The organism is Falsirhodobacter sp. 1013 (assembly GCF_051195255.1).
Taxonomy (GTDB): domain Bacteria; phylum Pseudomonadota; class Alphaproteobacteria; order Rhodobacterales; family Rhodobacteraceae; genus Falsirhodobacter.
In genome coordinates, this window is record NZ_JBNJLK010000004.1 from 109,002 (window position 1) to 162,035 (window position 53,034).

The following is a 53,034-nucleotide window of genomic DNA, read 5'->3' on the forward strand; positions in this document are numbered from 1 at the left end:
CAAGATCAACTACATCGGCGCCGGCACGATCGAGTTCCTGTACGAGGATGGCGAGTTCTACTTCATCGAGATGAACACCCGTCTGCAGGTGGAACATCCGGTGACGGAAGCCATCTACGGCGTCGACCTCGTGCGCGAACAGATCCGTGTTGCCTCCGGCCTGCCGCTGTCCTTCACGCAGGACGACCTGACGATCAACGGCCACGCGATCGAGGTGCGAATCAACGCCGAACGCCTGCCCAACTTCTCCCCCTGCCCGGGCCGTGTGAACGTCTATCACGCCCCCGGTGGATTGGGTGTGCGGATGGATTCGGCGCTCTACAGCGGTTATTCGATCCCGCCCTATTACGACAGCCTGATCGGCAAGCTGATCGTGCACGGCCGCGACCGGACCGAAGCGCTGGCCCGTCTGAACCGCGCCTTGGGCGAGCTGATCGTGGACGGCGTGGACACGACGGTGCCGCTGTTCCACGCGCTTCTGGAAAATCCCGACATCCAGACGGGCGACTACAACATCCACTGGCTGGAAAAATGGCTGGAGGCCACCTACGGCAAGTGACGTGCTGACGCCCGACCTGCTGCTGCGCGGCTACGCCATGGGGATCTTCCCCATGGCGGACAGCCGGGACGATCCGGATCTTCGCTGGATCGAACCGCAGCGGCGCGGGGTTCTTCCCCTCGACGGCTTCCACATCTCCAGATCCCTGCGGCGCCGTCTGCTGCGAAAGGATTACGAGGTGCATGTGGATCGAGATTTCAGGGGCGTCGTGCAGGCCTGCGCGCAGCGGGACGACACCTGGATCAGCCACCGGATCGAGGATCTGTACCAGGACCTTCACGCCGCAGGCCATGCGCATTCGTTGGAGGTGTGGAGCGACGGCACGCTGATCGGCGGCACCTATGGCGTCACCGTCGGCGCGGCGTTTTTCGGCGAAAGCATGTTCTCGCACCGCGTGGATGGATCGAAGATCGCTTTGGCGTGGCTGGTGCATCGCCTGAATGCCGGCGGCTTCCAACTGTTCGACACGCAGTTCCTGACCCCGCATCTGGCGACGCTGGGCGGACAAGAGATCAGCCGCAACCAGTATCAGAACCGGCTGAAGATGGCTCTGCGCCACAAGGCAGACTTCCTGCCACCCAGCTACGCTCCGTCAGCGGACGATGTGGTTCAGCCGTCGCAGTCGAGCACCCAGACGTCGTAACGCGGGTGGTCCAGCGCCGACAAGGCCGGGCTGGACGCGATCATCCAGCCGGAAAAGACGGGCGTCGCCACCCGCGTGTCCATGATCGTCAGATGGGCATAAGCGTCCGAGGATGGATCCGCCGCCGGAACGCGGCAATCGTCCATCTGGATGGTCAGGAAGCCCTGCGTCACCGTCTGGCCGCGGGACATCGACAGATCGGTGGTGGCGCCCGTCACCTTGTCCAGCCACCGCACGGTTCCGCCGGACTGGCTGACCGCGCGGTCCACATCCTGTGCGGCCACAGGCGTGGCCAACAACGCCAGCGCCAGACACAAGCGCTTCATGGAACAGCCGGATCCGCCGCCGGGGCGTCATCGCCGCCCTTTCCGCCCACAAACGCCATGAGAAGCGAGATCAGACTGACCGATCCCTGCGTATCCTCGATCTCACCGCCGGCTTCGACATTCTCAAGCGCGCCGCCCGGCTGTATCTCCACGAAGTTGCCACCCAGCAGACCTTCGGAGGAGATGAGGAGCGACGAATCCACCGGCACCTGAATGTCCTGCGGGACGCTGATGGTCGCATCGGCGAAGAACGTCTTGGGGTTCAGGCTGATATCCGTCACCGTGCCGACCTTCACGCCGGCCAGACGTACATCCGTGCCCACGCCGATGCCATCTGCGGTGCGGAAGCTGCCGTGCAGGGAATAGGTGCCCGACTGGCCACCCAGCCCGGCCATCTGCCCCGCATAGATCACGAACGCCGCCGCGACGGCCAAAACCGCCCCGCCTACCACTACTTCTGTTGTGTTCTGAGTCATTATTCCGGACGCCATGCCTCGTAATCCTTCCGCTGCACGGGTTCGACCCGGCGCAGCGACCCGGCGGGCGCATAGGCCGCCGGCGTTCCTGTCAGGTTTTCCTGACGCGGTTTTTCCCAGGTCTTGTGAACCAAGGGGCGCGTCGTCGGAGGCTCGTTCCACGTGTGGTGCAGCCAGCCATGCCAGTTTGTGTCGATGCGGCTGGCCTCCGCCTCACCGTTGTAGATGACCCAGCGGCGTTTGCCGTCGCGGGTCTGGTAGAACACATTGCCCTGTTCGTCCTCGCCGACCTTCTGGCCATTGCGCCACGTCCAGAATTGCGTGTTCAACGTCTGGCCGTTCCACCAGGTCAATGCCCGAACAAGTGTCTTCAACATGCCAACCTCCGCCTCCGTCGCCGCATCTATGACAAAAGGCGGGAACGGAATCCAGTCCATCCCCGCCCGCTTTGGTCAGCCCGCCGAAGCCGGCTCCTTCTTGTCGCTGTGTACGATCAGGGGCTTCGTGCCCTTGGTCACGGCATCCTCGTTCACGACAACCTCCTCCACGCCTTCCAGACCCGGAAGTTCGAACATCGTGTCCAGCAGGATGTCCTCCATAATCGAACGGAGGCCGCGAGCGCCCGTCTTGCGCTTGATCGCCCGCTTGGCGATCGCGCTCAGCGCGTCGTCGGTGAAGGTCAGGCGCGTGTCCTCGATGTCGAACAGGCGCTGGTACTGCTTGACCAAGGCGTTCTTCGGCTCGGTCAGGATGGTCACCAAGGCCGGCTCGTCCAGATCTGTCAGCGTCGCCAGAACCGGCAGACGGCCGACGAATTCCGGGATCAGGCCGAACTTCAGCAGATCTTCCGGCTCCAGCTCCGAGAACAGCTCGCCCACGCCGCGCGCGTCCGGATCCTTCACCTCGGCCCCGAAACCGATGCCCGATCCCTTGCCGCGTTGCGCGATGATCCGGTCAAGGCCCGCGAACGCACCGCCGCAGATGAACAGGATGTTCGTCGTGTCCACCTGCAGGAATTCCTGCTGCGGGTGCTTGCGACCGCCCTGCGGCGGGACGGAGGCGACGGTGCCTTCCATGATCTTCAGAAGCGCCTGCTGCACCCCTTCGCCCGATACGTCGCGGGTGATGGAGGGGTTGTCGGACTTCCGCGTGATCTTGTCGACCTCGTCGATATAAACGATGCCGCGCTGCGCGCGTTCCACGTTGTATTCCGACGCCTGCAGCAGCTTGAGGATGATGTTCTCCACATCCTCGCCGACATAGCCGGCCTCGGTCAGCGTGGTCGCGTCGGCCATCGTGAAGGGCACATCCAGAATGCGCGCCAGCGTCTGGGCCAGCAGCGTCTTGCCGCAGCCGGTCGGGCCGATCAGCAGGATGTTCGACTTCGAAAGCTCGATATCCGTTTTCGACGAATGGTTCAGCCGCTTGTAGTGGTTGTGCACCGCCACGGACAGCACGCGCTTCGCGTGCACCTGCCCGATCACATAGTCGTCCAGCACCTTGCAGATCTCCGCAGGGGCCGGAACACCCCCGGTCGTCTTCAGGCCCGAAGACTTCGTCTCCTCGCGGATGATGTCCATGCAAAGTTCCACGCATTCATCGCAGATGAATACGGTCGGCCCTGCAATAAGCTTGCGAACCTCGTGCTGGCTCTTTCCGCAGAACGAGCAGTAGAGGGTGTTCTTGCTGTCGCCGCCGGTCGTGTTCGCCATGTCGTCCTCTGGGGAAGCCCCCGGCCCCATTCGGGACCGGAACATTAAGGGTCCAATGTAGGCCAGTCACCTGGCCTCCACAATCGCAAAACGGGCGTCGTCAGGCCGCCGGTTCGGCCTTGCCGCGACTTTCGACGATCTCGTCGATCAGGCCCCAGGCCTTCGCATCCTCGGCCGACATGAAGTTGTCGCGCTCCAGCGCCGCCTCGACCGTCTCGTAGTCGTTGCCCGTGTGGCGGACATAGATCTCGTTCAGGCGGCGTTTCAGCTTTTCCGTCTCGCGCGCGTGAATCATGATGTCCGTCGCCTGACCCTGATACCCGCCGGACGGCTGGTGAACCATGACACGGCTGTTCGGCAGGCTGAACCGCATCCCCTTTTCCCCTGCGGTCAACAACAGCGACCCCATGGAGGCCGCTTGCCCGATCACCAGCGTCGACACCTTCGGCTTGATGTACTGCATCGTGTCGTAGATCGACAGGCCCGACGTCACGACGCCGCCGGGGCTGTTGATGTACATGCTGATCTCTTTCGACGGGTTTTCCGCCTCAAGGAACAGGAGCTGGGCGCAGATCAGGCTGGACATGCCGTCATGGACGGGGCCGGACAGGAAGATGATCCGCTCCTTCAGCATGCGCGAGAAGATGTCGTAGGCGCGTTCGCCGCGGCTCGTCTGTTCGACCACCATCGGGACGAGCGTGTTCATGTAAGTGTCGATCGGATCTTTCATCTGCCCTGCCCTTCGCATGCGTCGGAACCGCGGTCCCGTGATCTTCCCCCGAGTCTTAGTCATGCCGGACGGCACCTGCAAGGGCACGCGGGTTCAGCGCGCCAGCACGATCTCCGCCCGGAGCCCGCCCAGATCGGCGCTTTCCAGCAGCCGAAGCTGCCCGCCATGGCTGCGGGCGATGTCGGCGGCAATGGACAGGCCAAGGCCCACGCCGCCACCTTGATTGGGGTCCCGCTCCGCCCCCAGACGGGCAAAGGGCGTCAGCGCCTCGTCGCGCATTTCCTTCGGGATGCCGGGGCCGTCATCTTCGACCACGAGGCGGATGTTCTGCGGGCTGCCGATCAGGCTGACCCGCGCCACCGTCCCGTAGCGGACGGCGTTCCCTACCAGATTTTCCAGCGCCCGCTTCACCGCCTGCGGGCGCAGCGGCACCGTCGCGTTGTCGTCCAGCGGGCCCTGATGGACGTTCTGACCCATCCGTTCGGCGTTCGTCACGACCTGCCGCGCCAGTTCGGCGGCGTCCGCGTGCACCACCTCCTCCGTCGCGTCGCCGCGGGTGAAGGCAAGGAATTCGTCCACCAGCCGCTCCATTTCCTGCACGTCGCGGCGCAGGTCCGCCACCTCGTCTCCGTCCATCATGGCCAGTTCAAGCTTCATGCGCGTCAGCGGCGTACGCAAGTCGTGGCTGATGCCCGACAGCATGAGGGTGCGCTGCTCGATGAACCGCTCGATCCGGTTGCGCATCTCAAGAAACGCCGCGCCGGCCGCGCGCACTTCCAGCGCGCCGCGGGGGCGGTAGGGCACGGTGCGGCCCTTCCCGAACGCTTCCGCCACCTGCGCCAGCCGCGCGATGGGGCGCAGCTGGTTCGACAGGAACAGGAACGCGATCACCGTCATCAGGACCGAGGTCATGATCATCAGCACCAGCAACTGGTGCGGGTTGGAGGCCGAGATCCGGCGCCGGTCCACCTCCACGTTGACAGGGCCGCGCGGGGTGTCCAGCCGCAGCCGCACCTCGCCGTTGTCATGCTGAAGATCCACCGCCGTCAGCGGCAGCCCGTCACGGAGGGTCGTGATGAGCGCCCGCCCCGACACGTCCCAGAAATCCCTCCGATCCGCGTGGAAGTCCCACACCGCCGGCGCCAGAAGCCGGATCTGCAACGCCTTCGCCACCCGCTGCGCCTCGGTCGGGTCCGCCGCATAAACGTCCAGAAGATAGCTCAGCTCGATTTCCAGCCCCCGGGCCATCTGCTGGGTCACACCTTCGTAATGGCGCTGGATGAACTGAAGCGAGAAGACCAGCTGGATCGTCAGGATGGGAACGATCAGGATCAGGGCGGCGCGGCCGGACAGGCTTCGCGGCAAGGGGGGGCGGAACTTGGCCATGAGGCAACATTATCCGCGCCTACCGCAACAGCAAGACTTTATCCCGCGGCCCGATGCGATATGTTCCGCGCCATGATCGAACCCGGCATCCGCTGCCTTCTGGCACCCAATCCCTCGGCCATGACCTTTCGTGGCACGAACACCTACATCCTTGGTCAGGGGGAGGTGGCGGTGCTGGATCCCGGCCCCGACGATCCTGCCCACCTTCAGGCGATCCTCGACGCCACGAAGGGCGAAAAGATCACACACATCCTGATGAGCCATGATCACCGGGACCATTCCGCGCTGGTCCCGGGCCTGAAGGCCGCCACGGGCGCGCCGCTTCTGGCCTTTCACGCGTCCGCCTCGGCGCTCGTGCCGGATGTGGCGTTGCAGGACGGGGACACGGTCAAGGGCGAGACGTGGCGCGTGGAGGTGATCCACACGCCGGGCCATACCGACGACCACCTGTGCTTCGGCATCGGCGATCTGTGCCTGACGGGGGATCACGTGATGGGCTGGGCGTCGTCGGCCATCATCCCGCCGCGCGGGGATCTGAAGGCCTATATCGCCTCGCTCGACAAGCTGGCGGCGCGGCCGTGGCGGCGGTTCCTGTCGTCGCACGGCGACCCGATCGACGCCCCCGCCCAACGGCTGGAGGCGCTGAAGACCAGCCGCCTGATGCGCGAGGCGTCCATCCTTTCCCTGCTGGAACAGGGCCCTCTGACGCTGGACGATCTCGTGGCGCAGCTTTACCGCCGCCTCAGCCCCGGGCTGGCGCCGGCGGCCCGCCTGAATGTGCAGGCCCACCTCCTCGCCCTTTCCACTGACGGCAAGGTGGTGCCGCAAGGCGACCGGTTCCTTCGCGTCGGATAAGCGGGAACATTTTCGACAGGGCCTGCGTTTGCACCGGCAACATCGAAAGGGACCTCCCAATGCGTAAACTGACGCTTCTGCCGATCCTCGCTCTGGCCGCTCTGGCCGCGTGCAACACGGTCGAAGGTGCAGGCAACGATCTCGCGGTCGCTGGCAGCGCCATCAGCCAAGAGTCTCGCGAAGTGCAGGCACGCTGAGAGCAAAAAGGCCGGTCGAAAGACCGGCCTTTCTTCTGATCAGTGCGCGGCTGTCACGAACCGGGTGTCCATGTAGGCCATCACGGCCTCGGACCCGCCTTCGGTGCCATAGCCGCTGTCCTTGATCCCGCCGAAGGGCGTTTCCGGCAGCGCCAACCCGATGTGGTTGATCGAAATCATCCCCGACTCGACTTCCCGGCCGATCCGCTCCACCGCCTCGTGGCTGCGGGCATAGGCATAAGCCGCCAGACCGAATTCCAGACGGTTCGCTTCGGCGATCATGTCGTCAAGCGACGCCATGCGGTTCACGATCGCAACGGGGCCGAAGGGCTCCTCGTTCATGATGCGCGCGTTCAGCGGCACGTCGGCCAGCACCGTCGGCTCGAAGAACCAGCCCTTGTTGCCGATGCGGTGACCCCCAGTCACAAGCGTCGCGCCTTTTTCGACGGCGTCGCCGATCAACTCTTCCATCATCGGGATGCGGCGTTCGTTGGCCAGCGGGCCCATCTCCACCCCCTCGTCAAAGCCGTTGCCGACCTTGATCTTTTGCATCCCCGATGAAAACGCCTCAAGGAAGTTGTCTGAGATCTTCTGGTCCACAAGGAGACGCGTGGGGGACACGCAAACCTGACCGGCGTTGCGGGTCTTGCTGGCGGCCATCTGCGCGGCGGCCTTCTGCCAGTCGGCGTCGCCTGCCACGATGACCGGCGCATGGCCGCCCAGTTCCATCGTCGCGCGCTTCATGTGCTGGCCCGCCATGCCGGCCAGCAGCTTGCCGACAGGAGTGGAGCCGGTAAAGCTGATCTTGCGGATCACCGGATGCTTGATGAGGTATTCCGAAATCTCGGCCGGAACGCCGTAAACCAAACCGATCACCCCGTTCGGAACGCCCGCATCCGCAAAGGCACGGATCAGTTCGGCGGGCGAGGCTGGCGTTTCCTCCGGAGCCTTCACGATGATCGAACAACCGGCCGCCAGCGCCGCGCACAGCTTGCGCACGACCTGGTTGATCGGGAAGTTCCAGGGCGTGAACGCCGCCACCGGACCGACGGGATGGCGAACGGCCAGTTGCTGGACGCCCACCGTGCGGGCCGGGATGATCTGGCCATAGGTGCGGCGCGCCTCCTCGGCGAACCAGTCGATCGTGTCGGCGGCGCCCATGACTTCCATGCGCGCCTGCGCCAGCGGCTTGCCCTGTTCGCGCGTCATCATCGGCGCGATCGTGTCGGCCCGTTCACGCAGGATCTCCGCCGCGCGGCGCATCAGCTTGGACCGATCGAACGGGGAGGTCTTGCGCCAGGTGTCGAAGCCGCGAAGGGTCGCGGCCAGCGCGTCGTCCAGATCCTCGGTGCGGGCATGGGCCACCTGCCCGATCACCTCCTCGGTCGCCGGGTCGATCACGGGGATCGTGGCGCCTTGGCGTGCGGCGCGCCAGGTGCCATCGATGAACAGCTGCGTGTCAGGATAGGTCATATGTCACTCTCTCGGATCGCGGCCCGTCCGGCCGCACGTCTTCGGATGCAGGAAACGTGGTCCCTGCATCCGTCCCCGTCAACCCGCCTTGCGGCGCGGCACGATCGGCGAGGTGGCCAGAATGGCGTAACCGACCAGCCCTGACAGGATCGATCCCATGAGGATTCCGATCTTCACTTCCTCCTGAACGATCGGATCGTCGAAGGCCAGAAGGCCGATGAACAGGCTCATGGTGAAGCCGATGCCGCACAGGATGGACACGCCCAGAACCTGCCGCCACGTCGCGTCGGCCGGCAGATCGACCACGCGCGCGATCACCAGAAGCGCCACCGCCCCGAAGACACCGATCAGCTTTCCAAAGAACAACCCGAACGCCACCCCAAGCGTGGCCGGTGCCGTGAAGATCGAAGGATCCACCCCGATCAGCGACACGCCCGCATTTGCAAAGCCGAAGATCGGCACGACGATGAAGGCCACCGGTGTGTGCAGCGCCTGTTCCAGCCGGTGGAGCGGAGAGATGGCACCCTTCGCCTCGGGCGCGCCGGGTGTCCGCTGGATCGGGACGCACAGCGCCAGGATCACGCCCGCGAGCGTGGCGTGCACGCCCGACCGGAACACGAACACCCACAGGATCGCGCCCAGCAGAAGATAGGGCCAAAGGCTGCGGATGCCGCCACGGTTCATCACCAGAAGCGCCGCGATGACCAGTGCCGCCGCGATCAGGTCCGGCACCGACAGACCGGAGGTGTAGAACAACGCGATGACGACCACCGCCCCCAGATCGTCGATGATGGCCAGCGCGGCAAGGAAGATCTTCAGCGACACCGGCACCCGCGGCCCCAGAAGCGACAGCACGCCAAGCGCGAAGGCGATATCGGTGGCGGACGGGATGGCCCAGCCCCGCAGAACCTCCGGATGGTCGCGGTTGATGGTGATGTAGATCAGCGCCGGCACTGCCATTCCGAACAGCGCGGCCACCCCCGGAAGGATCCGGCGCGGCCAGGTGGACAACTGCCCGTCCGTCATCTCGCGCTTGATCTCCAGCCCGACCATCAGGAAGAACACGGCCATCAGCGCGTCGTTGATCCAGTGCTGAACGCTCAGCGGGCCAAGATAGGCGTGAAGCGCGCTGGAATAGACAAGGTGCAGCGGCGAGTTCGCGACAAGGATCGCCAGCACGGCCGTCACCATCAGGATAATGCCGCCTGCGGATTCGCTTTGCAGGAAGGTGCGGAAGCTGAGGTTGCCCTTTCCGGGCCGGGATGAGGTCATGGATCTGCGTCCCTTCGAACGAAAGTTGATATCAGTCTCCGTTCAGGGATGCCGATCCGGCGCACGCAGCACACGCCGGGACGTTTCGATCCTAGATAATTCGTGACACATTGCCAAGAATATACGGGCCGTCCGAGGGTCAGATGTCCCCCGGCTGCGGGCCGCTGCGCCGGTCCCACGGCACCGGAAGGTTGCAGTGCTGGCAGATCTGCGACAGGGCCTTGCGCAAACCCTCCTCCAGCGTCGGGTGATAGATGGGCTGATCCAGCATCTCGGCCGCTGTCATCCCCTGGCTTATGGCCAGAGCGAAGTAGTGGGCCACATGTTCCCCGTCGGGCATGCACAGGGTGGCGGACAGGATATGACCCTCCCCGTCCCCTTCCAGCCGGACGAAGCCGCGATTGTGCGCCTCGGCCCGGGCGCGGCCCTGATCGGCGTAGTCCGCACGACCGGTGACGGTCTCCACCCCCTCTGGCACATGGCCCACGGTCGCTACATTGGGATGGGTGAAAGTGATCGCCATCGGCACCTTTCGTTCGGCGGCCAGAATGTTCGACAGGTTGGCGGCGTTGCGGCCCGCGATGCTGCCCTCGGCCGTCGCCTCGTGCAACACGGGGCGGTCGTGGTTGGCATCGCCCGCGATGAAAATCGTGGAGGATCCGCAGCGCAGGGTGGCGTGGTCGAATTCAGGCGTGCCGTGGTCGTCAAGAACCAGACCCGTCGTTTCCAGTCCCAGCCCCTTCAGCGCGGGCGGACGACCCGCCGCCACGAGCACCCGGTCCACGACGACCGAACCTTGCTCCCAGTCCAGTCGGGCCCCCGCCCCATCCCGCGCGACCTTGACCTTCGCCTCCAGATGCACGGCCATGTCCTCACGCAGGAAGTCGGCCATGCGCGCCGCTTCCTCCCCCTTCAGGCCCGCAACGCCAGAGCCCGAGTCCAGAAGCGTCACCTCCACCCCCAAGCGGGCGAAGGCCTGCGCCAGCTCGGCGCCCAACGATCCCGCGCCGATCACCGCAAGCCGTTTCGGAAAATCCTCCAGCTCGAACACCGTCTCGTTCGTCAGCACCAGGTCGGAGACGACGTCGTAATCCTCGGGAACCGAAGGGGTGGCGCCGGTCGCGATGACGATGGCCTTGGCCGTCACACGCTCCCCGCCCTCCAGTTCCAGGGTGGTGGCGGAGGTGAAGCGCGCCTTGCCCTTCAGCTTTTGCGGAACCCGTTCAAAGCTGTCCTTCACCCCGGCCACGAAATGATCCCGCAAGGCACGGACGCGGGCCATGACGGCCTTGCCATCCACCTCGGCTGTCGCCATCACGCCGAATTCCGGCGCCTGCCGCACCGAATGGGCGGCCTGCGCGGCCGCGATCAGCAGCTTCGACGGCATGCACCCCACGGCCGCGCAGGTGGTGCCGCGAAAGGCCGGGTCGATCAGGACGGTGCGCGCCCCGTTCTTGCGGGCATGGCGTTCCGCCGCGAGGCCGGCGGTTCCCGCGCCGATCACGGCCACGTCGCAGTCGATGGATGTCATGGTGTTCTCCTTTGCGGGCAGGAACACGCTGGCAAAGGTCCGGGTTCCGGGAACCCCCGGCCCGACCGGAAGGTTCACCCTGCAAAAGGAGACACCGATGACCCGCGAGAACGATCCCCATAATGATGCCGAGAAGATCCGGGACGAACGCGCCCGCGCCGCCCGGTCCGAGGAGGAGCGTCGCAAGATCAAGGACAGCCCGGTGGAACCCCTGCTGAAGGAGCCGGGCCGCAACACGAAGGAATGGGACTGATTTGCTGCCCTTGCTTCTTGAATACGCACCGCTGATCTCGGCCGGGCTGACCGGCGTGACGGCGGCGATCTGGATCGTCTACCTGAACGTCTTCCTGATGAGCTATCGGCGGCAGCACTGCCCCTCGATCCTCATCACCTCGGGCGCGGGGCGGGGGCTGAATTCCCACTGCTTCGTGACCAACCTGGGGCTGGAGCCGGTGTTTCTTCTGGACATCGTGCTGGACGCCCGCACCACGGACGGGCAGCGCCTGCATGCCGTGATTCCCGAACGCAACGAACGCCACAGCGATGACGAAAGCCCCGACACCGACGCCCGTTGGGCCACGAACCTTGGTCCGCTGGCAAGCGGAGAGGAAAAGGATATCGGCCGCTTCACCACCCTGATCCAGCGTGCGCGGGCCGAGAACCCGGATTGGGCGGAGGATCTGACCTTCCGCTCCCTAAAGATCACCGTGGTGGCCGTAACTGCCAGCCGGGCCGAGTTGTATGGAGCCGAGCGGGAGTATGTTCTGGGCGAAGACCGGCACGGCCATGCCTGCCTGCGGCCCACGACCATCAAGGCGCGGCAGATTGACAGCTTCTTTGGCCGCCGGGCCTTGGGGCGCGTACTGCGCGAAGATCTGGGCCTGATGGACAACCCATAGAAAAAGGCCCGCCAGAACGGCGGGCCTTTCCAAAACTGCAAGCGGATCAGCGCTTGGAGAACTGGAAGCTGCGGCGGGCTTTGGCCTTACCGTATTTCTTCCGTTCCACGACACGGCTGTCACGCGTCAGGAAGCCGGCGGCTTTCAGCGCGGCGCGCAGCGTGGGATCGTAGAGTTGCAGGGCTTTCGACACGCCGTGCTTCACGGCACCGGCCTGACCCGAAAGACCGCCGCCGGCGACCGTGGCCACGACGTCGAACTGACCTTCGCGGTTGGCGATCGTGAACGGCTGGCGCAGGATCATCTGCAGCACGGGACGGGCGAAGTAGGTCGCCATTTCCTTGCCATTGACGGTGACCTTGCCCGAACCCGGCTTGATCCAGACACGGGCGACCGCGTCCTTGCGCTTGCCGGTGGCATAGGCGCGGCCCTGCGCGTCGCGGACGGCTTCGCGCAGCGGCGTTTCCGCCTGAACCGGAGCGGACTCCGACACGGCCGATTTCAGATCGTCGAGGGATTTGATGTCAGCCATGATCAGGCGCTCCGCGTGTTTTTCGGGTTCAGCGACGCAACGTCGAGAACGGTCGGCTGCTGAGCTTCGTGCGGATGTTCGGCGCTGGCGTAGACGCGCAGGTTCGTCATCTGCTGACGACCGAGGCTGTTGCGGGTGATCATGCGCTCGACGGCCTTGGTCACCACACGCTCGGGGTGGGCGCCGTCCAGCACTTGTGCCACGGTGCGGAACTTGATGCCGCCCGGGTGGCCGGTGTGCCAGTAGTAACGCTTGTCGGCGCGCTTGTTGCCCGTCATCTGCACCTTGTCGGCGTTGATGACGATGACGTTGTCACCCATGTCCATGTGGGGGGTGAACGTCGGCTTGTGCTTGCCGCGCAGGATGCTGGCGACGATCGTGGCGAGGCGGCCCAGAACGATGCCTTCGGCATCGATCAGGATCCACTTCTTCTCGATGTCCGCCGGGGTAGCGGTAAAGGTTTTCATCACTGAACCCTAATCGAAGTGGGGCGAGGCAGAGCCCCGCGATTGATGAGGGTGTATCCTTTATTCCCGTTCCCGCGTCAAGCGCCACAACCGTGATTTAATCACGTAAAATCAGCGTCTTGAAAGAACGGTATTTTAATACCCCATCAACGCAGGCGCGGAGGACGCTCCGGATCGGTTCCGGGGGCCCGGTTGGCGGGCCGTTCGGGCGCCTGGGGTGCGGGCATGTCCAGCCGCATCCCGATCTCGGCCATGCGGCGCGCGGCCGGGCCGTCCGGCAAGCACACCACGTCCATCTCCCCCGCATCGATCCCCGAGAAGGTGAGCGCTTCGGCTGCGGAACGGGCCAGCGCCTCCTCCGCCTCCTCGCGCGCGCCGATGAAGGCCAGAAGATGCCCGTGTCGCCCGTCCGAATAGGACACGCCCGCCAGAAGGGCGTGGCTGGCAAGGCCGCCGGCATGGGCCAGCTTCTGCCCCAACGCGTCCAGAAGGCGCTGCGGCACCTGCGGCGGCAGGAAGGCCGTGGGCACCGCCTCGGCCTGTTCGGGCGCATGGTCCAGCGTGCCGGCCAGCCAGTCCACGGCTTCGGGCGGAAGCAGCATGGCACTGTCGGCGCCAAGGTTGACGGCAAGGCCGACCCCCTGCCCCGCCAGCTGCCGCGCGATCACCCGCCCCGGAAGGGCCGCATACGTGTTGGTGATGCCGGTGAAGGCCGACAGCTTTTCATCGCTGTCGAAGGCGAGGACGTAGGGCCCGTCCTCCAGCGGAAAGAGTTTCGGCGTGACGGCGCCTTCCCGCGCTTCCCCATCGGTCAGGCAGACCAGCTCGGACTCGGCCAGACGTTCGTAATAGGTCAGACGCGCGGCGTCGTCGGCGTCATCGGCGGCCATCTGCGCATAGGCATGATCAAGGGGGGTCATCGCATTCTCCGTGGCGGCGGGGCTGGACCAGCCATCCTACGATTCCCGCCGGAACGCCAGCCCCCGGCATGGCAGGAATCTTAACGATGACCCGCCATGATTGTCATGTGGGTCAGCCTGTCGTAGAGGTTGAAGCGGGGTGCGCCCCCGATCCCGCAGGACAACGCGCAGGTCAGGATACTGGGATGATCGAATTCAACAATGTCAGCAAGTCCTTCTGGACGGGACAGCAGCGCAAGGTGATCCTCGACAACGCCTCCTTCCGGGTGGAGATCGGGAATTCGCTGGGCATCCTGGCCCCGAACGGAACCGGCAAGACGACGCTCATCAACATGATGGCCGGCCTGGAGAAACCCGATGAGGGCGAGGTCCGCCGCAGTTCCCGCGTGTCGTTCCCGCTGGGCTTCATGGGCGGCATCAACCCCAAGCATTCCGCGAACGAGAACGCCCGCTACGTCGCGCGGCTCTACGGCCTTGATCCCGACTATGTGGAAAGCTTCTGCCGCTGGCTGACCGACATCAACGAATATTTCGACCAGCCCGTTTCCACCTACTCGGCCGGGATGCGGGCGCGGTTCACCTTCTCGCTCATGCTGTCGCTGGAGTTCGACATCTACCTGATCGACGAAGGAATGCCGACCACGACGGATGTGGAATTCAACCGCAAGGCGGGTATGATCCTGCAGCAGCGGCTGGCGACCGGCACCATGGTCATCGTGTCCCACCAGCCCAAGACGCTGGAAAAATTCTGCAAGACGGCCGCCGTGCTGCGGAACGGCCAGCTTTACATGTTCGAATCTCTCGAGGAGGCGAAGCGCCTTTATGACTACCAAGCTCACAGCTAAGCGCTATCGCACCCGCCCGCCCGAACCGACGGACCCGCACCCGGCCTCGCAGCTGCGCCCCGAGGACCTGTTCATGGAGCCCGATGACGGCCTTGGACCGGGGATCAACCGCGCCACGCCCAGCCAGCCGCCTTCCGACCAACGCATCACCGCGGACGAGATCGCGGCCGTGGAGGGCGAGAACCTGACCGGGCGCCAGTTGCGGCTGGCCCGTCGCATCGCCGCCAAGCACAACATCCAGGCATCGTCCGACCACATGGCGGTCATCCTGCTGCGCCGGTCGGGGATCGACCCGTTCCAGCGCGCCTCGTTGATGGATCTGGTCGTGTCCAGCCGACAGGCGGAAACGGGAACGCCGAACCTGCCGCAGAAGATGCAGCCGATCCAGCTTCCATCGACCGAACAGCGGGCCCAGGAAAGCCACCTGCGCGAGCTGCGCCAGATCCAGCAGGACATCGCGCGCCGTCGCCAGCGCAAGCTGATGCTTCTGGGCCTGCGGCTGGCCTTCTTCGTGCTGCTGCCGACCATCATCGCCGGCTACTACTTCTATGTGATCGCGACGCCGCTTTATTCGGCCAAGTCCGAATTCGTGATCCAGACGTCCCAGAACCCGACGCAGCCCAGCAGCAGCATGCTGTCCACCTCTCCGCTGCAGGTGATCCAGGATTCCATCGCCGTCCAGGGCTACCTTCAATCGCGCGAGGCGATGGAACGGCTGAACACCGACCTCGGCTTCCGGGAGCATTTCGCGTCCGAAGAGATCGATCCGCTCCAACGCATCCCTGAAAGCGCAACGATGGAGGATGTGTATTCCGTCTACAAACGTAACGTGAAGATCTCGTTCGACCCGACCGAAGGCATCACGCGGATGGAGGTCATCGCCGAGGACCCGCAGACCGCCGTCGCGTTTTCCGAGGCGCTGATCGGCTACGCCGAGGAGCAGGTCGACCAGTTGACGCAGCGGATGCGCGAAGACCAGATGCGCGGCGCCCAGCAAGGCTACGAGAATGCCGAGCAGGCCATGCTGACCTCGCAGCAGAAGATGGTGGAGTTGCAGGAGCAGTTCCGCATGATCTCCTCGGACGTGGAGGTGTCGCTGATCACCTCGCAGCTTTCCACCCTGAACTCCCAGCTTCTGGAGGAGCGGCTGTCGCTGCAGCAGATGCAGTCGAACGCCCGTCCGAACGAGGCGCGGATGCAGCCCGTGCGCGCCCGCATCCAGCGTCTGGAGGATCAGGTGACCGAACTGCGCGGCCGTCTGACCGCTTCCAGCGGCGGGGATGAATCGATCGCCCGCCTGCAGGCGCAACTGGCGCTGGCACAGGGCGACGTGGAAATGCGGCAGATGATTTTGGGCGAATCGTTGCGCGCCATGGAAACGGCACGGGTGGAAGCCGCCCGTCAGACGCGGTATCTGTCGCGCAACGTCAATCCGGTTGCGCCGGATGCCGCCGTCTATCCCCGCGCTTTCGAGAACACGCTGGTATCTTTGCTGGTGTTCCTCGGAATCTATCTGATGATCTCGATGACTGTCGCCATCCTGCGCGAACAGGTCTCCTCGTAAAAGGACCCAAGATGAAAACCGTCGACATCGCCGGCCTCCGCGTCGGCAACGATCTTCCTTTGTGTCTGATTGCAGGCCCCTGCCAGCTGGAAAGCCTGGACCACGCCGAAATGATCGCCGGCCGCATGGCCGAGATCTGCGCGGCCGCCGGCGCCCAGTACGTGTTCAAGGCCAGCTATGACAAGGCCAACCGCACGTCGCTGAACGGGCGCCGCGGGCTGGGGCTGGAAGCCGGTCTGGCCGTGCTGGAAAAGATCAAGGCCAGCGGCCTGCCCGTGCTGACCGACATCCACGACATCGCGCAAGCGCGCGAGGCGGCAAAGGTCGTGGACGTGATCCAGATCCCCGCCTTCCTGTGCCGCCAGACGGACCTTCTGGTCGCGGCGGGGGAAACCGGGGCGGTCGTGAACATCAAGAAGGGCCAGTTCCTCGCCCCCTGGGACATGGCGAACGTGGCCGAGAAGGTGTCCTCCACCGGCAACGACCGCATCCTGCTGACGGAACGGGGCACGTCCTTTGGCTACAACACCTTGGTGGCCGACATGCGTGGCCTGCCGACGATGGCGAAAACCGGCTACCCGGTCATCATGGACGCCACGCATTCGGTGCAGCAGCCGGGCGGACTGGGTGGTGCTTCCGGCGGGCAGCGGGAATTCGCACCTGTGATGGCGCGTGCGGCCGTAAGCCTCGGGATCGCGGGGGTCTTCATCGAAACGCACGAAGATCCGGACAGCGCCCCTTCGGACGGGCCGAACATGATCCGGCTGGACCAGATGCAGGCGCTTGTCGAACGGCTGATGGCGTTCGACAAGCTGGCCAAGGCGGATCCGATCCGCGTCTGAGGCCTTAGATCCAGCCGGTGATCTTCCCGGCTGTGGTGCCCGTCGCAAGGATGCGGCGGGCGAACATCGGATAGGTGCCGACGGGCAGTTCCGCCGTGGTGTAGGTGATCCCGTCCGAGCTAACATACCGCACGATGCCCGCCAGCCCGATCGTCAGGGCACGTACATCCTCCGCCAGGTCCACGGTATCGGAGGGCGCGATCGCCACGGCCCCGAAGGCGGCAGCGGTCACACCCTTTTCAACGCCTGCAAATCTGTTGGCCATCTTTGATCCTTCTTGCTGACAGCGGCTTTTGCCTGACGGTCAATCTGTCGCAAGAAGATGACTCGGGTCCGAAGGTGCCGTGCGGGACCTTCACACCTTGTTAAGGTCTGGCTTATTCGGTCTGGTTGACCCCTCCGCCATCCGCGTCGTTGCCCTGCGGGCCACGATCGGCGAAGAAGGACGTGGCCACGATGGCGATGATGCCCACGATGATGATCGCAAAAACGATTCTCATCGGTCCACGCAGGCCACTCTTGCCGGTTTCGTCATTGCGTTTCATGGTGCCGCCTTCCTGGGACATTGCGCATAACAGCGCCTGTCAGACGGCTTTGGTTCCACCGCAGGGGGGAAGTATCCGTCATGGTGGGCCGTGACGGGCTCGAACCGCCGACATTTTCGGTGTAAACGAAACGCTCTACCAACTGAGCTAACGGCCCGCACGTATCGGGATGGTGGGCGATGAGGGATTTGAACCCCCGACATCTTCGATGTGAACGAAGCGCTCTACCACTGAGCTAATCGCCCGATGCCGGGGGTTTAGCCTCACTCCTCGTCGTCTGCAAGAGCCTTTTTCGCGGTTTTCGCATCCGTGTTCTGCGGACGCAGTTTCAGCGTGACGACGCCGTTCTCGTCGTTGCGCTTGATCACGCGCAGCCGGCCCAGCGGAGGCAGGATCAGATCGTCCCCCGCCGTGATCCTCGCCTGGATCGCCACCAGAAGGGCGTCGATGATCGGGCGTGCTTCCTTGCGGTTCTTGCCCGTGGCTTCCACGACCATGTCCACCAGATCCGGCAGCTTGGTGACCTCCGGCGCTTCCTTCGGCTCCACCTCGGGTTCGGGCTGCGGCGCCTTTGCCTTCGTCGCGCGTGCGGTCGTCTTCGTGGCCATGCTGTTCATCCCAAACGTGACAATCTTTCAGGACGATACCGCTTTTTCAGGCCGTGAAAAGAAAAAGACGCGCCCGAGGGCGCGTCTTCCGGATCAGTGTGCCGTTTGCTGATGCACCGGCTGCTCGGCGATCCTGCGGGCCGCAGCGGCCTCCTCGGCCGCCTCGTCCCATTCCACCGGCTCCGGCGCCCGCACCAGCGCTTCGCGCAGAACCTCGCGGACATGGGTCACGGGGATGATCTTCAGCCCCTGCTTCACGTTGTCCGGGATCTCCGCCAGATCCTTCTCGTTCTCCTGCGGGATCAGCACCGTCTTGATGCCGCCGCGCAGCGCCGCAAGGAGCTTCTCCTTCAGCCCGCCGATCGGCAGCGCGTTGCCGCGCAGCGTGACCTCACCTGTCATGGCGATGTCCTTCTTGACGGGGATCCCCGTCAGAACGGACACGATGGACGTCACCATCGCCAGACCCGCGCTCGGACCGTCCTTCGGGGTCGCCCCTTCCGGAACGTGCACGTGGATGTCCATCGCCTCGAACTTCGGCGGCTTCACACCCAGCTCCGGAGAGATGGAGCGGACATAGCTGGAGGCCGCGTCGATCGACTCCTTCATCACGTCGCCCAGCTTGCCGGTCGTCTTCATCCGGCCCTTGCCCGGCAGGCGCAGCGCTTCGATCTGCAACAGCTCCCCCCCGACCGAGGTGTAGGCCAGTCCGGTCACGACACCGACCTGATCCTCCTTCTCGGCCAGACCGTGACGATAGCGCGGCACGCCCAGGAACTCCGCCACGTTGGCTTCCGTCACCTCGACCGACGGGGTCTTGCCCTTGACGATCTCGGTCACGGCCTTGCGGGCCAGCTTCGCCAGTTCACGCTCCAGGTTCCGCACGCCGGCTTCACGGGTGTAGGACTGGATCACCTCGGTCAACGCGCCGTCCGTGACCGAGAATTCGCTTTTCTTCAGCGCGTGGTTCTCGATCTGCTTCGGCACGAGGTGGGTCTTCGCGATCTCGCGCTTCTCGTCCTCGGTATAGCCCGACAGCGGGATGATCTCCATCCGGTCCAGAAGCGGGCCCGGCATGTTGTAGGAGTTGGCCGTGGTCAGGAACATCACGTTCGACAGGTCGTATTCCACCTCAAGATAGTGGTCCACGAACGTGCCGTTCTGCTCCGGGTCCAGCACCTCCAGCATGGCCGAAGCCGGGTCGCCACGGAAGTCCTGCCCCATCTTGTCGATCTCATCCAGAAGGATGAGCGGGTTCGTGGTCTTGGCCTTCTTCAGCGCCTGGATGATCTTGCCGGGCATGGAGCCGATATAGGTCCGACGGTGGCCGCGGATCTCGGATTCGTCACGCACGCCGCCAAGGGAAATACGGATGAACTCGCGCCCCGTCGCCTTCGCGACCGACTTGCCAAGCGAGGTCTTGCCCACGCCCGGGGGACCGACGAGGCACAGGATCGGCCCCTTCAGCTTCGTCGCACGCGCCTGCACCGCCAGATATTCAGTGATGCGTTCCTTGACCTTCTCCAGCCCGTGATGATCGGCATCCAGCACGGCCTGCGCCTTGCCGATGTCCTTCTTCACCTTGGACTTCACGCCCCACGGCACGCCCAGAAGCCAGTCGAGGTAGTTCCGCACGACGGTCGCCTCGGCGCTCATCGGGGACATGGACTTCAGCTTCTTGATCTCGGCATCCGCCTTGTCGCGCGCTTCTTTCGAAAGCTTCGTGGCGGCGATCCGCGCTTCCAGTTCGGCGACCTCGTTCTGGCCGTCCTCCCCGTCGCCGAGTTCCTTCTGAATGGCCTTCATCTGCTCGTTCAGATAGTACTCGCGCTGCGTCTTCTCCATCTGGTTCTTGACGCGGCTCTTGATGCGCTTCTCGACCTGAAGAACGCTCATCTCGCCCTGCATGTGACCGTAGACGCCTTCAAGGCGCTGACCCACGTCCAACGTTTCCAGCAGCTTCTGCTTCTGCGCCACGTCCACGCCCAGATGACCGGCCACAAGGTCGGCCAGACGTGCGGGATCGGTCGATTCCGAAACGGCCGACAGCGCCTCTTCGGGGATGTTCTTCTTGATCTTGGCGTAGCGTTCAAATTCGTCGGCCACGGCGCGCAGCATGGCGTCCACCGTTTCCTCGCTTCCGGCCACTTCGTCCAGCGTTTCGGCATGGGCCTCGAAGAAGCGGTCATTCTCGACGAAGTCGGTGATGCGCACGCGCGACTTGCCTTCGACCAGCACCTTCACGGTGCCGTCCGGCAGTTTCAGAAGTTGCAGGACATTGGCCAGAACGCCCGTGCGATAGATGCCATCGGTGCCCGGATCGTCAACGGAGGGGTCCATCTGCGACGACAGCAGGATCTGGCGATCCTCGGACATGACCTCTTCCAATGCGCGCACCGACTTCTCGCGGCCCACGAACAACGGAACGATCATGTGCGGGAACACCACGATGTCGCGCAGCGGCAACACGGGGTAACTCGGAGCAAGTGTCTCGTTCATCTTCGGTCCTTTCGCAGGAAGGCTCTGGTCCCGTCCATCGGCAACGCCCGACCTTCCCCGGCTGAGCACCCTATCTGGTGGCGCACCTGTCCCAAGTCAACCACATGGGCAGAACCAAGAAGGAACATAGCGCGCCCTTCACGCAGGCGTCAAAGAGGTTCTATGTCGCCCTGCGCCCGCATGGCGTGGAACTCTGCCACGAAGGCCGGAAGGCGTTGCGCCGCGATCGCGTCGCGCAGCCCCTGCATCAGTTCCTGATAGTAATGCAGGTTGTGCCAGGTCATCAGCATGGAGCTGATGATCTCCCCCGCGCGCATGACGTGGTGCAGGTAGCCGCGGGAATAGTTGCGGCAGGCGGGACAGGTGCAATCCTCGTCCAGCGGGCGGGGATCGTCCATGTGGCGGGCGTTCTTGATGTTGATGACGCCGCGCCGCGTGAAGGCCTGGCCCGTCCGTCCCGAACGCGACGGCAGCACGCAATCCATCATGTCGATGCCGCGTTCCACCGCGCCCACGATGTCGTCGGGCTTGCCCACGCCCATCAGGTAGCGGGGCTTGTCGGCCGGCAGCATGCCGGGGGCATAGTCGAGGACATCGAACATCATCTCCTGCCCCTCGCCCACCGCAAGCCCGCCGACGGCATAGCCGTCAAAGCCGATGGCTTGCAGCTTTTCGGCGCTTTCGGCACGCTGGTCGGGGAAGACGCTGCCCTGCTGGATGCCGAACAGCGCGTGGCCCGGCCGGTCACCAAACGCGTCGCGCGACCTCTGGGCCCACCGCATGGACAATTCCATCGACCGCCGCGCCGTTTTTTCATCGGCCGGGAATGGTGTGCATTCGTCGAACGCCATCACGATGTCCGATCCCAGCAGCCGCTGGATCTCCATGCTCCGCTCCGGCGTCAGGTGGTGGGACGAGCCGTCGATGTGGCTCTTGAAGCGCACCCCCTCTTCCGTCAGCTTGCGCAGGGCCGTCAGGCTCATCACCTGGAAGCCGCCACTGTCGGTCAGGATCGGACGGTCCCAGTTCATGAAGCGGTGCAGGCCGCCGAGGCGGTCGATTCGTTCGGCCGTGGGGCGCAGCATCAGGTGATAGGTGTTGCCCAGAAGAATGTCGGCGCCCGTGGCGCGGACGTTTTCGGGCAGCATCGCCTTGACCGTGGCGGCGGTGCCGACGGGCATGAAGGCGGGGGTGCGGATCTCGCCCCTCGGGGTGTGGATCGTGCCCGTGCGGGCCTTCCCGTCCGTGGCGTGAATGTCGAAGCTGAAACCTGTCATGTCCTTCCTTTGCTGCAAAACGCGCGATTTTGGAAGAGGTGCGGTGCAGCTTGGCCACATCCGCCCGCAGAACGTGATGCGAGCGTCTGCCCGGCCAGAGAAAAATTGCACAAGCCGCTCAAAGCGTATAACCGCTTACGACCACTCTGACCGTACGCGGCAGGTTGCGAATGGGGACTTGAGGAGGACATCCATTGCATTACGAACCGACAGCGGGTGATCCGCCCAAGAAAGCCGGGCCATTCTACACCCATCTCTACTTCCAGGTGATCGTGGCGATCATCCTCGGCATCCTGCTGGGGCACTTCTATCCGCAGTTCGCCGCCAGCCTGAAACCGCTGGGCGACGCCTTCATCAAGCTGGTGAAGATGATCATCGCCCCCGTGATCTTCCTGACCGTGTCGACCGGCATCGCCGGCATGACGGACATGAAGAAGGTTGGCCGCGTCGCCGGCAAGGCCATGATCTACTTCCTGACCTTCTCCACTCTTGCCCTGATCGTGGGCCTCGTGGTGGCGAACGTCCTTCAGCCGGGTTCCGGCATGAACATCGATCCGGCCACGCTGGATACGGCCGCCGTCAACGACTACGCCACCAAGGCGCATGAAACGACGATCACCGGCTTCCTGATGAACATCATCCCGACCACGCTGGTCGGCGCCTTCGCTCAGGGCGACATCCTTCAGGTCCTGTTCATCTCGGTCCTGTTCGGCATCGCGCTGGCGATGGTGGGCGATCGCGGCAAACCGGTCACGGCCTTCCTGACGGCCCTGACCTACCCGATCTTCAAGCTGGTCGCGATCCTGATGAAGGCCGCACCCATCGGCGCCTTCGGCGCCATGGCCTTCACCATCGGCCGCTACGGGATCGAGTCTGTGATCAGCCTCGCCTTCCTCGTGATCTCCTTCTACGTCACGGCGCTGTTGTTCGTGCTGGTGATCCTTGGCGCCGTGGCCCGCTACAACGGCTTCTCGATCATCAAGCTGATCAAGTACATCAAGGAGGAGCTGCTGCTCGTCCTCGGGACCTCGTCCTCGGAAGCGGCCCTGCCGTCCTTGCTGCAGAAGATGGAACGGGCGGGCGCGTCGCGTTCGGTCGTGGGCCTGGTCGTGCCGACCGGCTATTCGTTCAACCTTGACGGGACGAACATCTACATGACCATGGCGGCCCTGTTCATCGCACAGGCCACCAACACCGACCTGACGCTGGGCCAGCAGGTCCTGCTGCTTCTGGTGGCGATGCTGTCGTCGAAAGGCGCGGCGGGCATCACGGGCGCGGGCTTCATCACGCTGGCCGCCACCCTGTCCGTTGTTCCGACGGTTCCGCTGGCCGGCATGGCGCTGATCCTGGGCGTGGACCGCTTCATGTCGGAATGCCGCGCCCTGACAAACTTCGTCGGCAACGCGGTCGCCACCCTCGTCGTCGCCCGTTGGGAAGGCGAACTGGACACGGCCAAGCTGCACGCCGCCCTGAACGGAGAGCCGGACCCGGTCGCCACCCACCGCGCACCGGAAAGCATGCCGTCCGCGTTCAAAGATGATGTGGTTTCGGCCGACTGAAAAAGCCGCCCCTCGGGGCGGCCTTGTTCCAAAACACCAAAGCCGCCCCATCGGGCGGCTTTTCCTTTGGATCGGCGGGTCACTCGGCGGGATGATGTTTCCGTTGCGCAACTTCGGCCATCTTGCGGTCAAACCGGCGCGACATCTCTCGGACAATCAGAAGGCCGCAGCCGCCCATGGCGAGCGCAATCAGGGGAAGGCCGTAATCGAAGAACGTCATATCGTCACTCCCTTCTTCATATAGCGGAGAATATAGAGCGCCAGCACATGAAAAGCCAGCCCGCCGACGATCCAGACCGAAATGGACAGCGCACTGATCCCGGTTCCCTCCGACAGGGGCCGCAAAACCCCCACCGCGATCATCCCCAGACCGATGGCGTTGTAGAAGGATGCCACCAGCTTGACCCGCTCGTTATAGCTCGCAAGCGGGTCGCGCTGCATCAAAGGCCAAGCTTCTTGAGCACGATCTCGTTCACCATCTGCGGGGCGGCCTTGCCGCCGCTGGCCTTGATGACCTGACCCACGAACCAGCCCGCCAGCTTGGGGTTGGCCTTGGCTTTTTCCACCTGCGCGGGATTGGCCGCGATGATGTCGTCCACCGCCTGCTCGATCGCGCCGGTGTCGGTCACCTGCTTCATGCCGCGCGCGGCCGCGATCTCGGCCGGGTCGCCGCCCTCGGTCCAGACGATCTCGAACAGGTCCTTGGCCATCTTGCCCGAGATGTCGCCGCTGGCCATCAGGTCCAGCACACCACCCAGCTGCGCCGCCGACACGGGGCTTGCGTCGATCGACAGCCCTTCCTTGTTCAGGCGGCCAAACAGCTCGTTGATGACCCAGTTCGCGGCCTGCTTGCCGTCACGCCCCTTGGCCACCTCCTCGAAGAAGCCGGCGGCGTCCAGTTCGGCGGTCAGGACGTTCGCGTCGTAATCGGTCAGGCCGAAATCGCCCATGAAGCGGGCCTTCTTGGCGTCAGGCAGCTCGGGCATGGAGGCCGCGATGTCGTCCACCCAAGCCTGCTCGATCTCCAGCGGCAGCAGGTCGGGATCGGGGAAATAGCGATAGTCGTGCGCTTCTTCCTTCGACCGCATCGACCGCGTCTCGTTCCGGTCGGGATCATACAGGCGGGTTTCCTGCACCACGCTGCCGCCATCCTCCAGAATGGCGATCTGGCGCCGCGCCTCGTAGTCGATGGCCGCCTGGATGAAGCGCATGGAGTTCATGTTCTTGATCTCGCACCGCGTGCCGAGATGGCCGAAATCCTGCGTCGCCTGATACTTTTCGTACTGGCCCGGACGGCAGACCGACACGTTCACGTCGGCGCGCAGGTTGCCGTTCTGCATGTTGCCGTCGCAGGTGCCCAGGTAACGCAGGATCTGGCGCAGCTTCGTGACATAGGCCGCGGCCTCCTCCGGTCCGCGGATGTCGGGGCGGCTGACGATCTCCATCAGTGCGACGCCCGTGCGGTTGAAGTCCACGAAGCTGTTGTTCGGGTCCATGTCGTGGATCGACTTGCCCGCATCCTGTTCCAGGTGGATGCGTTCGATCCGCACCAGACGCGCGACACCGGGGCCCATCTCCACCAGCACCTCACCCTCCCCTACGATGGGATGGTACAGCTGGCTGATCTGATAGCCCTGCGGCAAGTCCGGGTAGAAATAGTTTTTCCGGTCGAAGGCGGACCACAGGTTGATCCCCGCCTTCAGGCCCAGACCCGTACGCACCGCCTGTTCGACACAGAACTCGTTGATGACGGGCAGCATGCCGGGCATGGCGCTGTCCACGAAGGACACGTGGCTGTTCGGCTCCGCCCCGAATCCGGTAGACGCGCCGGAAAACAGCTTGGCGTTGGACGACACCTGCGCGTGGATCTCCATGCCGATCACCAGCTCCCAGTCGTCGCGCGCTCCGGCGATCACCTTGGGTTTCGGGGTCTCATAGGTCAGATCAAGCATGGGTCATCCTCTTGCACGAACGTCGTTTTAAGCCTTTGGACACCCCCCGGCAACCCTGTGCGCACACGCACATTCGGCAGGATCACGCCGAACAATGCGCGTTCCGGTTGCCGAATGGAACCTCTTCGTCCACAAGCACCGAGCCGCCCACGGAGCGCGGTGCCACCCATGTCGGAATCGATGAAGATCAGGACACTTGTTTTCGGCGCGTTGCTTGCACTTCCCATCACCGGGTGTGCAACCACCAAGACCACCGCCACGCAGGCCAGCACCCTGCCCGCCATGCGTTGGGATTTCCGCCCAGAAGGCAAGACCTGGACCCAGCAAACCCTTGCGGCTGTCAGCCGCAACGACACGGATCTGACCCGTCTCATTCCCGCCGACATCGACACCTGGTGCCCCGGCTATCGCAACGCCTCGGCCGACGAACGCCGCGCGTTCTGGACGGCGATGCTGTCTGCGCTGGCCAAGCACGAGAGCACTTGGAATCCGTCGGCCGCCGGTGGCGGTGGCAAGTGGATCGGCCTTGTGCAGATCGACCCCCGCACCGCCCGCGCCTATGATTGCGAAGCGACCACGGCGTCGGAGTTGAAGAACGGTTCCAAGAATCTGGCCTGCGCTGTCAACATCGCCTCCACCCAGGTGGCCCGTGACAACATGATCGCGGGTCCGCAAGGCCGCAACGGCATGGGCCGCGACTGGGCGCCATTCCGATCCTCCGCGAAACGCGTGGAGATGGCGAACTGGACCCGATCCCAAGCCTATTGCGCGCTTTGAAGCGCAAAAAGGCCTGCCCCCCAAGGGTCAGGCCTTTTTTGTGTCCGCCAAGGTGACGCCCTTACGGCGTGGTCAATGGCGGGACCGTCCGAAAACGCGGCAGTTTCGTCATCTGCACCAGGCTCACCGCCGGCGCGTATTCCCCGCCCAGCGCCAGCGTTTCGGCGCGCAGCATCTCGATCCCTTCCTCCGACTTGGCCGGGATACGTTCCGGCGCGATCGGATGCCCCACGGTGACGCGATAGGGCTGGCGATGCTTGTTCAGCACCTCGTGGAACAGGGTGATGTCGCGCAGCGTCGGGTGGATCAGGTCGAACAGATAGAACAGGGTGGAGTTGCGGGCCCGGATGTTCAGCGGGATCACCGGCACGTCGAACTTGCGCGCAATCATCGCGGCCGAGGCCATCCACGGCCGTTCCATCAGCTTCAGCCCCTTGCGCTTGGCCAGACGGCCCGACGGGAAGATGACGCCCAGCCGTCCCGCTTCCATGGCCTTGCGGGTGTAGTCCATGGTTTCGCGCGTCTTCTGAAGCGAACGCTTTTCCATCCGCCATTCCACGGGGCAGATCAGGTCGATCATCTGCGGCATGACGCGCAGGATGTCGCTGTTGGCATAGATGAACAGGTCCGGCCGCAGCGGCGACAGAAGGTGATGCAGGATCACCCCGTCCGCAATGCCCGTCGGATGGTTGGCCACGATCATGGCCGGACCGTTGCGCGGAATGTTCTCCAGCCCCGTGATCTGGATGTCCTTGGCGATGATCTTCGCCAGACGCCCCATCATCTCGGGTGTGGGCAGGTCGCGATATTCCTCACCCAGCGTCAGCGTCCGCTCGTATCCCAGCATGCGGGTCAGGGCCGCATAGGCAAGACGATGGTGCGGGCGCCCACGGAAAAGCCAAGGCGCACGCTCGGCAATCAGGGGGTCAATACGGTCTCTCATCGTCTTTCAACCTACACGGCGGCGTTATCATGACATGGCGCGGCGCAGCCTAAAAGGCAAGTGCGCCGCGCCATGACCGGTTCATTTCCGCCTGTTATTTGGCCATGCGGCCCGCCATTTCGGCCAGATCCCGTGACAAGCCGGGCGTGGACAGGATGCGCGCAAGCTCGGCCCGCATGCGAGCTTGACGATCGACGTCATAGCGGGTCAGCCCGTCGAAGGCCTGCGACATCCGCGCCGCCGTCTGCGGGTTCAGCGGATCCAGCCGGATCAGCCAGTCCGCCAGCAATCGGTAGCCCGACCCGTCCGCCTTGTGGAACCCCCGATGATTCGCTGACAGCGCGCCAAACAAGGCCCTGAACCGGTTGGGGTTCTTCAGGTCGAACAGCGGGTGGCGGGTCAGACGGTCGGCCACGACCGGCGCATCCCCGGCGTGCAGGACCTGCAGCGTGAACCACTTGTCCATGACGATCCGGTCGCCGTTCCAGCGCGCATCGAAGGCCGCCAGCGCCTCCTCGCCCGCCCCCACGTCCAGAAGGGCCGAAAAGGCGCCCACCTCCTCGGTCATGTTGGTGGCGGTGTCGAACACCTCCTGCGCGGCCTGTCCGCCGTCCAGATGCGACAAGAGGCCCAGCGCCTGCACGCGAAGACTGCGCTGCCCGGCCTGCGCCGCATCCGGCGACCATGGGCCCGGCACCGGCGCGGTCAGCGCGGGAAGATCCGCACGCAGCCGTTCCGCCAGCGCCCTGGTCATCCGGCGACGGGCGGCGTGAATCGCCTCCGGATCCGGCGTCACGCCGGAGCGTGCCAGCGTCTGGGCGATGTCCTCCTCCCCCGGCAGGCGCAGGGCCAGCGCGCGGAAGGCCGGGTCCAGCGCCTTGTCCGTTGCCAGCGCCGCCAGCGCGTCCAGCCACAGGGCCGGCGGTGCCCCGCCTTCGCTGGCCATACGCGTCAGCGTGTCCTTGGCCAGCGCGCGACCCGCTTCCCAGCGGTTGAAGGGATCCGTGTCATGCGCCAGCAGGAAGGCCCGCTCCTCGGCGCTGGTGGCCTTCTCCAGCACCACGGGCGCCGAAAAGCCGCGCAGCAAGGACGCCACCGGCCGTTCGGTCAGCCCCTCGAAGCGGAAGCTCTGCTCTGCCTGGTTCAGTTCCAGCACCTGCGTCGGCAGCACCTCCGCCCCGTCCTGCCCCAGCAGGCCCGTGGCGATGGGGATGACCTTCGCCCCCCCGGCGCCCGACTGACGGAAGGTCAGGGTGAAGGTGCTGCCGTCCCACGCCTCCTCGGCCAGCACATGCGGGGTGCCGGCCTCGGTGTACCAGCGCTTGAACTGCGACAGGTCGCGGCCCGTGGCGTCCTGGAACACCGTCAGCCAATCCTCGATCGTGCAGGCCTGCCCGTTATGGCGGTCGAAATACAGGTTCAGTGCCTTCGCATACCCCTCATCCCCCACCAGGCGCTTCAGCATCCCGATGACCTCGGCGCCCTTTTCATAGACGGTCGCGGTGTAGAAGTTGTTGATCTCCTCATACGCGTCGGGCCGCACGGGATGGGCCAGCGGGCCGGCATCCTCGCGGAACTGGCGCGCGCGCAGGGTCAGCACATCCTCGATCCGCTTCACGGGGGCGGAGCGCATGTCCGCGCTGAACTGCTGGTCGCGGAAGACGGTCAGCCCTTCCTTCAGGCACAGCTGGAACCAGTCGCGGCAGGTGATCCGGTTGCCGGTCCAGTTGTGGAAATACTCATGCGCGATGATCGCCTCGATCCGTGCAAAGTCCTCGTCCGTGGCAGTTTCCGGCAGGGCCAGCACGTATTTGGAGTTGAAGATGTTCAGCCCCTTGTTCTCCATCGCGCCCATGTTGAAATCATCCACGGCGACGATGTTGAACACCGACAGGTCATAGGGGCGGCCATAGACCTCCTCGTCCCACTTCATGGATCGGATCAGGCTGTCCATCGCATAGGCACAGCGCCCTTCATCCCCCGGCCGCACCCAGATGTTAAGCGCCACGTCGTCGCCGTTCATCGTGGTGAACCGGTCGGAATGCGCCACCAGATCGCCCGCCACCAGCGCGAACAGATAAGCGGGCTTAGGCCACGGATCGTCCCACTCGGCCCAACCCTCCCCCTGCGCCACGAGGTTGCCGTTCGACAGCAGCACCGGCAGATCCCCTTCGACGCGCACGCGGAACGGGGCCATCACGTCCGGACGGTCCGGATAGAAGGTGATCTTGCGGAAACCCTCCGCCTCGCACTGGGTGCAATACATGCCGTTAGACATGTACAGCCCTTCCAGCGCCGTGTTGGTTGTCGGGGCGATCTCCACCTCCGTCTCCAGAACGAAGGGGCGGTCGGGAACGGTCAGGGTCAGTCCCGTCGCATCCGGCACGGCCTCCACCGGCGCGCCGTCGATCGCGCAAGCGATCAGACGCAGCTGTTCCCCGTCCAGACGCAGCAAAGTGCCGCCTTTGCCGAAATGGAACACAGCAAGAACACGCGTGGCCTCGGGCGACAGGCGGAAGGTCAGCGCCACGCGTTCCAGCGGGTGGGAGAACGGGGTGTAGTCGGCAAGACGAACGGTCATTGAAATCTTTCCTTCAGGCGTCCACATCCAGTGCCAGCGCGTGAATGCGCGACACGATATCCCCCAGCGCCGCATGCACGGCCCGGTGACGGGCGATCCGCGACTGGCCTGCGAAGGCGGCCGCCCGGATCGTCACGTTGAAATGGCTTTCCTCACCCTCGCGGAAGCCCGAATGGCCGCGATGGCTTTCGCTGTCATCGGTGACGACCAGCGTGGTGGGGTGAAAAGCGTCCTGAAGACAGGCGCGTATCTGCTCGGCGATGGTCATTGTGATGGGTGCCCTCTTCTCCTCGGCGCTCAAATGTCTAAACTCACGCCTCCGACTCGGAAAGGCCCTGACGATGACCAAATCCCCCTTCGACTTTGACATGCGCGTGTCTACGGACAAGAAACGCCGTAAGACAGGCCGGCGTGGCATGTCGGGGGCGCAGGAGACGTCGACACGGACCTGCCAGGCACCCGGCTGTTCCGAGGCGGGGCTGTACCGCGCGCCGCTGTCCCCGGATCATCTGGACCAGTACGTGTGGTTCTGCAAGGAACACGTCCGCGAATACAACCTGAAATGGAACTTCTTCCAGGGCAAGACGGAGGATGATTTCTCGGCCTTTCTGGAGCAGGACCGGCAGTGGGGGCCGACCAAACGCCCGGACGAAGGGCATGTCTGGTCGCGTCTGGGCGTGAACGACCCGCTTCAGATCCTTGGGGAAAAGGCGACCCAGAACCCCGGCAAGGCGACGGCCACCCGCAAGCTGCCGCCGACCGAGCGCAAGGCGTTGGAGATCCTGGACGCCCGCGACACCTGGAGCCGGATCGAGATCCGCAAGCAGTACAAGAGCCTCGTGAAGGATCTTCACCCCGACATGAACGGCGGAAACCGCGCGGACGAGGAGCGGCTGCAGGAAGTCGTCTGGGCCTGGGACCAGATCAAGGACAGCCGCCACTTCCGCGAATGATCACTGCGGCGGCTGTCCGTTCGACGCCATCACGCCGCCGTCGACGGGCAGGTTCACCCCGGTGATCAGCCGCGCGTCGTCCGAAGCCAGGAACGCCATGGCCGCCGCGACACCGGCGGGATCGGCCGGCGCTTCCAAGGGCTGGCGTTCGCGGAACTTGGCCATCAGCGCCTCGTTCTCCAGCATGTCCTTGGTCATGTCGGACTTGGTCAGCGCCGGGTTGACGGCGTTCACCCGCACGCCCAGCTTCGCCCCGTCCAGCGCCAATGCGCGCACGAGGTTCGTCACCCCGCCCTTGGACGCGTTGTAGGCGAACATCCCCCAGTCGCCGCCCAGGCCCGAAACGGAGGAGGTCATGACGACGTTCCCCTTCTTCGCCTTCAACTGGTCCCACAGAAACTTCGTCACCATGAAATAGCCGGTCAGGTTCGTCTGGATCTGCGTGTTCCAGTCCTCGACGCTCACCTCCTCGATCGTGCCACCCACGGCGATGCCGGCGTTGTTGACCAGCACATCCGCCCCGCCCAGACCTTGGACCTTCGCGGCCACCGCCTTCGCGCCGTCTTCCGTCGACAGGTCGGCCGTCATCCACTGCGTGCGGTCCGCAGGCAGGCTGCCGGCCACCTTGGCCAGTTTCTCCTCGCTCCGCGCCACCAGCAGGACCGTGGCCCCTTCGGACGAAAAGCGCCGGGCGGCCGCCTCCCCGATGCCCGAGCCTGCTCCGGTCACGACCACGATCTTGTTGTCAAAGCGCATTGGAAACTCCTTCAATGGTATCGTGAAGGAAACGGAAGGCGCTTTCCGGGGTTCCGCCCTTGCACCACGTTTGTGAATGTTACATCAAACGGGGACCCATCAGGAGAGAAGACGTCATGCTGGACCTGCCCGCAAAACCCACCGAGGAAATCTCTGTCCGCGAGGTTTTCGGCATCGACACCGACATGAAGGTGAAGGGCTTCGCCGAGCGCACGGACCGCGTGCCCGAGGAAGATCCCACCTACAAGTTCGATCCGGACACCACGCTCGCCATCCTTGCGGGCTTTGCCTACAACCGCCGCGTGATGATCCAGGGCTATCACGGCACGGGGAAATCCACACATATCGAACAGGTCGCCAGCCGCCTGAACTGGCCCTCGGTGCGCGTGAACCTTGACAGCCACGTGTCCCGCATCGACCTGATCGGCAAGGACGCGATCAAGCTGATCGACGGCAAGCAGGTCACGGCCTTCCAGGAAGGCATCCTGCCCTGGGCCCTGCGCAACCCCTGCGCCATCGTCTTCGACGAATACGACGCGGGTCGCGCGGACGTGATGTTCGTGATCCAGCGCGTGCTGGAAGCCAACGGCAAGCTGACGCTTCTGGACCAGAACGAGATCATCACCCCCCACCCGTCCTTCCGCCTGTTCGCGACAGCCAACACCGTGGGCCTGGGCGACACGACGGGCCTTTATCACGGCACCCAGCAGATCAACCAGGGCCAGATGGACCGGTGGAGCCTTGTGGCCACGCTGAACTATCTGCGTCACGACGCCGAGGTGAACATCGTCCTGTCGAAGGCCCCGCATTACAACACCGAAAAGGGCCGGAAAGAGATCGGTCAGATGGTGACGCTGGCCGACATGACGCGGACCGCCTTCATGAACGGGGACCTGTCCACCGTCATGTCGCCGCGCACGGTGATCGCCTGGGCCCAGAACGCCGAGATCTTCCGCAACATCGGCTACGCCTTCCGCCTGACCTTCCTGAACAAGTGCGACGAACTGGAACGCCAGACCGTGGCCGAGTTCTACCAGCGCTGCTTCGGCGAGGAGCTGCCCGAAAGCGCCGCCTCGACCGCAATGAAGTGAGGCGCCCGCCCCCGGAGGCATCATGAGCAAACTGCCCGACAACCCCGCCGATCCGTTCAAGAAGGCCTTGGCCGAAGCGACGAAGACCATGGCCCGCGACCGGGAGCTGACCGTCAGCTACTCGGTCGATCCGCCCGGCCTGACGCGCGAAGGGATGCGCCTGCCGCAGGTCACCCGGCGCATGACGCGGGACGAGGTGTTGCTGGCCCGCGGCACGGCGGACGCCTTCGCCCTGCGCCACCGCTATCACGACGAAGGGACCGCCGCCCGCTATGCCCCCACGGGGCAGATGGCGCGCGACATCCTGGAGGCGATGGAAACGGCCCGCTGCGAGGCGATGGGCGCGCGCGACATGCCGGGCACCGCGACCAACATCGACGCCAAGATCGCGCATGAGGCCGACCGCAAGGGCTATGGCCAGATCAAGAAGGCCGTGGACGCGCCGCTGGCCGTCGCCGCCGGTTATCTGGTGCGCCATCTGGCGACCGGGCGCGATCTGCCGCCTTCGGCCGCCAACGTCATGGACCTGTGGCGCGACCGGATCGACATGGGCGATCTGAACGGAACGCTGGACGACCAAGCGGCCTTCGCCCGCATGGCGCGCAAGATGATCGCCGACATGGGCTATGCCGACCAGTTGGGCGAAGACCCCGACATGGACGACCCGTCCGACGATTCCTCGGACGAGTCGGAGCAGGACGATCAGGAGCCCGATTCCTCGGCCGATCAGGATGGCGCGGACGACCAGCCCGACGACGCCACCCCCGAACGCAGCCAGGAAGAGCAGCAGGACGCCAGCCAGGCCCAGGTCGCGAGCGAGGAAAGCGACGAGCAGCAGGAAGGCGAGGAAGCCGAAATGCCGGAAGGCGAGGCGCCGAACGAGCCCCCGCCCCCCGCCGTGCATTCCGACGCCGACCCGAACTACGCCGCCTTCACCACCCGCTTCGACGAGGAGATCCACGCCGAGGATCTGGCCGATCCGGTCGAGCTGGAACGCCTGCGCGCCTATCTGGACCAGCAGCTGGAGCCGCTGAAAGGCGCCGTCAGCCGTCTGGCCAACAAGCTGCAACGCCGTCTTCAGGCCCAGCAAAGCCGCTCGTGGGAGTTCGATCTGGAGGAAGGCATCCTTGATGCCGGCCGTCTGGCGCGCGTGATCGCGAACCCGACGACCCCCCTGTCCTTCAAGGTGGAGCATGACACGGAGTTCCGCGACACCTGCGTGACGCTGCTGCTGGACAATTCGGGGTCGATGCGCGGGCGTCCCATCTCCATCGCGGCGATCTGCGCGGACGTTCTGGCCCGCACGCTGGAACGCTGCCAGGTGAAGGTGGAGATTCTCGGCTTCACCACGCGCGCCTGGAAGGGCGGCCAATCGCGCGAAGCGTGGCTGGCCGACGGGCGCAAGCCCCAGCCCGGCCGCCTGAACGACCTGCGTCACATCATCTACAAGGGCGGCGACACGCCGTGGCGGCGCGCGCGCCCGAACCTTGGCCTGATGATGAAGGAAGGCCTGCTGAAGGAAAACATCGACGGCGAGGCGCTGGAATGGGCGCACCGCCGACTGACAGCGCGGCCCGAGGCGAGGAAGATCCTGATGGTCATCTCGGACGGGGCGCCAGTGGATGACAGCACCCTGTCGGTGAACCCCGCAAACTATCTGGAAAAGCACCTTCGCGACGTGATCGCGATGGTCGAACGCCGCAAAGCCTGCGAGCTGATCGCCATCGGTATCGGCCATGACGTGACCCGCTATTATCAGCGCGCGGTGACGATCACCGATGTCGAACAGTTGGCGGGGGCCATGACCGAACAATTGGCCTCGCTGTTCGACAGCGATCCGCGAAAACGCGCCCGTGTTCTGGGTATGAAGAAAGTCGGCTGATGTTCCAGACGTTCACCTCCACCGCCCGCCCGGAACAGGGGCCGCCGCGTCTGGCCGTCCTGCGCCAGCAGATGCGCAACGAAGGGCTGGCGGGCTTCCTCGTGCCCCGCGCCGACGTGCATCAGGGCGAATACGTGGCCCCGCGAGACGACCGTCTGGCCTGGCTGACCGGCTTCACGGGCTCGGCGGGCTTCTGCATCGTGCTGGCGGATCAGGCGGGCGTCTTCATCGACGGCCGGTATCGCACGCAGGTGAAGGCGCAGGTGGCGCTGGACCATTTCACGCCCGTCCCCTGGCCCGACGTCCAGCCTGGCCCGTGGATCATGGAACGCACGCATGGAGAGGTCGGCTTCGACCCCTGGCTGCACACGCAAGACGAAATCTCTAAGCTGCGGGAGGCGGGGGTGACCCTGCGTCCGGTGGAAAATTTGGTGGACCGCATCTGGTCGGACCAGCCCGCCCCGCCGCAAGGTTTGGCCTTCGTGCATCCCGATGCGCTGGCGGGCCGCACCTCGGAACAGAAGCGGCAGCATCTGGCGGCGGAACTGAAAGGCAAGGCCGCCATCCTGACCCTGCCCGACAGCATCTGCTGGCTTCTGAACATCCGGGGCGCCGACGTTCCGCGCAACCCGATCCTGCACGCCTTCGCGATCCTGCACGATGACGCGCGGGTGGACCTGTTCACCGATCCCGCCAAGGTGCCGGACGAGGTTCTGGACCACCTCGGCCCACAGGTCACCCTGCATCCGCCCACCGCCTTCACCGCCGCCCTTCGCGCGTTGAAGGGCCCCGTGCAGCTGGACGCTGCCACCGCCCCTCTTGCCCTGCGCCTGACGTTGGAAGAGGAAGGGATCAATATCCTTGGCCTCGACGATCCGTGCCGCCTTCCCAAGGCCTGCAAGACCGAGGCCGAGATCGCCGGCACGCGCGAGGCGCATCTGCGCGACGGGGCCGCAGTCATCGAGTTCCTGGCTTGGCTGGACCAGGAGGCACCCAAGGGCCACCTGACCGAGATCGCGGTGGTGACGGCGCTGGAAAGCCATCGCCGGGCGACCAACGCGCTGCACGACATCAGCTTCGACACGATCTGCGGGGCCGGCCCGAACGGTGCCATGATGCACTACCGCGTGACCGAGGACACGGACCGCCCCGTCCAAAGGGACGAGCTGCTTCTGGTCGATTCCGGCGCGCAATACGCCGACGGGACCACCGACATCACCCGCACCATGGCCGTGGGCGATCCGGGGGACGAGGCGCGTGACGCCTACACCCGCGTTCTTCAGGGGCTGATCAACCTGTCGCGCGTGCGGTGGCCGAAGGGGCTCGCCGGCCGCGATCTGGACCCGATCGCGCGGTTCCACCTGTGGCTGGACGGGCGCGACTTCAACCACGGCACCGGGCACGGCGTCGGCGCCTTCCTGTCCGTGCACGAAGGGCCGCAGCGGATCAGCCGCATTTCCGAGGTGCCGCTGGAAAAGGGTATGATCCTGTCGAACGAGCCCGGCTATTACCGCGAAGGGGCCTTCGGCATCCGGCTGGAAAACCTGATCGTGGTGGAACAGGCTCCACAGGGCGCGGACGATCGCGAACAGCTGCGGTTCGAGACGCTGACCTTCGTGCCCTTCGACCGCAGCCTGATACTGGCCGATCGCCTGTCCCCCGACGAACGGGCGTGGCTGGACGGCTATCACGCACAGGTTCTGGAACGGGTCGGCCCGCGCCTGTCGGAGACGGCAAGGGCGTGGCTGGGGGTGGCCGCCGCCCCGCTTTAAGGGGTGACAGCGTTAACATCCAATGTATGATGCCCCCATCGCAACAAATGGAGGTGCCCATGGCGTCTGATATCCGTATCCGCAAGGTTCCGGGCCGCTGGGTCGTCCGCAGCGATGGGGCGGTTCTGGCCGAAACCTCCGACGCGCTGGAACTGGAGGAAGACACCCTTCCCCCCGTCATCTTCTTCCCGCGCGAGGATGTGGCCATGGCCTTTCTGGACGCCGAAGGCAGCGAGGCTCGCGATCTGGGCCTGACCATGCGCTTTGCGCTGGTCGACGCCTCCGCCACCACCTCCGACGTGGCGTGGAGCGTGGAAACCCCGCGCGCCGAGGCGACACGCCTTGCCGGGCACATCGCCTTCGACATGCGCAAGGTGACGGTGGAGCGGCTTTAAGCCGCCGCCGCCACCTCGCGGATGCGCGTGACCATCGCGCGCACCCCATTGGACCGCTGCGCCGAAAGGTGGCGGTCCAGCCCCAGCCGCGCCAGCTCGGCGGCGGCGTCGATCTTCCCGATCTCCTCCACCGGAACGCCGGCGTAAAGCGCGTGCAGCACAGCGATCAGACCACGCACGATCAACGCGTCGCTGTCGCCTTCGAAGTCGAAGCGCGCGTTGTCGATCCGCGGGTGCAGCCAGACCTGGCTGGCGCAGCCTTCCACCTTGGTCGCCGGGGCCTTCAGCGCGTCCGGCATCGGCGGCATGGCCTTGCCCAGTTCGATCACGTGGCGATACCGCTCTTCCCAGTCGTCCAGAAACTCGAACGTGGCGGCGATGTCCTCGAAAGCCTGCGTGGCCATGATGCTCTCCTGTTGTCCGAGAGAGAGGTATGCGAGCCATGGCCCAAGGTCCAGTGCGGCTTCCCAAGGCGTGTGCGATGGGCTAGCAACAGGGCCATGAAAAAGGAGAGTGCACCGATGACCCGCCCGTTGCTTGCCGCCCTGATCCTGACGACCGTTCTTTCGGCCTGCGGGGGCCTGAACCCGGGACGATGGCTGAACTCCGGCGGGAACAGCCCGGCACCGCAGGGCATGCCCGCGGAAACGGCGAAGGTTGCGGAAGACACCCGTCCGCTGATCCAGCAGGTGACCAGTGTCGACGTGGACCGCACGCCCGACGGCGCGATCATCCGGGCGGCCGGTCAGGCCCCGACGCTGGGCTGGTACGGTCCGGGCCTCGTGGCGCAGCCCGTGACGGGTGGCACCCTGACGCTGGACTTCCGCGTGACCGAACCCGAAGGCGATCAACCCGCCGGCACCCCGGCCACCCGCACCATCCTTGCCGCCACCGCCGTCACGAACGAAACACTGGCCGGCGTGAACCGGATCGTGGTGCGCGGGGCGACGAACGCCCTCGCCAGCCGTTAAAGAGTCACGACGCGGACGTTGTTGCCCTTGGCGGAAAGGGCGATCTCGCCCCGGCACAGGCGCAGCGCGTCATTGCCGAACGCTTCCATCCGCCAGCCCTTCAGGGGGGCCAGATCCCGGTCCCCCGCCGCCAGCGCGTCCAGATCCGAGGAGGAGGCGATCAGCTTCGCCGCCACGCCCAGATCCTCGGACTTGGCCTTCAGCAGGACGCGCAGCAGGTCGGCCAGCGCGGGGTTGACCTGCACCTGATCCTTGACGGGATCGGGCTTCGGCATCTTGTCGGGCGTCATCTCCTGCCCGGCCTTCACGGCGGCAAGGATGCCGTCGGCGATGTCCCCGCGCCGCGCTTCGCGCAGCAACAGGCGCGACCGGCCCAGATCGTCCACCGTCACGGGCTTGGTCGAAGCCAGCTCCAGCAGCGCATCGTCCTTCATCACGCGGGACCGCGGCACGTTGTGGCCCTGCGCGTAGATCTCGCGAAAGCGCGCCAGTTCCTTGACGATGGCCAGAAAGCGGCCGGAATTGGTGCGCGTCTTGATGCGCAGCCAGGCATCCTCGGGGTGGACGGTGTAGGTGGCGGGATCCGTCAGGATGGCCAGCTCCTCGGTCACCCAATGCTCCCGCCCCGACTTGCGGATCTGGGCGGACAGGTTTTCATAGATCACGCGCAGATGCGTCACGTCGGCCAGCGCGTATTCCTTCTGCGCCTCGGACAAGGGACGCCGGGACCAGTCGGTGAAACGCGACGTCTTGTCGAGGTTTTCACGGGCGATCTTGCGGACCAGCGTTTCATACCCGACCTGTTCGCCGAACCCGCAGACCATGGCGGCGATCTGCGTGTCGAACAGCGGCTTGGGGAAGACGCCGCCTTCCACGAAGAAGATTTCCAGATCCTGACGCGCCGCGTGGAAGACCTTGACCGTCTTTTCCCAGCGGAACAGGTCATACAGCGGCGCAAGGTCCATCTCCCCCTCGATCGGGTCGATCAGGACGGCCTCCCCCGAAGGCAGCGCCATCTGGATCAGGCACAGCTTGGACCAGTAGGTGCGCTCGCGCAGGAATTCCGTGTCGAGCGTGACATAAGCCTCGGCCTTGGCGCGCTGGCAGATGTCCTCAAGCTCGGGGGTGGTGGTGATGGTCCGCATTTCTGCCCTCTTGCCGCCGGTTTGTCCGACCTTTCCGTCCTAACCGAGATCGGGAACGGGGAAAAGCGCCCTAACGCGCGGCAAAGGCCCGAAGACAATCGGGGTAAAGGCGATGCTCTTCCACCAGGACGCGGGCGGCAAGATCCGCCGCCGTGTCCTGCGGCAGGACGGGCACGCGCGACTGGCCAAGGATCGGGCCGTTGTCCAGCACGGCCGTCACCTCGTGCACGGTGCAACCGGCCTCGGCGTCGCCCGCGTCGATGGCGCGCTGGTGGGTGTGCAGGCCGGGATACTTCGGCAGCAGGGACGGATGGATGTTCAGCATCCGCCCTTCGAACCGCTGCACGAAACCGGGCGTCAGCACGCGCATGAAGCCGGCGAGGCAGACGATGTCGGGCGCGGCCGCAAGGATCGGCTCCAGCAGCGCGGCCTCGAAGGCCGCACGGTCGCCCTTGAAGGGGCGGTGATCGACGGCCGCCGTCGCGATCTCCATTTCGGCGGCCTTGGCAAGGCCGCTGGCCTGCGGATCGTTGGACGCGACCAGCACGCAGCGCGCGGGATGATCGCCCGTCATGCTGCGGGCCAGCGCCACCATGTTGGATCCGCCGCCCGAAATCAGGATCGCGACGCGCTTCACAGCAGGGTGCCGGTGTAGGAGACGCCCTCGCCCTCCGTGACATGGCCAAGGCGGGTGACGGTTTCGCCCTGCCCGGCCAGCAACGCTTCGAGCGCGTCGGCGCGGTCGGCCGACACGGCCAGGATCATGCCGATGCCGCAGTTGAAGGTCTTCAGCAGTTCGGGCTGCTGAATGCCCGATACCTCGGCCAGCCAGCGGAACACGGGCGGCAGGGTCCAAGCGTTCAGGTCGATGGTGGCGCCCAGCCCTTCAGGCAGCACGCGCGGCAGGTTTTCGGTCAGGCCGCCGCCAGTGATGTGGGCCAGCGCGTGCACCCCGCCATCCCGTATCGCCGCCAGCGAGGGTTTCACATAAAGGCGCGTCGGCGTCAGCAGCGCGTCACCCAAGGCACCGTCCGCAAAGGGCGCCGGGGCGTCCCAGCCAAGGCCCGACATCTCCACCACCTTGCGAACGAACGAATAGCCGTTCGAATGCACCCCGTCCGAGGAAAGGCCCAGCAGAACGTCACCCGCCACGACGCCCTCCGGCAGCGCGGTCCCACGCTCCATCGCGCCGACGGCAAAGCCCGCCAGATCGAAGTCGCCCTTGTGATACATGCCGGGCATCTCGGCCGTCTCGCCGCCGATCAGCGCGCAGCCCGAGGCTTTGCAGCCCGCCGCGATGCCTTCCACGATGGCCGTCGCCTGATCCACGTCCAGCTTGCCGGTCGCGAAATAATCCAGGAAGAACAGCGGCTCCGCCCCTTGGCAGACAAGGTCGTTCACGCACATGGCGACAAGGTCAATGCCGATCGTGTCCACGCGTCCGGTGTCGATGGCGATGCGCAGCTTTGTACCCACACCGTCCGTTGCCGCGACAAGGATCGGGTCCGAATAGCCGGCCGCCTTCAGGTCGAACAGCGCCCCGAACCCGCCCAGACCGGAGACCGTTCCGCTGCGCGCGGTCCGCTTGGCCGCCGGCTTGATACGCTCCACCAAGGCGTTGCCCGCGTCGATGTCCACGCCCGCTTCGGCATAGGTCAGTCCGTTCTTGCTTGTCATGCCAGCCCCCAGGATCCTTTCGCCCGCGTTTAGACGATCCCCGCCCCGCACGCAACGCGGCTTGACCCTGCAGTCGCTTCGACGTAGGCACATTCTGCCGGGCCTGTAGCTCAATGGTCAGAGCAGGGCGCTCATAACGCCTTGGTTGGGGGTTCGAGTCCCTCCGGGCCTACCATCCGGCCGCCGCATTCCCCTGACTTGCTATGCTGCGTCTCCGCCGCAAGACGCTGCTGTCGGCCCACCCCTTCAATCGTGATCATGCGGCGTATTGACGCTCCCCCTCGGGTCGGCGTCTAACCTCTTTCGCGGGTTTCAAAATCCCGCCTTGCGATCTGGGTTGGAGCGGAGGCCACCCGATCAGGATCCCATACCCCGCAGGCAGATCCTCGAGAGGGACGATGACTCACACGGACTGGCAACTGCTTCTGATCGCGCTGGGCGGCGTGATCTTTCTTGTGGCGCTGATCGTGTCGCGGCTGAAGCTGCATCCCCTGCTGGCACTCCTCGTGACCTCGGTCGTGGTGGGGTTGCTGACCGGCATGTCGCAGGAACAGCTGATCAAGTCGATCACGTCGGGCGCCGGCGGCACGCTGGGCGCGGTCGGCCTTGTGGTGGCGCTGGGGGCCATGCTGGGCAAGATCCTGGCCGACAGCGGCGTGACCGAGGGCATTTCGGACACCATCCTCCGCCGCACCTCCACCCGGATGCTGCCATGGGCCATGGCGGGGGCCGCCTTCGTGATCGGCATCCCGATGTTCTTCGAGGTGGGGCTGGTGGTCCTGCTTCCGCTGATCTTCAGCGTCGCCCGCAAGCTTCAGACGTCCTCCAGCCTGCGCGGGTCGGCCTATGTCTATGTGGGCGTGCCGGTCATCGCGGCGCTGGCGGCGATGCATGGCATGGTGCCGCCGCATCCGGGCCCACTGACGGCCATCGCCTCGCTGAACACCAGCATCGGCGCGACGATGCTTTACGGCTTCATCGCCGCGGTGCCCGCGATCGTGCTGGCCGGCCCGATCTATGGCCGGATCATCACGCCGCGCCTGAAGGTGCAGCCGGAACAGGCGTTGATCGACCAGTTCTCGACCCCCGGTACCGATCCCGGCCAGCGTCCGGGCCTGGGGCTCAGCCTGCTGATGGCCCTCCTGCCTGCCTTCCTGATGCTGTTCCACGCCCTGGCCGAACTGTTCCTGCCCGAAGGCTCGAGCCTTCTTCAGATCACCAGCTTCGTCGGCGCGCCCGCCATCGCCATGCTGATCGGCGTGCTGGTGGCCGCCGGCGTGCTGGTCTACGCCCGCCACGGCGACCCGGACACGCTGCGCAATTCGCTGTCGGCCAGCGTGAAGCCCGTGGCCAACGTGCTGCTGATCATCGGTGGCGGCGGCGCGTTCCAGCATGTGCTGACCGACGCGAAGGTGGGAGACGCCATCGTGCATCTCAGCCAGCAGTTCTCGCTTTCGCCGCTGATCCTCGGCTGGTTCATCTCCATGCTGTTGTCCGTGTCCACGGGGTCGGCCACCGTCGGCATCGTTGGGGCGGCGGGCCTGCTGGCGCCGCTGGTTGGCGCCGAGACGCTGAACGCGCCCCTTCTGGCGCTGTCGATCGGCAGCGGATCGCTGTTCTTCAACTATGCCAACCACGCAGGCTTCTGGCTGGTGAAGGAATCCTTCGGGATGACCATGGGCGAGGCGACGGCCACCATCTCCATCATCCAGTCCATCGTGGCGGTCGTGGGGCTGGCGATGGTGCTGCTGATGAACCTGCTTCCCCCGCTGGTGTGATCCCACGGACCCGCCCCCGGCCCCGCCGCGTTGGGGCCGGACAGGAGGATGTCATGGCAAAAGAACACACCCCGAGGGGTCGCGCCCAGGACCGCCGCAACGTCGCGGGCGGACAGGATCACGAAGTCCGCTACGAGGCTGAAAAGAAGGGCGTCTCCAAGCAGGACGTCAAGGACGCGGTCAAGGCGGTCGGCAACAGCCGCGCAAAGGTCGAAGATCGTCTGGCCGACGAGAAGTGAGGCAGCCTTGGGCGTTTGGCGGATACCCTATTTCGGCGGGCGGTAGGTGATCAGCAGCGCCCAGACCGCCCATCCGCCGACCGCAAGGAAGAGAACGCCCCAGGTGACGGACCCGTTCGCGAATTCGACGCCGGCCCATCCCACGGCCACACCAATGATCAGAAGGCGCACCCAAAGGGGACGCAGGGCCGGGTGATCTGGGTCGAAGAACTTCCGCATGACGGAAGACTACACATGCCCGCCGGCGCTGTCGAGGGAACCTCCCGCACTTGCCCTGCCGCAACGCACCCTTCCCTCAGGCCGAAATGAACTCCCGCACGAAAGCGGTGGCCGGTGCGGCGCGGATGTCCTGCGGGCGGCCGATCTGTTCGATCCGGCCCATGGACATCACGACCACCAGATCGGCCAGTTCCATCGCCTCGTCCTGATCGTGGGTGACGAAAACGGTGGTCAGGCCGGTGGTGTCGTGAATCTCGCGCAGGCCCTGCCGCAGCTCTTTCCGGACGCGGGCGTCCAGCGCGCCGAAGGGTTCGTCCAAGAGCAGCATCCGCGGTTCGATTGCCAGCGCACGGGCCAGCGCCACCCGCTGACGCTGCCCTCCCGAAAGCTGGCTGGGATAGCGCTTGCCGATGTCTGGAAGCTGGATCAGCTCCAGCAGTTTCGTCACCCGGCGGGTGATCTCGGCCTCCTCGGGGCGGGACCGGCGGGGGCGTGCGCGCAGGCCGTAGGCGATGTTCTCGAACACGGTCATGTGGCGGAACAGGGCATAGGACTGGAACACGAAGCCCGCCCGCCGTTCCTGCACCGTCAGGCCGGTCGCGTCCACGCCGTCGAACAGCACCCGTCCCGAGGTCGGGAATTCCAGCCCGCCCAGAATGCGCAGAAGTGTCGTCTTGCCGGACCCCGACGGCCCCAGCAGCGCCACCAGCGCGCCGGAAGGCAGGTTCAACGCCAAGGGATGCAGGGCGGTGGTTCCACCGAAGGTCTTGGCGATCTCGTCGATCTGGATGTGCATGAGGAACCTCAATGGCGGCGGGTGGCGGCAAGCTGGTCGGCATAGCGCCATTCCAGCAGGGACTTGATGACAAGGGTGACCAGCGCCAGCAGGGCCAGAAGGGCGGCCATGCTGAAGGCGGCGACGGATAGGTATTCGTTGTACATCATCTCGATCGTGATCGGCATCGTGGCCGTTTCGCCCCGGATCTTGCCCGACACGACGGCGACAGCGCCGAATTCCCCCATGGCGCGGGCGTTGCACAACAGCACGCCATACAGCAGCGCCCAGCGGATGTTCGGCAGCGTCACCGTCCGTAACACCCGCCAGCCGGAGGCGCCAAGCGTCAGCGCGGCCTCTTCCTCGGCCCGGCCCTGCTCGATCATCACGGGGATCAGCTCCCGCGCGACAAAGGGGAAGGTCACGAAGATCGTGGCCAGGATGATGCCCGGCAAGGCGAAGACGATGGGATAGCCGTTCCCGATCAGCCATGTTCCCAGCAGGGAATGGCTGCCGAACAGCAGCACGAAGCACAGCCCCGCCACCACCGGAGAGACGGAGAACGGCAGGTCGATCAGCGTGATCAGCACCGTTTTGCCCGGAAAATCGAACTTCGTGATGGTCCAGGCGGCGGCGATGCCGAAGATGGCGTTCACCGGAACGGAGATGGCGGCCACGATCAGCGTCAGCCGGATCGCGTCCCAGGCGTCCGGCTGCGTCAGCGAGGCGACGGCCGCCCTTGCCCCTTCGGACAGCGCCTGCGCGAAGACCGCGACCAGCGGCGCCGCCACAAGAAGGGCCAGACCGCCCACGGCCAGCAGGATCAGAAGGATTCGCGCGATCCGCGGTTCTTCCGTTGCGGCGCGGGGAACAGGGATATCAGACAAGACCGATCCTCCGACGGCTCCAGACCTGAACCGCGTTGATGATGAACAGCATGGAGAAGGAGATGGCGAGCATCGCAAGGCCGATGGCGGCAGCCCCTTCGATGTCGAACTCCTCCAGCCGGATGACGATCAGAAGGGGCGCGATCTCGGTCTTCAGGGGGATGTTGCCCGCGATGAAGATGACCGATCCGTATTCCCCCACCGCGCGGGCCAAGGCCAGCGCAAAGCCCGTCAGCGCGGCCGGCAGCAGCGTCGGCAGCACCACGCGGTGCAGCGTCCTCCACCGGCTGGCCCCCAGACTTGCCGAGGCTTCCTCGACCTCGCGGTCCAGCTCCTCCACCACCGGCTGGACAGTGCGGGTGACAAAGGGCAGGCCCACGAACACCAGCGCCACGAAGATGCCCCACTGGGTGTAGGCGATCTTCCACGGCAGGATGGAGCCCAGGGCCCCGTTCGGCGCGTAAAGCGCCGTCAGCGCGATGCCGGCCACGGCCGTGGGCAACGCGAAGGGCAGATCCACCGCCGCATCGACCAGCTTGCGCCCCGGAAAGCGATAGCGGACCAGCACCCAGGCCAGAAGCACCCCGAAGACAAGGTTGAACAGCGCCGCGAACAGTGCCAGCCGGAACGACAGATAAAGCGCGCCCGCAACGCGGGAGGAGCTGACCTGCGCCCACCAGTCAAGGCTGGCGCCCTGAAGGATCAGCGCGGCGATGGGGATGAGGACCACCAGCGACAGCATCGCCACCGTGATCCCCATCGCCAGCCCGAACCCCGGCATGGGGGAAGACCGGGCGATCCGCATCATTTCGCCGTGTAGATCTGGTCGAACACGCCGCCATCGGCGAACTGTTCGGCCTGGACCTTTTCCCAGCCACCCAGATCGGCGATGTTCACCAGATCCAGCTTCGGCAGGCGTGCCACGTCTTCCGGGTCCGCCTTGGAGGTGTCCCACGCGCGGTAGTAGTGCTTGAACGCGATGGCCTGCGCCTCGGGCGTGTAGAGCCATTCAAGATAGCCCTGCGCCAACGCGCGCTGGTCGTCCGTCTTGATGTTGCCGTCCACCACGGCGACCGGCGGTTCGGCCAGGATCGACACCGACGGCACCACGATTTCGAAATCGTCGCCGATCTCGTTCAGGGCCAGATAGGCCTCGTTCTCCCACGCCAGCAGAACGTCCCCCATGCCCCGCTGGGCGAAGGTGGTCGTGGCGCCGCGCGCGCCGCTGTCCAGCACCGGCACATGCTTGAACAGGTCGGTGATATAGGCCTTCGGGTCCTGCCCGGCCTTTTCCGCCCAGGCCCAGGCGGCCATGTAGTTCCAGCGCGCCCCGCCCGAGGTCTTGGGGTTCGGCGTGATGACCTCCACCCCGTCCTTGATCAGGTCGGGCCAGTCCTGGATGCCCTTCGGGTTGCCCTTGCGCACCAGGAACACGATGGTGGAGGTGTAGGGAGACGCGTTGTGCGGCAGTTTCGTCTGCCAGTCCGCCGGGATCCGGCCGGTTTGCGCGATGCGGTCGATGTCGGGCGCCAGCGCCAGCGTCACCACCTGCGCGTTCAATCCGTCCACCACCGCGCGCGCCTGGCTGCCCGATCCGCCATGGCTGGTCTGGATCTGCGGCTTGTCGTGCCCCTGCTCCGCCCACCAAGCCGCGAACTGCGCGTTCACGTCGCGATAAAGCTCCCGCGTCGGGTCGTAGCTGACGTTCAGCAGCTGTTCCGCATGCGCGGCATGACCCGCGACCGACAGCGCCATGGCCAGGGCCACCGAGGTGAGACGGGTGGAAAATCGCTGCTTCATGGGTTCATCCTCCGTGTTCCGTTGCCTTAATTACGACAGGACCTGTCGTGTTTTACAACGGAATGGATTCATCGAAACATGAGGCTGGGGGAGAATTCGGTTCTACCGAGAGGAACGAAAAAAGGCCGCCCGAAGGCGGCCCCCTAGACCAGACCGGCGAACCGGGCTCAGCCGTTCGCGGCCGCCGGTGCGGCCTTTTGCGCGTTCAACAGAAGCCGGGCTGTCTTCCCGTTCATGGAGGCCCACAGCTCATGCTCCCCCACGATCGCGGCGACGGTCCGCAGGGCTTCGGTGTCGGAAACGGACTGGGCGCGCGCCGCGATGTCCATCAGCGTTCCCGCCTCGGGCGCAGTGCGCGCGGACTTCAACATGCTGTCCAGCGCGGTCTTCGTGTCGCCGTCGAACCACAGGGCAAGGCCCTGCGCCCAAAGGCCCTTGGCACTGGTCGGCGCGAAGACCTGCTTGACCTTCTTGGGGACATAGCCGTTCAGGCTCTTTTCCAGGAACGGGACCAGTTGCCCCGCCTTGTCCAGCGCCCGCGCCGTGTCCGTTCCCGTCATGAACATCGGGTGCAACTGCGCGGCCGGATAGGCCGGCTGCACCCATTCCGTGACCAAAGCCTGCGCCGTGGCGTCGGCCGGATCGAACAGCACGGTGACGTTGCCCTCGTTCACCTTCCCCTCGGCCAGGTGATCACCGGCGAGTGACCCGTCATGACGCGGCGAGAAGGCGATGATCTGGGACGGGATCGCGCTGCCGTAACGGATGGCGGCAAAGCCACCGATCCCGGCCCCGCAGACGATGACCTTCCGCCCTTCCAGAACCGGCGCCAGCGCAGCCGTGAAGTCTGCAAGCTCCAGCCCTTGATAAGCCGACGCGGAGGACACATGGATCGTCTCATGGCCCCGCGCCACCGCAAGATCCGTCCAGGGACCGGCATCCGATAGCCCGTTTTCGCCGAAGGTGATCAGAACCCTCGTTTTCCGCGACCGTTCGGGGCGATGATGAACGATGCGGTGGTTCGGGCGGGTCAGAAGAACTTCGGAAGACATGGGACGTCCCTATTGTGGATAGGAAAGGCGATAACAGTCTCTGTGGCCGATTCTGTCGAGGGCAAAACTCCGTGACACGGCATCCCTTGGCCGATCCGGGCCATTTCGTGCAAATGCCTCGGGAACGCGCCGCTGGCCGGATCGGTGGCCAACGGCTATAGCTGCGGGATGACACAAGATCTTCCGCCCTGCCCCGAATGCGCCTCGCCCCACACCTATGAACAGGATCCGCTTCTGGTTTGTCCGGAATGCGGGCACGAATGGCAGGCCCTTGCCACGGAAGACGTGGCCGTACGTGACGGGGTCGGCAATGTCCTGCAGAACGGCGACACCGTGACCGTGATCAAGGACCTGAAGGTGAAGGGGTCGTCGCTGACGGTCAAGGTCGGAACGAAGGTGCGCAACATCACCCTTGTCGACGGCGATCACGACATCGACTGCAAGATCCCCGGCATCGGCCAGATGAGCCTGAAGTCGCAGTTCGTGAAGAAGGTCCCCAACTGAACCGGACGCGGATGGGGGAGTGGTGCACCCAGCACGATTCGAACGTGCGGCCTTTGCCTTCGGAGGGCAACGCTCTATCCAGCTGAGCTATGGGTGCCTTGGCGTGTCTGTAGCAGGGGCGCCGCCCGGTGACAAGCGGCCTTCTACCCGAAAAGATCGTGGCAAAGCTCCAGCCCCGACACCAGGGCGTCGATCTCTTCCTCAGTGTTGTACAGACCGAAGCTGGCGCGGCAGGTCGCCCCCACCCCCAGATGCTGCAACAGCGGCAGCGCGCAATGCGTGCCCGCCCGCACCGCGATCCCCCGCTGGTCGAGGATGGTGGACACGTCATGGGCGTGGGCCGCCCCGTCCAGCGTGAAGGAAAAGATCGCACCCTTGGTGTCGGACTGCCCCTGCACGTTCAGCCAGTTCAGGCCGGCCAGCCGGTCCCGCGCCACGTCGCGCAGCCGCCGTTCATGCGCCGCGATGTTGTCCATGCCAAGCGCCATCATGTAGTCCAGCGCCGCGCCGAACCCGATCTGCGACACGATGCCGGGGGTCCCCGCCTCGAACCGCAGCGGCGGGCGGGCATAGGTTACGGTGTCGCGCGTCACGGTGTCGATCATGTCGCCGCCACCCATGAAGGGACGCATCTCCTCCATCCGCTCCTTCCGGATGAAGATCGCGCCGGAGCTGCTGGGCCCGTAAAGCTTGTGACCGGTGATCGCGTAGAAGTCGCAGCCGATGGCCGACACGTCGACGGGCATGTGCACCGCCGCCTGCGACCCGTCCACCAGAACGGGAACGCCCTTGGCCTGTGCACCTTGGCAAATCGCCGCCACGTCCAGCACGGTGCCTGTGACGTTGGACATGTGCGTCACCGCGACCAGCTTCGTGCGCGGCCCGATGGCGTCGACCACGGCCTGCGGATCGATGTCGCCCTTGGCGTCGCACTCGACCCATTTCAGCACCACGCCCTGACGTTCGCGCAGGAAGTGCCAAGGCACGATGTTGGCGTGATGCTCCATGATCGTCAGGACGATCTCGTCCCCCGCCTGAAGCCGCGGCGCGGCCCAGCCATAGGACACGAGGTTGATCCCGTTGGTGGACCCCGCGGTGTGGATGATCTCCTCAGGGTCCTTCACGTTCAGGAAACGCGCCACCGTTCCGCGCACCGCCTCGTACCGTTCGGTCGCCGTGGTCGAAAGCGTGTGCAGGCCGCGGTGAACGTTCGCGTATTCGTAGCTGTAGGCCCGCGTGATTGCGTCGATCACGGCCTGCGGCTTTTGCGCCGAGGCACCGTTGTCGAGGTATACGAGCGGCTTGCCGTTCACCTCGCGCGACAGGATGGGGAAGTCGCGGCGGACCGCCTGAACGTCATACATGGGCGCCTCCGGCAAGGGATGTCAGCCACCCCAGAATGATGAACATCGCGAAGATGAAGCCGAGGATGCCGAACCCGACCACCCGCGCGTTCTTGAACTGGTGCACCTCGGCCAAGAAATGCGCGGCCAGCCACAGCGCAAGGCCGATGGTCGCGATCCCGGCGAAGACGCCCATGAACGGCAGGGCCAATTCAACGACCAGAAGAGCCGCCTGCACCGCCGCCATGATCACCTGCAGCCACGCCAGGGCCGCCAGGCAGTCGGAAAAACTGCCGACTCCGCCCCGCCACCGGCACAGGACATAGCCAAGCCCCGTGACGATCAGAAGGCCCGCCACCTGCATCAGCAGCAGGATCAGCGGCCCGGCGGGCGCCAGCGTCATGTCGCCCGACAGACCCAGAACAAGGAAGATTAGCAGCGTAGGCAGGATCGCCGCCAGCAGGAACAGCTCCTGCCGCGCCCCCCGTTCGGGAAGCGCGGAGAGGACCGCGCGCACGCCGGCGCGCGGGTCCCGTATCGACAGGGCGAGGATCGAGCGAAGCGGTCCCGCCATGCTCAGCCCTCGTGACGGTCGAGCCAGGATTCCAGACGCAGCTGCAGATCCTCGGCCAGCGTCTCGTCCTCGATCTCGGCCAGCGCCTCGGCCAGGAAGGCCAGCACCAGCAGCGACTGCGCCCGACGTTGCGGCACCCCGCGCGAGCGGAGGTAGAACAGAGCCGTCTCGTCGATCGCGCCCGAGGTGGAGCCGTGCGAGCATTTCACGTCGTCGGCATAGATCTCCAGCTCGGGCTTCGCCAGGAACTGGCTGTCGCCGTCCAGCAGAAGGCTTTGGCTGATCTGGTAGCCGTCCGTCTTCTGCGCGCCCGGCTTCACCAGGATCTTGCCCTGGAATACCCCTGTCGCACCGTTCTTCAGCACCTTCTTGAAGACCTGACGGCTTTCGCACCGTTCGGCCGCGTGGGTGATGAAGACGGTGTCGTCGTTCAGGAAGTCCGGCCCGTCGCCCACCGTCACACCGGCCACATGCGCCACCGCGTCGTCGCCGACGATGTCCAGCACCGCCTCGTTCCGCGTCAGGACGCCGTTGATCGACGCCGTGAAGGACTTGAACAGCGCTTCATCCGCGATGCGGGCGAAGATGTGGGTGTTGACCATGCGCTGATGACTGCGCCCTTGGGCGCGGACATGATGGAAACGGGCCGAAGGTGCCACGTCCACCTCAAGGTTCGTCAACAGACGCGGGCCCGCGTCGCCGGTTTCCAGAAGCGTGACCTCGGCCCCCTCCTCCAGTTTGACGCAATGGTGCAGCATCACGTCGGAAGTGTCCGAAAGTGAACGGTAAACGATCGAGATGGGCCGTTCCGCCTTGCCCGTCACCCGGATCAGCAGGCCGTCGGTGGCGAAGGCGGTGGCTAGCGCCGCAAAGGGACGCAGAACCGGCTTCTGCCCACGCTCTTCCAGCACACCGTAGATCTCGGCCGCCCAGTGCAGATCCGTCACGGCATCGGCCAGACGAGTGATCTCCACGCCCGACAACGTCAGGTCGTCCGAGAACTCTGCGTCGAACACGCCGTCCGTGAACACGATCCGAAGCGCATCCATTTCCTGGAACGCGATGTCGGACGCGTTCAGATCGGCACGGACCTGTGCCGCGTTCAGCCTCGCCGGGTCGGTGTAGCGCCAGTATTCGTCACGACGCCCCGGCAGACCCATGGCGGTCAACCGCTCCAGCGCCGCGCCGCGGGCCTTGCCCTGCCAGCCGATCGACGGGAAATGTAGCCCCGCGATCCGGGCCGACAGTGCGTCCAGTTTCGCTTGTGCCAGCATCACATCGCCCCTGCGAGGATGTCGGAATAGCCGTTCTTCTCGACCTCGAGCGCCAGCTCCGGACCGCCGGTCAGAACGATGCGGCCGTTCGCCATGATATGCACCACGTCCGGACGGATGTGGTCCAGAAGGCGCTGGTAGTGGGTGATGACCAGGAAGGCGCGGCCTTCGTCGCGCAGGGCGTTGACGCCTTCCGACACCAGCTTCATCGCGTCGACGTCCAGACCGGAGTCCGTTTCGTCCAGGATGCACATCTTCGGTTCCAGCAGGGCCATCTGCAGGATCTCGTTGCGCTTCTTTTCCCCGCCCGAGAATCCGACGTTCACCGGACGCTTCATCATGTCCGCGTCGATCTTCAGCGAGGCGGCCTTTTCGCGCACCAGCTTCAGGAAGTCGCCGGCCGAGATCTCGGCCCCGCCACGCGCCTTGCGCTGCGCGTTCAGGGCGGTCCGCAGGAAGGTCATGTTGCCGACGCCCGGGATTTCCACCGGATACTGGAAGGCCAAGAACAGGCCCGCCGCGGCGCGCTCTTCCGGCTCCATCTCCAGCAGCTCCTCGCCGTCCAGCGTGGCGGAGCCTTCGGTCACCTCATACCCGTCGCGGCCCGACAGGACATAGGACAGCGTCGACTTGCCGGAACCGTTCGGCCCCATGATCGCGTGCACCTTGCCAGCTTCGACCGTCAGGTCGACACCGCGGAGAATGACCTTCTCCTCTTCTTCAAGCTTGACGTGCAGGTTGTTGATCTTAAGCATGTTTTCCTCAGACTTGAAGCGTGGTGCCGACGCTTTCGGCCGGCACGAGAATATGGTTGGCGTTGTGCTTTCCGACGCCAAAGGCGCGGTGTTCGACGTAATCCCTCGCCTCGATCCACTCGGCAAAGGCGCTCACATTGGCGTCGTCCACCTCCACCATCAGGACGGGGCGCATGCGGGCGATCAGCCGGTCCAGCCCTTCAAGGACCTCGACCTCCATCCCTTCCACGTCGATCTTCACAAGATCGGGGGAAAGGTCGGCGAAGACATCGTCCCCGCGCCGCACCTCCAGATCGCCACCGGCGCCGGCGAACATCTTCGTGGCGCCCAGATTGCGATCATGGGCCTTCATGAAGAAGCCGCCTTCGTTGCGGTTCGACAGGCCATACCCGATCTGCGTCAGGTCGATCACCCCCTCCAGCCCGTTGGACAGGACGTTGGCCACAAGGGGTTCCAGCGCCAGCGGGTTCGGTTCGACGACGATCACCTTGGAGGCGCCGCCGAACAGGGCGAACCACATGGCGTGGTTGCCGACATTCGCACCCACGTCCAGCACCGTCATCCCCTCGGGCAGAAGCTCGTGCAGGGATGCAAGCTCCTCCGCCTCGTAGAAGCGGCCAAGGCGGTGCTGGTTCTGGATCGGATCGCGCTGCATGTTGAGCGTGAAGACGATGTCCCGCCCCTGGATGCGGGCACGGACCTGCTCCATCGCGGCGAGCGCGAGGGGCGATCCGTCCCGGTACGCCCGAAGGCGTTCCCGCATCGGGGCGAGGGTCATCAGCCGACACTCCCCTCAAGGCTGATGGCGACCAGCGCCTGGGCCTCCATGGCGAACTCCATCGGCAGCGCTTGCAGCACTTCCTTGCAGAAGCCGTTCACCACCAGCGCGACCGCCTCCTCCTCGTCCATCCCGCGCGAACGGCAGTAGAACAGCTGATCGTCGTCCACCTTGGACGTCGTCGCCTCATGCTCCACGCGCGAGGAGTTGTTCTTCACCTCGATATACGGGACCGTGTGGGCGCCGCACTTGTCGCCGATCAGCAGGCTGTCGCACTGGGTGTAGTTCCGGCTGTTCTGCGCGCGCGGGTGCATCGTGACCTGCCCACGATAGGTGTTCTGCGCCTTGCCCGCCGAAATCCCTTTAGAAACAATGCGAGAGCGGGTGTTCTTGCCAAGATGGATCATCTTGGTGCCCGTGTCGGCCTGCTGGGCGTTGTTCGCG

General features: G+C 65.2%; 60 protein-coding genes and 4 tRNA genes (2 of these 64 running past the window's edge). 21 read left to right on the forward strand and 43 right to left on the reverse strand.

Going from position 1 to position 53,034, the window contains the following annotated elements; translation table 11 throughout:
- A protein-coding gene (accC, locus tag ACSHZY_RS08520; protein WP_435168147.1) for an acetyl-CoA carboxylase biotin carboxylase subunit crosses the window boundary here: on the forward strand, window positions 1–559 show its end. The gene continues 791 nt to the left of window position 1, outside the view; only the last 559 of its 1,350 coding nucleotides appear in the window; the start codon falls outside the window, past its left edge; the stop codon is at window positions 557–559.
- A gap of 1 nt (window position 560) precedes the next feature.
- Complete coding sequence (aat, locus tag ACSHZY_RS08525; protein WP_435168149.1) at window positions 561–1,202, forward strand: leucyl/phenylalanyl-tRNA--protein transferase; 642 nt, start codon at window positions 561–563, stop codon at window positions 1,200–1,202.
- Here aat and ACSHZY_RS08530 read toward each other — a convergent pair.
- The 6 genes from ACSHZY_RS08530 to ACSHZY_RS08555 form a co-directional block, all read right to left on the reverse strand.
- The gene (locus ACSHZY_RS08530; RefSeq protein ID WP_435168150.1) at window positions 1,169–1,528 is read right to left on the reverse strand and encodes a DUF2155 domain-containing protein; all 360 of its coding nucleotides are present in this window, start codon (window positions 1,526–1,528) and stop codon (window positions 1,169–1,171) included. The genes aat and ACSHZY_RS08530 overlap by 34 nt on opposite strands.
- Window positions 1,525–2,004 (reverse strand): outer membrane lipid asymmetry maintenance protein MlaD, encoded by a 480-nt coding sequence (gene mlaD / locus ACSHZY_RS08535; protein ID WP_435168152.1) that lies wholly within the window; start codon window positions 2,002–2,004, stop codon window positions 1,525–1,527. The genes ACSHZY_RS08530 and mlaD overlap by 4 nt, the downstream gene beginning before the upstream one ends.
- Entirely contained in the window at window positions 2,004–2,381 is a 378-nt protein-coding gene (locus ACSHZY_RS08540) for an NADH:ubiquinone oxidoreductase subunit NDUFA12 (RefSeq protein WP_435168154.1), read from the reverse strand. Before ACSHZY_RS08540 ends, mlaD begins: the two co-directional genes overlap by 1 nt.
- Window positions 2,382–2,456: 75 nt before the next feature.
- Window positions 2,457–3,716, reverse strand: coding sequence for an ATP-dependent Clp protease ATP-binding subunit ClpX (gene clpX / locus ACSHZY_RS08545; RefSeq protein ID WP_435168156.1), 1,260 nt, complete (start codon window positions 3,714–3,716; stop codon window positions 2,457–2,459).
- A 100-nt stretch (window positions 3,717–3,816) separates the two neighbouring features.
- Window positions 3,817–4,446: an ATP-dependent Clp protease proteolytic subunit gene (locus tag ACSHZY_RS08550; protein ID WP_271974016.1), complete on the reverse strand. Its 630-nt coding sequence runs from the start codon at window positions 4,444–4,446 to the stop codon at window positions 3,817–3,819.
- A 93-nt stretch (window positions 4,447–4,539) separates the two neighbouring features.
- Window positions 4,540–5,832: an ATP-binding protein gene (locus tag ACSHZY_RS08555; RefSeq protein WP_435168158.1), complete on the reverse strand. Its 1,293-nt coding sequence runs from the start codon at window positions 5,830–5,832 to the stop codon at window positions 4,540–4,542.
- A 72-nt stretch (window positions 5,833–5,904) separates the two neighbouring features.
- Here ACSHZY_RS08555 and ACSHZY_RS08560 point away from each other — a divergent pair, with 72 nt between their 5' ends.
- A complete protein-coding gene (locus ACSHZY_RS08560; protein ID WP_435168160.1) occupies window positions 5,905–6,687 on the forward strand; it encodes an MBL fold metallo-hydrolase in 783 nt (260 codons plus the stop codon).
- A gap of 59 nt (window positions 6,688–6,746) precedes the next feature.
- Window positions 6,747–6,884, forward strand: coding sequence for an entericidin A/B family lipoprotein (locus ACSHZY_RS08565; protein WP_435168161.1), 138 nt, complete (start codon window positions 6,747–6,749; stop codon window positions 6,882–6,884).
- A gap of 39 nt (window positions 6,885–6,923) precedes the next feature.
- On the opposite strand, the gene ACSHZY_RS08570 is transcribed toward ACSHZY_RS08565, so the two are convergent.
- The 3 genes from ACSHZY_RS08570 to ACSHZY_RS08580 all read right to left on the reverse strand — a co-directional run bounded on the left by ACSHZY_RS08570 (window position 6,924) and on the right by ACSHZY_RS08580 (window position 11,160).
- A complete protein-coding gene (locus tag ACSHZY_RS08570) occupies window positions 6,924–8,357 on the reverse strand; it encodes an NAD-dependent succinate-semialdehyde dehydrogenase (protein WP_435168163.1) in 1,434 nt (477 codons plus the stop codon).
- Window positions 8,358–8,435: 78 nt separating this feature from the next.
- Complete coding sequence (gene nhaA, locus ACSHZY_RS08575) at window positions 8,436–9,629, reverse strand: Na+/H+ antiporter NhaA (RefSeq protein ID WP_435168164.1); 1,194 nt, start codon at window positions 9,627–9,629, stop codon at window positions 8,436–8,438.
- A gap of 139 nt (window positions 9,630–9,768) precedes the next feature.
- On the reverse strand, window positions 9,769–11,160 hold the full coding sequence (locus ACSHZY_RS08580) for a dihydrolipoyl dehydrogenase (protein WP_435168166.1): 1,392 nt from the start codon (window positions 11,158–11,160) through the stop codon (window positions 9,769–9,771).
- A 97-nt stretch (window positions 11,161–11,257) separates the two neighbouring features.
- Between ACSHZY_RS08580 and ACSHZY_RS08585 the strand changes: the two genes are divergently transcribed.
- A complete protein-coding gene (locus tag ACSHZY_RS08585) occupies window positions 11,258–11,413 on the forward strand; it encodes a hypothetical protein (RefSeq protein WP_435168167.1) in 156 nt (51 codons plus the stop codon).
- A gap of 1 nt (window position 11,414) precedes the next feature.
- On the forward strand, window positions 11,415–12,059 hold the full coding sequence (locus tag ACSHZY_RS08590) for a hypothetical protein (RefSeq protein ID WP_435168169.1): 645 nt from the start codon (window positions 11,415–11,417) through the stop codon (window positions 12,057–12,059).
- Window positions 12,060–12,105: 46 nt separating this feature from the next.
- Here ACSHZY_RS08590 and rpsI read toward each other — a convergent pair whose 3' ends face one another.
- From rpsI to ACSHZY_RS08605, 3 genes are all read right to left on the reverse strand, one after another.
- Entirely contained in the window at window positions 12,106–12,591 is a 486-nt protein-coding gene (gene rpsI, locus ACSHZY_RS08595; RefSeq protein ID WP_435168171.1) for a 30S ribosomal protein S9, read from the reverse strand.
- 2 nt (window positions 12,592–12,593) lie between these two features.
- On the reverse strand, window positions 12,594–13,058 hold the full coding sequence (rplM, locus tag ACSHZY_RS08600; RefSeq protein ID WP_435168172.1) for a 50S ribosomal protein L13: 465 nt from the start codon (window positions 13,056–13,058) through the stop codon (window positions 12,594–12,596).
- Window positions 13,059–13,204: 146 nt separating this feature from the next.
- Window positions 13,205–13,978 carry an SseB family protein gene (locus ACSHZY_RS08605; protein WP_435168174.1) on the reverse strand — a complete coding sequence of 258 codons (774 nt, stop codon included), beginning with the start codon at window positions 13,976–13,978 and terminating at the stop codon, window positions 13,205–13,207.
- Between the two features lie 185 nt (window positions 13,979–14,163).
- Here ACSHZY_RS08605 and ACSHZY_RS08610 point away from each other — a divergent pair, with 185 nt between their 5' ends.
- Genes ACSHZY_RS08610 through kdsA form a run of 3 tightly spaced genes read left to right on the forward strand, consistent with a single transcriptional unit; the run spans window position 14,164 to window position 17,229 of the window.
- Window positions 14,164–14,823: an ABC transporter ATP-binding protein gene (locus ACSHZY_RS08610; RefSeq protein WP_435168175.1), complete on the forward strand. Its 660-nt coding sequence runs from the start codon at window positions 14,164–14,166 to the stop codon at window positions 14,821–14,823.
- Window positions 14,801–16,387 carry a capsule biosynthesis protein gene (locus tag ACSHZY_RS08615; RefSeq protein ID WP_435168177.1) on the forward strand — a complete coding sequence of 529 codons (1,587 nt, stop codon included), beginning with the start codon at window positions 14,801–14,803 and terminating at the stop codon, window positions 16,385–16,387. The genes ACSHZY_RS08610 and ACSHZY_RS08615 overlap by 23 nt, the downstream gene beginning before the upstream one ends.
- Before the next feature lie 11 nt (window positions 16,388–16,398).
- Window positions 16,399–17,229, forward strand: coding sequence for a 3-deoxy-8-phosphooctulonate synthase (gene kdsA / locus ACSHZY_RS08620; protein ID WP_435168178.1), 831 nt, complete (start codon window positions 16,399–16,401; stop codon window positions 17,227–17,229).
- A 4-nt stretch (window positions 17,230–17,233) separates the two neighbouring features.
- Here the strand turns inward: kdsA and ACSHZY_RS08625 are convergent, their stop codons facing one another.
- The 7 genes from ACSHZY_RS08625 to tgt all read right to left on the reverse strand — a co-directional run bounded on the left by ACSHZY_RS08625 (window position 17,234) and on the right by tgt (window position 22,158).
- Window positions 17,234–17,494, reverse strand: a complete 261-nt coding sequence (locus ACSHZY_RS08625) for a spike base protein, RCAP_Rcc01079 family (protein WP_435168180.1) — start codon at window positions 17,492–17,494, stop codon at window positions 17,234–17,236.
- A gap of 112 nt (window positions 17,495–17,606) precedes the next feature.
- Window positions 17,607–17,729, reverse strand: coding sequence for a hypothetical protein (locus ACSHZY_RS08630; protein ID WP_435168182.1), 123 nt, complete (start codon window positions 17,727–17,729; stop codon window positions 17,607–17,609).
- Between the two features lie 126 nt (window positions 17,730–17,855).
- Window positions 17,856–17,931, reverse strand: a tRNA-Val gene (locus tag ACSHZY_RS08635).
- A gap of 13 nt (window positions 17,932–17,944) precedes the next feature.
- Window positions 17,945–18,019 (reverse strand) — tRNA-Val (locus ACSHZY_RS08640).
- An 18-nt stretch (window positions 18,020–18,037) separates the two neighbouring features.
- Window positions 18,038–18,382 carry an HU family DNA-binding protein gene (locus ACSHZY_RS08645; RefSeq protein WP_435168184.1) on the reverse strand — a complete coding sequence of 115 codons (345 nt, stop codon included), beginning with the start codon at window positions 18,380–18,382 and terminating at the stop codon, window positions 18,038–18,040.
- Window positions 18,383–18,475: 93 nt separating this feature from the next.
- Window positions 18,476–20,881, reverse strand: a complete 2,406-nt coding sequence (gene lon / locus ACSHZY_RS08650; protein ID WP_435168186.1) for an endopeptidase La — start codon at window positions 20,879–20,881, stop codon at window positions 18,476–18,478.
- Window positions 20,882–21,030: 149 nt separating this feature from the next.
- Window positions 21,031–22,158 (reverse strand): tRNA guanosine(34) transglycosylase Tgt, encoded by a 1,128-nt coding sequence (gene tgt / locus ACSHZY_RS08655; RefSeq protein WP_435168187.1) that lies wholly within the window; start codon window positions 22,156–22,158, stop codon window positions 21,031–21,033.
- A gap of 194 nt (window positions 22,159–22,352) precedes the next feature.
- Between tgt and ACSHZY_RS08660 the strand changes: the two genes are divergently transcribed.
- On the forward strand, window positions 22,353–23,717 hold the full coding sequence (locus ACSHZY_RS08660; RefSeq protein WP_435168189.1) for a dicarboxylate/amino acid:cation symporter: 1,365 nt from the start codon (window positions 22,353–22,355) through the stop codon (window positions 23,715–23,717).
- Window positions 23,718–23,796: 79 nt separating this feature from the next.
- Here ACSHZY_RS08660 and ACSHZY_RS08665 read toward each other — a convergent pair whose 3' ends face one another.
- The 3 genes from ACSHZY_RS08665 to gatB are packed head-to-tail and all read right to left on the reverse strand — an operon-like array spanning window position 23,797 to window position 25,669.
- Window positions 23,797–23,937 carry a hypothetical protein gene (locus ACSHZY_RS08665; RefSeq protein ID WP_435168191.1) on the reverse strand — a complete coding sequence of 47 codons (141 nt, stop codon included), beginning with the start codon at window positions 23,935–23,937 and terminating at the stop codon, window positions 23,797–23,799.
- Window positions 23,934–24,158: a hypothetical protein gene (locus tag ACSHZY_RS08670; protein WP_435168193.1), complete on the reverse strand. Its 225-nt coding sequence runs from the start codon at window positions 24,156–24,158 to the stop codon at window positions 23,934–23,936. The genes ACSHZY_RS08665 and ACSHZY_RS08670 overlap by 4 nt, the downstream gene beginning before the upstream one ends.
- Window positions 24,158–25,669 (reverse strand): Asp-tRNA(Asn)/Glu-tRNA(Gln) amidotransferase subunit GatB, encoded by a 1,512-nt coding sequence (gene gatB / locus ACSHZY_RS08675; RefSeq protein ID WP_435168195.1) that lies wholly within the window; start codon window positions 25,667–25,669, stop codon window positions 24,158–24,160. The genes ACSHZY_RS08670 and gatB overlap by 1 nt, the downstream gene beginning before the upstream one ends.
- 180 nt (window positions 25,670–25,849) lie before the next feature.
- Here gatB and ACSHZY_RS08680 point away from each other — a divergent pair, with 180 nt between their 5' ends.
- Entirely contained in the window at window positions 25,850–26,446 is a 597-nt protein-coding gene (locus tag ACSHZY_RS08680) for a transglycosylase SLT domain-containing protein (RefSeq protein ID WP_435168197.1), read from the forward strand.
- 61 nt (window positions 26,447–26,507) lie between these two features.
- Here the strand turns inward: ACSHZY_RS08680 and ACSHZY_RS08685 are convergent, their stop codons facing one another.
- The 3 genes from ACSHZY_RS08685 to ACSHZY_RS08695 all read right to left on the reverse strand — a co-directional run bounded on the left by ACSHZY_RS08685 (window position 26,508) and on the right by ACSHZY_RS08695 (window position 30,238).
- Window positions 26,508–27,389, reverse strand: a complete 882-nt coding sequence (locus tag ACSHZY_RS08685; protein ID WP_435168198.1) for a lysophospholipid acyltransferase family protein — start codon at window positions 27,387–27,389, stop codon at window positions 26,508–26,510.
- 94 nt (window positions 27,390–27,483) lie between these two features.
- Window positions 27,484–29,970 carry an aminopeptidase N gene (gene pepN / locus ACSHZY_RS08690; protein WP_435168200.1) on the reverse strand — a complete coding sequence of 829 codons (2,487 nt, stop codon included), beginning with the start codon at window positions 29,968–29,970 and terminating at the stop codon, window positions 27,484–27,486.
- 13 nt (window positions 29,971–29,983) lie between these two features.
- Window positions 29,984–30,238, reverse strand: a complete 255-nt coding sequence (locus ACSHZY_RS08695) for a BolA family protein (protein ID WP_435168202.1) — start codon at window positions 30,236–30,238, stop codon at window positions 29,984–29,986.
- A 73-nt stretch (window positions 30,239–30,311) separates the two neighbouring features.
- On the opposite strand from ACSHZY_RS08695, the gene ACSHZY_RS08700 reads away from it, so the two are divergent.
- Window positions 30,312–30,923, forward strand: a complete 612-nt coding sequence (locus ACSHZY_RS08700) for a DnaJ domain-containing protein (RefSeq protein ID WP_435168203.1) — start codon at window positions 30,312–30,314, stop codon at window positions 30,921–30,923.
- On the opposite strand, the gene ACSHZY_RS08705 is transcribed toward ACSHZY_RS08700, so the two are convergent.
- Entirely contained in the window at window positions 30,924–31,679 is a 756-nt protein-coding gene (locus tag ACSHZY_RS08705) for an SDR family NAD(P)-dependent oxidoreductase (RefSeq protein WP_435168205.1), read from the reverse strand.
- 116 nt (window positions 31,680–31,795) lie between these two features.
- Here ACSHZY_RS08705 and cobS point away from each other — a divergent pair, with 116 nt between their 5' ends.
- From cobS to ACSHZY_RS08725, 4 genes are read left to right on the forward strand one after another with little or no spacing between them, the layout of a single operon-like run.
- Entirely contained in the window at window positions 31,796–32,770 is a 975-nt protein-coding gene (gene cobS / locus ACSHZY_RS08710; RefSeq protein ID WP_435168207.1) for a cobaltochelatase subunit CobS, read from the forward strand.
- A gap of 22 nt (window positions 32,771–32,792) precedes the next feature.
- Window positions 32,793–34,652 carry a cobaltochelatase subunit CobT gene (gene cobT, locus ACSHZY_RS08715; RefSeq protein WP_435168209.1) on the forward strand — a complete coding sequence of 620 codons (1,860 nt, stop codon included), beginning with the start codon at window positions 32,793–32,795 and terminating at the stop codon, window positions 34,650–34,652.
- Window positions 34,652–36,424, forward strand: a complete 1,773-nt coding sequence (locus ACSHZY_RS08720) for an aminopeptidase P family protein (RefSeq protein WP_435168211.1) — start codon at window positions 34,652–34,654, stop codon at window positions 36,422–36,424. The genes cobT and ACSHZY_RS08720 overlap by 1 nt, the downstream gene beginning before the upstream one ends.
- A 59-nt stretch (window positions 36,425–36,483) precedes the next feature.
- A complete protein-coding gene (locus tag ACSHZY_RS08725) occupies window positions 36,484–36,819 on the forward strand; it encodes a DUF427 domain-containing protein (RefSeq protein WP_435168213.1) in 336 nt (111 codons plus the stop codon).
- On the opposite strand, the gene ACSHZY_RS08730 is transcribed toward ACSHZY_RS08725, so the two are convergent.
- Window positions 36,816–37,223: a SufE family protein gene (locus ACSHZY_RS08730; protein WP_435168215.1), complete on the reverse strand. Its 408-nt coding sequence runs from the start codon at window positions 37,221–37,223 to the stop codon at window positions 36,816–36,818. The genes ACSHZY_RS08725 and ACSHZY_RS08730 overlap by 4 nt on opposite strands.
- 117 nt (window positions 37,224–37,340) lie before the next feature.
- On the opposite strand from ACSHZY_RS08730, the gene ACSHZY_RS08735 reads away from it, so the two are divergent.
- On the forward strand, window positions 37,341–37,790 hold the full coding sequence (locus ACSHZY_RS08735; protein WP_435168217.1) for a hypothetical protein: 450 nt from the start codon (window positions 37,341–37,343) through the stop codon (window positions 37,788–37,790).
- On the opposite strand, the gene rnd is transcribed toward ACSHZY_RS08735, so the two are convergent.
- The 3 genes from rnd to purM form a co-directional block, all read right to left on the reverse strand.
- The gene (gene rnd, locus ACSHZY_RS08740) at window positions 37,787–38,935 is read right to left on the reverse strand and encodes a ribonuclease D (protein ID WP_435168219.1); all 1,149 of its coding nucleotides are present in this window, start codon (window positions 38,933–38,935) and stop codon (window positions 37,787–37,789) included. The genes ACSHZY_RS08735 and rnd overlap by 4 nt on opposite strands.
- Window positions 38,936–39,005: 70 nt before the next feature.
- Window positions 39,006–39,572 carry a phosphoribosylglycinamide formyltransferase gene (gene purN / locus ACSHZY_RS08745; protein WP_435168221.1) on the reverse strand — a complete coding sequence of 189 codons (567 nt, stop codon included), beginning with the start codon at window positions 39,570–39,572 and terminating at the stop codon, window positions 39,006–39,008.
- Entirely contained in the window at window positions 39,569–40,612 is a 1,044-nt protein-coding gene (purM, locus tag ACSHZY_RS08750) for a phosphoribosylformylglycinamidine cyclo-ligase (protein WP_435168223.1), read from the reverse strand. The genes purN and purM overlap by 4 nt, the downstream gene beginning before the upstream one ends.
- A 99-nt stretch (window positions 40,613–40,711) precedes the next feature.
- Here purM and ACSHZY_RS08755 point away from each other — a divergent pair.
- The 3 genes from ACSHZY_RS08755 to ACSHZY_RS08765 all read left to right on the forward strand — a co-directional run bounded on the left by ACSHZY_RS08755 (window position 40,712) and on the right by ACSHZY_RS08765 (window position 42,629).
- Window positions 40,712–40,787: transfer RNA gene (locus ACSHZY_RS08755), tRNA-Ile, on the forward strand.
- A gap of 223 nt (window positions 40,788–41,010) precedes the next feature.
- Window positions 41,011–42,390: a GntP family permease gene (locus ACSHZY_RS08760; RefSeq protein ID WP_435168224.1), complete on the forward strand. Its 1,380-nt coding sequence runs from the start codon at window positions 41,011–41,013 to the stop codon at window positions 42,388–42,390.
- A gap of 53 nt (window positions 42,391–42,443) precedes the next feature.
- Window positions 42,444–42,629, forward strand: coding sequence for a DUF3606 domain-containing protein (locus ACSHZY_RS08765; protein ID WP_435168226.1), 186 nt, complete (start codon window positions 42,444–42,446; stop codon window positions 42,627–42,629).
- 27 nt (window positions 42,630–42,656) lie between these two features.
- Here the strand turns inward: ACSHZY_RS08765 and ACSHZY_RS08770 are convergent, their stop codons facing one another.
- The 6 genes from ACSHZY_RS08770 to ACSHZY_RS08795 form a co-directional block, all read right to left on the reverse strand.
- Window positions 42,657–42,848, reverse strand: coding sequence for a hypothetical protein (locus ACSHZY_RS08770; RefSeq protein WP_435168228.1), 192 nt, complete (start codon window positions 42,846–42,848; stop codon window positions 42,657–42,659).
- Between the two features lie 76 nt (window positions 42,849–42,924).
- Window positions 42,925–43,644 (reverse strand): sulfate/molybdate ABC transporter ATP-binding protein, encoded by a 720-nt coding sequence (locus ACSHZY_RS08775; RefSeq protein ID WP_435168229.1) that lies wholly within the window; start codon window positions 43,642–43,644, stop codon window positions 42,925–42,927.
- Window positions 43,645–43,652: 8 nt separating this feature from the next.
- Window positions 43,653–44,510, reverse strand: a complete 858-nt coding sequence (gene cysW, locus ACSHZY_RS08780) for a sulfate ABC transporter permease subunit CysW (protein WP_435168231.1) — start codon at window positions 44,508–44,510, stop codon at window positions 43,653–43,655.
- The gene (cysT, locus tag ACSHZY_RS08785) at window positions 44,503–45,315 is read right to left on the reverse strand and encodes a sulfate ABC transporter permease subunit CysT (protein ID WP_435168425.1); all 813 of its coding nucleotides are present in this window, start codon (window positions 45,313–45,315) and stop codon (window positions 44,503–44,505) included. The genes cysW and cysT overlap by 8 nt, the downstream gene beginning before the upstream one ends.
- Window positions 45,315–46,310 (reverse strand): sulfate ABC transporter substrate-binding protein, encoded by a 996-nt coding sequence (locus tag ACSHZY_RS08790; protein WP_435168233.1) that lies wholly within the window; start codon window positions 46,308–46,310, stop codon window positions 45,315–45,317. The genes cysT and ACSHZY_RS08790 overlap by 1 nt, the downstream gene beginning before the upstream one ends.
- A gap of 167 nt (window positions 46,311–46,477) precedes the next feature.
- Window positions 46,478–47,362, reverse strand: a complete 885-nt coding sequence (locus tag ACSHZY_RS08795; RefSeq protein WP_435168234.1) for a hypothetical protein — start codon at window positions 47,360–47,362, stop codon at window positions 46,478–46,480.
- A 168-nt stretch (window positions 47,363–47,530) separates the two neighbouring features.
- On the opposite strand from ACSHZY_RS08795, the gene ACSHZY_RS08800 reads away from it, so the two are divergent.
- Complete coding sequence (locus ACSHZY_RS08800) at window positions 47,531–47,866, forward strand: zinc ribbon domain-containing protein YjdM (protein WP_435168236.1); 336 nt, start codon at window positions 47,531–47,533, stop codon at window positions 47,864–47,866.
- A 20-nt stretch (window positions 47,867–47,886) separates the two neighbouring features.
- On the opposite strand, the gene ACSHZY_RS08805 is transcribed toward ACSHZY_RS08800, so the two are convergent.
- The 7 genes from ACSHZY_RS08805 to sufB form a co-directional block, all read right to left on the reverse strand.
- Window positions 47,887–47,963, reverse strand: a tRNA-Arg gene (locus tag ACSHZY_RS08805).
- A 46-nt stretch (window positions 47,964–48,009) separates the two neighbouring features.
- Window positions 48,010–49,230, reverse strand: coding sequence for a cysteine desulfurase (locus ACSHZY_RS08810; RefSeq protein ID WP_435168237.1), 1,221 nt, complete (start codon window positions 49,228–49,230; stop codon window positions 48,010–48,012).
- Window positions 49,223–49,783, reverse strand: coding sequence for a Yip1 family protein (locus ACSHZY_RS08815; protein WP_435168238.1), 561 nt, complete (start codon window positions 49,781–49,783; stop codon window positions 49,223–49,225). The genes ACSHZY_RS08810 and ACSHZY_RS08815 overlap by 8 nt, the downstream gene beginning before the upstream one ends.
- A 2-nt stretch (window positions 49,784–49,785) precedes the next feature.
- A complete protein-coding gene (locus ACSHZY_RS08820; protein ID WP_435168240.1) occupies window positions 49,786–51,057 on the reverse strand; it encodes a SufB/SufD family protein in 1,272 nt (423 codons plus the stop codon).
- On the reverse strand, window positions 51,057–51,812 hold the full coding sequence (gene sufC / locus ACSHZY_RS08825; protein WP_435168242.1) for a Fe-S cluster assembly ATPase SufC: 756 nt from the start codon (window positions 51,810–51,812) through the stop codon (window positions 51,057–51,059). The genes ACSHZY_RS08820 and sufC overlap by 1 nt, the downstream gene beginning before the upstream one ends.
- 7 nt (window positions 51,813–51,819) lie before the next feature.
- On the reverse strand, window positions 51,820–52,590 hold the full coding sequence (locus ACSHZY_RS08830; protein ID WP_435168243.1) for an FkbM family methyltransferase: 771 nt from the start codon (window positions 52,588–52,590) through the stop codon (window positions 51,820–51,822).
- On the reverse strand, window positions 52,590–53,034 hold the 3' portion of the coding sequence (sufB, locus tag ACSHZY_RS08835; protein ID WP_435168245.1) for a Fe-S cluster assembly protein SufB. The gene runs 1,076 nt beyond the window's last position; 445 of the gene's 1,521 nt are visible here — the last part of the coding sequence; its start codon lies beyond the right edge, outside the window — the gene reads right to left on this strand; its stop codon occupies window positions 52,590–52,592. Before sufB ends, ACSHZY_RS08830 begins: the two co-directional genes overlap by 1 nt.

Coding starts and splice junctions, on each gene's coding strand:
- rplM (WP_435168172.1), bottom strand. CDS start 13,058: ATGAAAACCTTTACCGCTACCCCGGCGGACATCGAGAAGAAGTGGATC.
- ACSHZY_RS08540 (WP_435168154.1), bottom strand. CDS start 2,381: ATGTTGAAGACACTTGTTCGGGCATTGACCTGGTGGAACGGCCAGACG.
- ACSHZY_RS08565 (WP_435168161.1), top strand. CDS start 6,747: ATGCGTAAACTGACGCTTCTGCCGATCCTCGCTCTGGCCGCTCTGGCC.
- ACSHZY_RS08765 (WP_435168226.1), top strand. CDS start 42,444: ATGGCAAAAGAACACACCCCGAGGGGTCGCGCCCAGGACCGCCGCAAC.
- ACSHZY_RS08670 (WP_435168193.1), bottom strand. CDS start 24,158: ATGCAGCGCGACCCGCTTGCGAGCTATAACGAGCGGGTCAAGCTGGTG.
- ACSHZY_RS08665 (WP_435168191.1), bottom strand. CDS start 23,937: ATGACGTTCTTCGATTACGGCCTTCCCCTGATTGCGCTCGCCATGGGC.
- ACSHZY_RS08760 (WP_435168224.1), top strand. CDS start 41,011: ATGACTCACACGGACTGGCAACTGCTTCTGATCGCGCTGGGCGGCGTG.
- ACSHZY_RS08725 (WP_435168213.1), top strand. CDS start 36,484: ATGGCGTCTGATATCCGTATCCGCAAGGTTCCGGGCCGCTGGGTCGTC.
- ACSHZY_RS08810 (WP_435168237.1), bottom strand. CDS start 49,230: ATGTATGACGTTCAGGCGGTCCGCCGCGACTTCCCCATCCTGTCGCGC.
- ACSHZY_RS08605 (WP_435168174.1), bottom strand. CDS start 13,978: ATGACCCCCCTTGATCATGCCTATGCGCAGATGGCCGCCGATGACGCC.
- ACSHZY_RS08630 (WP_435168182.1), bottom strand. CDS start 17,729: ATGAGAATCGTTTTTGCGATCATCATCGTGGGCATCATCGCCATCGTG.
- tgt (WP_435168187.1), bottom strand. CDS start 22,158: ATGACAGGTTTCAGCTTCGACATTCACGCCACGGACGGGAAGGCCCGC.
- ACSHZY_RS08625 (WP_435168180.1), bottom strand. CDS start 17,494: ATGGCCAACAGATTTGCAGGCGTTGAAAAGGGTGTGACCGCTGCCGCC.
- cobS (WP_435168207.1), top strand. CDS start 31,796: ATGCTGGACCTGCCCGCAAAACCCACCGAGGAAATCTCTGTCCGCGAG.
- pepN (WP_435168200.1), bottom strand. CDS start 29,970: ATGACCGTTCGTCTTGCCGACTACACCCCGTTCTCCCACCCGCTGGAA.
- ACSHZY_RS08770 (WP_435168228.1), bottom strand. CDS start 42,848: ATGCGGAAGTTCTTCGACCCAGATCACCCGGCCCTGCGTCCCCTTTGG.
- ACSHZY_RS08645 (WP_435168184.1), bottom strand. CDS start 18,382: ATGGCCACGAAGACGACCGCACGCGCGACGAAGGCAAAGGCGCCGCAG.
- ACSHZY_RS08775 (WP_435168229.1), bottom strand. CDS start 43,644: ATGCACATCCAGATCGACGAGATCGCCAAGACCTTCGGTGGAACCACC.
- ACSHZY_RS08800 (WP_435168236.1), top strand. CDS start 47,531: ATGACACAAGATCTTCCGCCCTGCCCCGAATGCGCCTCGCCCCACACC.
- rnd (WP_435168219.1), bottom strand. CDS start 38,935: ATGCGGACCATCACCACCACCCCCGAGCTTGAGGACATCTGCCAGCGC.
- ACSHZY_RS08530 (WP_435168150.1), bottom strand. CDS start 1,528: ATGAAGCGCTTGTGTCTGGCGCTGGCGTTGTTGGCCACGCCTGTGGCC.
- ACSHZY_RS08820 (WP_435168240.1), bottom strand. CDS start 51,057: ATGCTGGCACAAGCGAAACTGGACGCACTGTCGGCCCGGATCGCGGGG.
- ACSHZY_RS08695 (WP_435168202.1), bottom strand. CDS start 30,238: ATGACCATCGCCGAGCAGATACGCGCCTGTCTTCAGGACGCTTTTCAC.
- ACSHZY_RS08615 (WP_435168177.1), top strand. CDS start 14,801: ATGACTACCAAGCTCACAGCTAAGCGCTATCGCACCCGCCCGCCCGAA.
- ACSHZY_RS08680 (WP_435168197.1), top strand. CDS start 25,850: ATGAAGATCAGGACACTTGTTTTCGGCGCGTTGCTTGCACTTCCCATC.
- ACSHZY_RS08830 (WP_435168243.1), bottom strand. CDS start 52,590: ATGACCCTCGCCCCGATGCGGGAACGCCTTCGGGCGTACCGGGACGGA.
- ACSHZY_RS08790 (WP_435168233.1), bottom strand. CDS start 46,310: ATGAAGCAGCGATTTTCCACCCGTCTCACCTCGGTGGCCCTGGCCATG.
- ACSHZY_RS08720 (WP_435168211.1), top strand. CDS start 34,652: ATGTTCCAGACGTTCACCTCCACCGCCCGCCCGGAACAGGGGCCGCCG.
- ACSHZY_RS08685 (WP_435168198.1), bottom strand. CDS start 27,389: ATGAGAGACCGTATTGACCCCCTGATTGCCGAGCGTGCGCCTTGGCTT.
- ACSHZY_RS08580 (WP_435168166.1), bottom strand. CDS start 11,160: ATGACATCCATCGACTGCGACGTGGCCGTGATCGGCGCGGGAACCGCC.
- ACSHZY_RS08550 (WP_271974016.1), bottom strand. CDS start 4,446: ATGAAAGATCCGATCGACACTTACATGAACACGCTCGTCCCGATGGTG.
- sufC (WP_435168242.1), bottom strand. CDS start 51,812: ATGCTTAAGATCAACAACCTGCACGTCAAGCTTGAAGAAGAGGAGAAG.
- cobT (WP_435168209.1), top strand. CDS start 32,793: ATGAGCAAACTGCCCGACAACCCCGCCGATCCGTTCAAGAAGGCCTTG.
- ACSHZY_RS08730 (WP_435168215.1), bottom strand. CDS start 37,223: ATGGCCACGCAGGCTTTCGAGGACATCGCCGCCACGTTCGAGTTTCTG.
- ACSHZY_RS08735 (WP_435168217.1), top strand. CDS start 37,341: ATGACCCGCCCGTTGCTTGCCGCCCTGATCCTGACGACCGTTCTTTCG.
- kdsA (WP_435168178.1), top strand. CDS start 16,399: ATGAAAACCGTCGACATCGCCGGCCTCCGCGTCGGCAACGATCTTCCT.
- ACSHZY_RS08795 (WP_435168234.1), bottom strand. CDS start 47,362: ATGTCTTCCGAAGTTCTTCTGACCCGCCCGAACCACCGCATCGTTCAT.
- ACSHZY_RS08815 (WP_435168238.1), bottom strand. CDS start 49,783: ATGGCGGGACCGCTTCGCTCGATCCTCGCCCTGTCGATACGGGACCCG.
- purM (WP_435168223.1), bottom strand. CDS start 40,612: ATGACAAGCAAGAACGGACTGACCTATGCCGAAGCGGGCGTGGACATC.
- rpsI (WP_435168171.1), bottom strand. CDS start 12,591: ATGGCTGACATCAAATCCCTCGACGATCTGAAATCGGCCGTGTCGGAG.
- lon (WP_435168186.1), bottom strand. CDS start 20,881: ATGAACGAGACACTTGCTCCGAGTTACCCCGTGTTGCCGCTGCGCGAC.
- ACSHZY_RS08585 (WP_435168167.1), top strand. CDS start 11,258: ATGACCCGCGAGAACGATCCCCATAATGATGCCGAGAAGATCCGGGAC.
- clpX (WP_435168156.1), bottom strand. CDS start 3,716: ATGGCGAACACGACCGGCGGCGACAGCAAGAACACCCTCTACTGCTCG.
- mlaD (WP_435168152.1), bottom strand. CDS start 2,004: ATGACTCAGAACACAACAGAAGTAGTGGTAGGCGGGGCGGTTTTGGCC.
- ACSHZY_RS08610 (WP_435168175.1), top strand. CDS start 14,164: ATGATCGAATTCAACAATGTCAGCAAGTCCTTCTGGACGGGACAGCAG.
- ACSHZY_RS08560 (WP_435168160.1), top strand. CDS start 5,905: ATGATCGAACCCGGCATCCGCTGCCTTCTGGCACCCAATCCCTCGGCC.
- ACSHZY_RS08570 (WP_435168163.1), bottom strand. CDS start 8,357: ATGACCTATCCTGACACGCAGCTGTTCATCGATGGCACCTGGCGCGCC.
- ACSHZY_RS08700 (WP_435168203.1), top strand. CDS start 30,312: ATGACCAAATCCCCCTTCGACTTTGACATGCGCGTGTCTACGGACAAG.
- ACSHZY_RS08555 (WP_435168158.1), bottom strand. CDS start 5,832: ATGGCCAAGTTCCGCCCCCCCTTGCCGCGAAGCCTGTCCGGCCGCGCC.
- cysT (WP_435168425.1), bottom strand. CDS start 45,315: ATGCGGATCGCCCGGTCTTCCCCCATGCCGGGGTTCGGGCTGGCGATG.
- gatB (WP_435168195.1), bottom strand. CDS start 25,669: ATGCTTGATCTGACCTATGAGACCCCGAAACCCAAGGTGATCGCCGGA.
- nhaA (WP_435168164.1), bottom strand. CDS start 9,629: ATGACCTCATCCCGGCCCGGAAAGGGCAACCTCAGCTTCCGCACCTTC.
- ACSHZY_RS08705 (WP_435168205.1), bottom strand. CDS start 31,679: ATGCGCTTTGACAACAAGATCGTGGTCGTGACCGGAGCAGGCTCGGGC.